Origin of the sequence: Streptomyces sp. NPDC046215, from assembly GCF_040646215.1 — a bacterium.
GTDB lineage: Bacteria > Actinomycetota > Actinomycetes > Streptomycetales > Streptomycetaceae > Streptomyces > Streptomyces stramineus.
On sequence record NZ_JBEYZW010000017.1, the window covers coordinates 56,607 to 106,237 of the forward strand.

Annotated in this window: 48 protein-coding genes (1 of these 48 only partly in view); 28 read left to right on the plus strand and 20 right to left on the minus strand. The window is 72.2% G+C overall.

Annotated elements, in window-relative coordinates:
- The 3 genes from ABZ951_RS10465 to ABZ951_RS10475 form a co-directional block, all read left to right on the plus strand.
- Positions 1–677 carry the 3' portion of a D-aminoacylase gene (locus tag ABZ951_RS10465; RefSeq protein WP_344089177.1) on the plus strand. 925 nt of this gene lie to the left of the window's left edge, so the window shows 677 of its 1,602 coding nt (coding positions 926–1,602); its start codon lies off the left edge, out of view; the stop codon is at positions 675–677.
- 87 nt (positions 678–764) lie between these two features.
- Positions 765–1,976: a pyridoxal phosphate-dependent aminotransferase gene (locus ABZ951_RS10470; protein ID WP_344089174.1), complete on the plus strand. Its 1,212-nt coding sequence runs from the start codon at positions 765–767 to the stop codon at positions 1,974–1,976.
- Positions 1,977–2,058: 82 nt separating this feature from the next.
- On the plus strand, positions 2,059–2,496 hold the full coding sequence (locus ABZ951_RS10475; protein ID WP_344089170.1) for a hypothetical protein: 438 nt from the start codon (positions 2,059–2,061) through the stop codon (positions 2,494–2,496).
- Positions 2,497–2,594: 98 nt separating this feature from the next.
- Here the strand turns inward: ABZ951_RS10475 and ABZ951_RS10480 are convergent, their stop codons facing one another.
- Positions 2,595–4,436 (minus strand): phosphoenolpyruvate carboxykinase (GTP), encoded by a 1,842-nt coding sequence (locus ABZ951_RS10480; protein ID WP_344089167.1) that lies wholly within the window; start codon positions 4,434–4,436, stop codon positions 2,595–2,597.
- A 265-nt stretch (positions 4,437–4,701) separates the two neighbouring features.
- On the opposite strand from ABZ951_RS10480, the gene ABZ951_RS10485 reads away from it, so the two are divergent.
- Entirely contained in the window at positions 4,702–5,424 is a 723-nt protein-coding gene (locus tag ABZ951_RS10485; protein WP_344089164.1) for a hemolysin III family protein, read from the plus strand.
- 377 nt (positions 5,425–5,801) lie between these two features.
- Positions 5,802–6,434 (plus strand): TetR family transcriptional regulator, encoded by a 633-nt coding sequence (locus ABZ951_RS10490; RefSeq protein WP_344089161.1) that lies wholly within the window; start codon positions 5,802–5,804, stop codon positions 6,432–6,434.
- A gap of 15 nt (positions 6,435–6,449) precedes the next feature.
- Here ABZ951_RS10490 and ABZ951_RS10495 read toward each other — a convergent pair whose 3' ends face one another.
- Positions 6,450–8,531 carry a thioredoxin domain-containing protein gene (locus ABZ951_RS10495; RefSeq protein WP_344089158.1) on the minus strand — a complete coding sequence of 694 codons (2,082 nt, stop codon included), beginning with the start codon at positions 8,529–8,531 and terminating at the stop codon, positions 6,450–6,452.
- Between the two features lie 114 nt (positions 8,532–8,645).
- Here ABZ951_RS10495 and ABZ951_RS10500 point away from each other — a divergent pair, with 114 nt between their 5' ends.
- Positions 8,646–11,942 carry an AAA family ATPase gene (locus ABZ951_RS10500; protein ID WP_344089155.1) on the plus strand — a complete coding sequence of 1,099 codons (3,297 nt, stop codon included), beginning with the start codon at positions 8,646–8,648 and terminating at the stop codon, positions 11,940–11,942.
- Positions 11,943–12,041: 99 nt separating this feature from the next.
- Here the strand turns inward: ABZ951_RS10500 and ABZ951_RS10505 are convergent, their stop codons facing one another.
- Positions 12,042–12,275 carry a hypothetical protein gene (locus ABZ951_RS10505; RefSeq protein WP_344089152.1) on the minus strand — a complete coding sequence of 78 codons (234 nt, stop codon included), beginning with the start codon at positions 12,273–12,275 and terminating at the stop codon, positions 12,042–12,044.
- Between the two features lie 4 nt (positions 12,276–12,279).
- A complete protein-coding gene (gene mca, locus ABZ951_RS10510) occupies positions 12,280–13,149 on the minus strand; it encodes a mycothiol conjugate amidase Mca (RefSeq protein ID WP_344089150.1) in 870 nt (289 codons plus the stop codon).
- Positions 13,150–13,274: 125 nt separating this feature from the next.
- Between mca and ABZ951_RS10515 the strand changes: the two genes are divergently transcribed.
- Together ABZ951_RS10515 and greA are read left to right on the plus strand one after the other, a co-directional pair.
- Positions 13,275–13,679, plus strand: coding sequence for a DUF4307 domain-containing protein (locus ABZ951_RS10515; protein WP_344089147.1), 405 nt, complete (start codon positions 13,275–13,277; stop codon positions 13,677–13,679).
- A 194-nt stretch (positions 13,680–13,873) separates the two neighbouring features.
- Positions 13,874–14,371: a transcription elongation factor GreA gene (gene greA, locus ABZ951_RS10520; RefSeq protein WP_344089144.1), complete on the plus strand. Its 498-nt coding sequence runs from the start codon at positions 13,874–13,876 to the stop codon at positions 14,369–14,371.
- Between the two features lie 98 nt (positions 14,372–14,469).
- On the opposite strand, the gene ABZ951_RS10525 is transcribed toward greA, so the two are convergent.
- From ABZ951_RS10525 to ABZ951_RS10535, 3 genes are all read right to left on the minus strand, one after another.
- Entirely contained in the window at positions 14,470–15,327 is an 858-nt protein-coding gene (locus ABZ951_RS10525) for an ABC transporter permease (protein WP_344089141.1), read from the minus strand.
- Positions 15,324–16,340, minus strand: a complete 1,017-nt coding sequence (locus tag ABZ951_RS10530) for an ATP-binding cassette domain-containing protein (protein ID WP_344089138.1) — start codon at positions 16,338–16,340, stop codon at positions 15,324–15,326. Before ABZ951_RS10530 ends, ABZ951_RS10525 begins: the two co-directional genes overlap by 4 nt.
- A 69-nt stretch (positions 16,341–16,409) precedes the next feature.
- Complete coding sequence (locus ABZ951_RS10535; protein WP_344089135.1) at positions 16,410–16,598, minus strand: hypothetical protein; 189 nt, start codon at positions 16,596–16,598, stop codon at positions 16,410–16,412.
- A 772-nt stretch (positions 16,599–17,370) separates the two neighbouring features.
- Between ABZ951_RS10535 and ABZ951_RS10540 the strand changes: the two genes are divergently transcribed.
- A complete protein-coding gene (locus ABZ951_RS10540) occupies positions 17,371–17,871 on the plus strand; it encodes a MarR family transcriptional regulator (RefSeq protein ID WP_344089132.1) in 501 nt (166 codons plus the stop codon).
- A 117-nt stretch (positions 17,872–17,988) separates the two neighbouring features.
- Here the strand turns inward: ABZ951_RS10540 and ABZ951_RS10545 are convergent, their stop codons facing one another.
- On the minus strand, positions 17,989–19,134 hold the full coding sequence (locus ABZ951_RS10545) for a cystathionine gamma-synthase (protein ID WP_344089129.1): 1,146 nt from the start codon (positions 19,132–19,134) through the stop codon (positions 17,989–17,991).
- Between the two features lie 137 nt (positions 19,135–19,271).
- On the opposite strand from ABZ951_RS10545, the gene ABZ951_RS10550 reads away from it, so the two are divergent.
- The 4 genes from ABZ951_RS10550 to ABZ951_RS10565 all read left to right on the plus strand — a co-directional run bounded on the left by ABZ951_RS10550 (position 19,272) and on the right by ABZ951_RS10565 (position 21,853).
- Complete coding sequence (locus ABZ951_RS10550) at positions 19,272–20,357, plus strand: hypothetical protein (RefSeq protein ID WP_344089126.1); 1,086 nt, start codon at positions 19,272–19,274, stop codon at positions 20,355–20,357.
- 65 nt (positions 20,358–20,422) lie between these two features.
- The gene (gene msrA, locus ABZ951_RS10555) at positions 20,423–21,100 is read left to right on the plus strand and encodes a peptide-methionine (S)-S-oxide reductase MsrA (protein ID WP_344089123.1); all 678 of its coding nucleotides are present in this window, start codon (positions 20,423–20,425) and stop codon (positions 21,098–21,100) included.
- Positions 21,101–21,230: 130 nt separating this feature from the next.
- Complete coding sequence (locus ABZ951_RS10560; protein WP_344089227.1) at positions 21,231–21,584, plus strand: DUF6247 family protein; 354 nt, start codon at positions 21,231–21,233, stop codon at positions 21,582–21,584.
- Positions 21,581–21,853, plus strand: a complete 273-nt coding sequence (locus ABZ951_RS10565) for a hypothetical protein (protein WP_344089120.1) — start codon at positions 21,581–21,583, stop codon at positions 21,851–21,853. Before ABZ951_RS10560 ends, ABZ951_RS10565 begins: the two co-directional genes overlap by 4 nt.
- A gap of 132 nt (positions 21,854–21,985) precedes the next feature.
- Here the strand turns inward: ABZ951_RS10565 and ABZ951_RS10570 are convergent, their stop codons facing one another.
- The 3 genes from ABZ951_RS10570 to ABZ951_RS10580 form a co-directional block, all read right to left on the minus strand.
- Complete coding sequence (locus ABZ951_RS10570; RefSeq protein WP_344089225.1) at positions 21,986–23,152, minus strand: DUF2786 domain-containing protein; 1,167 nt, start codon at positions 23,150–23,152, stop codon at positions 21,986–21,988.
- A gap of 124 nt (positions 23,153–23,276) precedes the next feature.
- Complete coding sequence (locus ABZ951_RS10575; RefSeq protein ID WP_344089117.1) at positions 23,277–24,365, minus strand: GNAT family N-acetyltransferase; 1,089 nt, start codon at positions 24,363–24,365, stop codon at positions 23,277–23,279.
- A gap of 194 nt (positions 24,366–24,559) precedes the next feature.
- Positions 24,560–25,834 (minus strand): Ig-like domain-containing protein, encoded by a 1,275-nt coding sequence (locus tag ABZ951_RS10580; RefSeq protein WP_344089114.1) that lies wholly within the window; start codon positions 25,832–25,834, stop codon positions 24,560–24,562.
- Between the two features lie 405 nt (positions 25,835–26,239).
- Between ABZ951_RS10580 and ABZ951_RS10585 the strand changes: the two genes are divergently transcribed.
- Positions 26,240–26,536 (plus strand): hypothetical protein, encoded by a 297-nt coding sequence (locus ABZ951_RS10585; protein ID WP_344089111.1) that lies wholly within the window; start codon positions 26,240–26,242, stop codon positions 26,534–26,536.
- 90 nt (positions 26,537–26,626) lie between these two features.
- Here the strand turns inward: ABZ951_RS10585 and hutH are convergent, their stop codons facing one another.
- From hutH to ABZ951_RS10610, 5 genes are all read right to left on the minus strand, one after another.
- On the minus strand, positions 26,627–28,165 hold the full coding sequence (gene hutH / locus ABZ951_RS10590) for a histidine ammonia-lyase (protein WP_344089223.1): 1,539 nt from the start codon (positions 28,163–28,165) through the stop codon (positions 26,627–26,629).
- A 261-nt stretch (positions 28,166–28,426) separates the two neighbouring features.
- Entirely contained in the window at positions 28,427–29,542 is a 1,116-nt protein-coding gene (locus ABZ951_RS10595; RefSeq protein ID WP_344089221.1) for a GGDEF domain-containing protein, read from the minus strand.
- A 186-nt stretch (positions 29,543–29,728) separates the two neighbouring features.
- A complete protein-coding gene (locus ABZ951_RS10600) occupies positions 29,729–30,523 on the minus strand; it encodes an enoyl-CoA hydratase-related protein (protein ID WP_344089108.1) in 795 nt (264 codons plus the stop codon).
- A gap of 121 nt (positions 30,524–30,644) precedes the next feature.
- Complete coding sequence (locus tag ABZ951_RS10605) at positions 30,645–31,709, minus strand: adenylate/guanylate cyclase domain-containing protein (protein WP_344089219.1); 1,065 nt, start codon at positions 31,707–31,709, stop codon at positions 30,645–30,647.
- A 247-nt stretch (positions 31,710–31,956) separates the two neighbouring features.
- Positions 31,957–32,814, minus strand: a complete 858-nt coding sequence (locus tag ABZ951_RS10610) for a biotin--[acetyl-CoA-carboxylase] ligase (protein ID WP_344089105.1) — start codon at positions 32,812–32,814, stop codon at positions 31,957–31,959.
- A 214-nt stretch (positions 32,815–33,028) separates the two neighbouring features.
- On the opposite strand from ABZ951_RS10610, the gene ABZ951_RS10615 reads away from it, so the two are divergent.
- The 8 genes from ABZ951_RS10615 (at position 33,029) to ABZ951_RS10650 (ending at position 40,291) form a co-directional block, all read left to right on the plus strand.
- Positions 33,029–34,618, plus strand: a complete 1,590-nt coding sequence (locus ABZ951_RS10615) for an acyl-CoA carboxylase subunit beta (protein WP_344089102.1) — start codon at positions 33,029–33,031, stop codon at positions 34,616–34,618.
- A gap of 17 nt (positions 34,619–34,635) precedes the next feature.
- Positions 34,636–34,842: an acyl-CoA carboxylase epsilon subunit gene (locus tag ABZ951_RS10620; protein ID WP_344089099.1), complete on the plus strand. Its 207-nt coding sequence runs from the start codon at positions 34,636–34,638 to the stop codon at positions 34,840–34,842.
- Between the two features lie 130 nt (positions 34,843–34,972).
- Positions 34,973–35,107: a hypothetical protein gene (locus tag ABZ951_RS10625; RefSeq protein WP_344089097.1), complete on the plus strand. Its 135-nt coding sequence runs from the start codon at positions 34,973–34,975 to the stop codon at positions 35,105–35,107.
- Positions 35,108–35,212: 105 nt separating this feature from the next.
- A complete protein-coding gene (locus ABZ951_RS10630; protein WP_344089094.1) occupies positions 35,213–36,679 on the plus strand; it encodes a penicillin-binding transpeptidase domain-containing protein in 1,467 nt (488 codons plus the stop codon).
- 199 nt (positions 36,680–36,878) lie between these two features.
- Entirely contained in the window at positions 36,879–37,262 is a 384-nt protein-coding gene (locus tag ABZ951_RS10635; protein WP_344089092.1) for a hypothetical protein, read from the plus strand.
- A 250-nt stretch (positions 37,263–37,512) separates the two neighbouring features.
- The gene (locus tag ABZ951_RS10640) at positions 37,513–38,118 is read left to right on the plus strand and encodes a carbonic anhydrase (protein WP_344089089.1); all 606 of its coding nucleotides are present in this window, start codon (positions 37,513–37,515) and stop codon (positions 38,116–38,118) included.
- Positions 38,119–38,167: 49 nt separating this feature from the next.
- The gene (locus ABZ951_RS10645; protein ID WP_344089086.1) at positions 38,168–39,652 is read left to right on the plus strand and encodes a SulP family inorganic anion transporter; all 1,485 of its coding nucleotides are present in this window, start codon (positions 38,168–38,170) and stop codon (positions 39,650–39,652) included.
- A 27-nt stretch (positions 39,653–39,679) separates the two neighbouring features.
- A complete protein-coding gene (locus tag ABZ951_RS10650) occupies positions 39,680–40,291 on the plus strand; it encodes a nucleoside triphosphate pyrophosphatase (RefSeq protein ID WP_344089081.1) in 612 nt (203 codons plus the stop codon).
- A 27-nt stretch (positions 40,292–40,318) separates the two neighbouring features.
- Here ABZ951_RS10650 and ABZ951_RS10655 read toward each other — a convergent pair whose 3' ends face one another.
- Positions 40,319–40,609, minus strand: coding sequence for a hypothetical protein (locus ABZ951_RS10655; RefSeq protein WP_344089078.1), 291 nt, complete (start codon positions 40,607–40,609; stop codon positions 40,319–40,321).
- 185 nt (positions 40,610–40,794) lie between these two features.
- Between ABZ951_RS10655 and ABZ951_RS10660 the strand changes: the two genes are divergently transcribed.
- The 3 genes from ABZ951_RS10660 to ABZ951_RS10670 all read left to right on the plus strand — a co-directional run bounded on the left by ABZ951_RS10660 (position 40,795) and on the right by ABZ951_RS10670 (position 44,299).
- Entirely contained in the window at positions 40,795–41,361 is a 567-nt protein-coding gene (locus tag ABZ951_RS10660; protein WP_344089076.1) for a DJ-1/PfpI family protein, read from the plus strand.
- A gap of 101 nt (positions 41,362–41,462) precedes the next feature.
- Positions 41,463–42,251, plus strand: coding sequence for an IclR family transcriptional regulator C-terminal domain-containing protein (locus ABZ951_RS10665; protein ID WP_344089074.1), 789 nt, complete (start codon positions 41,463–41,465; stop codon positions 42,249–42,251).
- Positions 42,252–42,544: 293 nt separating this feature from the next.
- Entirely contained in the window at positions 42,545–44,299 is a 1,755-nt protein-coding gene (locus tag ABZ951_RS10670) for a biotin carboxylase N-terminal domain-containing protein (RefSeq protein WP_344089071.1), read from the plus strand.
- Positions 44,300–44,374: 75 nt separating this feature from the next.
- Here the strand turns inward: ABZ951_RS10670 and ABZ951_RS10675 are convergent, their stop codons facing one another.
- Positions 44,375–44,551 (minus strand): type II toxin-antitoxin system Phd/YefM family antitoxin, encoded by a 177-nt coding sequence (locus ABZ951_RS10675; RefSeq protein ID WP_344089068.1) that lies wholly within the window; start codon positions 44,549–44,551, stop codon positions 44,375–44,377.
- A gap of 117 nt (positions 44,552–44,668) precedes the next feature.
- Here ABZ951_RS10675 and ABZ951_RS10680 point away from each other — a divergent pair, with 117 nt between their 5' ends.
- The gene (locus tag ABZ951_RS10680; RefSeq protein ID WP_344089065.1) at positions 44,669–45,274 is read left to right on the plus strand and encodes a helix-turn-helix domain-containing protein; all 606 of its coding nucleotides are present in this window, start codon (positions 44,669–44,671) and stop codon (positions 45,272–45,274) included.
- A 37-nt stretch (positions 45,275–45,311) separates the two neighbouring features.
- On the opposite strand, the gene ABZ951_RS10685 is transcribed toward ABZ951_RS10680, so the two are convergent.
- Together ABZ951_RS10685 and ABZ951_RS10690 are read right to left on the minus strand one after the other, a co-directional pair.
- Complete coding sequence (locus tag ABZ951_RS10685; RefSeq protein WP_344089062.1) at positions 45,312–46,355, minus strand: DeoR/GlpR family DNA-binding transcription regulator; 1,044 nt, start codon at positions 46,353–46,355, stop codon at positions 45,312–45,314.
- Positions 46,356–46,448: 93 nt separating this feature from the next.
- Positions 46,449–47,897 (minus strand): NAD(P)H-quinone dehydrogenase, encoded by a 1,449-nt coding sequence (locus tag ABZ951_RS10690; protein ID WP_344089060.1) that lies wholly within the window; start codon positions 47,895–47,897, stop codon positions 46,449–46,451.
- A 167-nt stretch (positions 47,898–48,064) separates the two neighbouring features.
- Here ABZ951_RS10690 and ABZ951_RS10695 point away from each other — a divergent pair, with 167 nt between their 5' ends.
- A complete protein-coding gene (locus ABZ951_RS10695; RefSeq protein WP_344089057.1) occupies positions 48,065–48,502 on the plus strand; it encodes a gamma-glutamylcyclotransferase in 438 nt (145 codons plus the stop codon).
- Positions 48,503–48,603: 101 nt separating this feature from the next.
- A complete protein-coding gene (locus ABZ951_RS10700) occupies positions 48,604–49,425 on the plus strand; it encodes a purine-nucleoside phosphorylase (protein ID WP_344089055.1) in 822 nt (273 codons plus the stop codon).
- The last annotated feature ends 206 nt before the right edge of the window (positions 49,426–49,631 follow it).

The following is a 49,631-nucleotide window of genomic DNA, read 5'->3' on the forward strand; positions in this document are numbered from 1 at the left end:
CGACGCTCGCACGGCTGCGCGACGACGCGACGGCGCTCCGCGTCCGCCGGGCCATGGAGATCGAGGGCGCGGACGGCTGCCACGGAGTGCCGATCGACTGGGACGCCATCGAGGTGTCCGGCGTGTCGGACCCGCGGCTGGCCGGCCGGGTCGGCCGCACCGTCGCCCGGATCGCGCGCGAGCGCGGTCAGGAGCCGTGGACCGCGGCGCGCGAGCTGCTGATCGCCGACGGGCTGGGGACGACGATCCTGCAGCACGTCGGGCACGAGGAGAACGTACGGGCGATCATGCGGCACCCCGCGCACACGGGCGGCAGCGACGGCATCCTGCACGGCAGCAAGCCGCACCCCCGCGCGTACGGCACCTTTCCGCACTACCTCGGCCACTACGCGCGGGAGCTGGGGGTGCTGTCCCTGGAGGAGTGCGTGGCGCATCTCACGTCACGGCCCGCGGCGCGGCTGCGACTGCCCGACCGGGGGCTCGTCCGCGAGGGATTCCGCGCTGATCTTGTCCTCTTCGATCCGGAGACGGTCGCCGCCGGCTCTACTTTCGAAGCCCCGCGGCAGCTTCCGACCGGCATTCCTTTTGTCCTGATCGACGGACGCTTTGTGATGGAAGACGGTCGGCGCACGGACGTGCTCGCGGGGCGTGCGGTGCGGCGCACGCCGGTCCGCTGATCGCGCGCGCGGCGGGCCGGCCGGAGCGGCCCCGGCGCGGTCACAAAGGGCGGGCGGCGCGTTTTACGTCCCCGTAAGGTGGCCGTCATGCAGGTGATCCAGTCAACGAAGCTCGCCAATGTCTGCTACGAAATCCGTGGCCCGGTGCTCGAGGAGGCGATGCGGCTGGAAGCGGCAGGTCACCGGATCCTCAAGCTCAACACCGGCAACCCGGCGATCTTCGGCTTCGAGTGCCCGCCGGAGATCCTCGAGGACATGCTGCGCAACGTCGGCGACGCGCACGGCTACGGGGACGCCAAGGGGCTGCCCGCCGCCCGGCGCGCGGTGGTGCAGCACTACGAGACCAAGGGCATCGAGCTCTCCGTCGAGGACGTCTACCTCGGCAACGGCGTCTCCGAGCTGATCCAGATGTCGATGCAGGCGCTGCTCGACGACGGCGACGAGGTCCTCGTCCCGGCTCCGGACTACCCGCTGTGGACCGCGTCGGTGTCCCTCGCCGGGGGCACGGCCGTGCACTACCGCTGCGACGAGCAGTCCGACTGGATGCCCGACCTCGCGGACATCGAGCGCAAGGTCACCGACCGCACCAAGGCCATCGTCATCATCAACCCCAACAACCCCACGGGTGCGGTCTATGACGACGAGATGCTGCGCGGCCTGACCGAGATCGCCCGCCGCCACAACCTGATCGTCTGTTCCGACGAGATCTACGACAAGATCCTCTACGACGGCGTCACGCACACCCCGACCGCCGCCCTCGCCCCGGACCTGCTGACCCTCACCTTCAACGGCCTCTCCAAGTCCTACCGGGTGGCGGGCTACCGCAGCGGCTGGCTGGCGGTCTGCGGCCCCAAGGCGCACGCGTCGAGCTACATCGAGGGCCTGACGATCCTGGCCAATATGCGCCTGTGCGCCAACATGCCGGCGCAGTACGCGGTGGCCACGGCCCTGGGCGGCCGGCAGTCGATCAACGACCTGGTGCTGCCCGGCGGGCGGCTGCTGGAGCAGCGCGACGTCGCCTATGACCTGCTGACGCAGATCCCGGGCGTGAGCTGCGTCAAGCCGAAGGGCGCGCTGTACGCCTTCCCGAAGCTGGACCCCAAGGTCTACAAGATCAAGGACGACCGGCAGATGGTGCTGGACCTGCTCCGCGCCGAGAAGATCATGGTGGTGCACGGGACGGGCTTCAACTGGCCGGAGCCGGACCACTTCCGCCTGGTCACCCTGCCGAACGCCAAGGACCTGGCGGAGGCGGTCACCCGGATCGGCACGTTCCTGGACGGTTACGGACAGCCGTGACGGGCCACCGTCCTATAAGCAAGACAACTTTAGACGCCGTCTAAGTTAGGATGGCCTTCTCAGTGATTCCAGGAGGCCATCCATGTACGAGCCGATCCGTACCCCGTCGGTCCACACCATGGCCGAGCCGGAGCATGGGACGCGCGGACCGCACCGGTCCCGCGAGGAGGAGCTGGACATCCGGCTCGCCGGGCATCTGACCGCGTTGCTGACCGTCACCGACGAGCTGCGCGCGGTGGCGCCCGGCCGTGCGCTCGACGACGCGGCGCTGCGGCTCGCCGGGCGGGTGGCGCGGATGCGCGGCGGGCGCGCCCCGCTGCGGGCCACGCCCACGGCAGCGGACCCGGCGGGCGCCGCCTGCGACACCTCGCGGATCGCGGCGCTGCACCAGCGCGCCCACACTCTGGCGGGTCAGGCACTGGTGGTCGCCACTTCCCGGGGCGACGCGGCCGGCGCGGCCCTGGCCGCCGAGCGTCTGCAGGCCCACGCGACGGCCCTGCACCTGACCGACGCCGCCTGACCGCCTGACGGCGGCGTCGGGGGGTGAACGGGGGCCGGGCCGGCCCGGCCCCCGGGCTACGCGAGGCCGGGCCCCCGGGGGTGCCCGGGAAACAAGCCCTACCCCAGACGCTGCACCAGCGCCCGGTACTCGTCCCACAGTTCCTTCGGGGTGTGCTCACCGAAGGTGTTGAGGTGCTCGGGGATCAGCGCCGCCTCCTCGCGCCACACCTCCTTGTCGACCGTGAGCAGGAAGTCGAGCTCGGCTTCGGTCAGCTCCAGGCCGGCCGTGTCGAGCGCCTCCTTCGTCGGCAGCACTCCGATGGGCGTCTCGACGCCCTCCGCCTTGCCGTCCAGACGCTCCACGATCCACTTCAGCACCCGGCTGTTCTCGCCGAAGCCCGGCCAGACGAACTGGCCGTCCGCGTCCTTGCGGAACCAGTTGACGTAGTAGATCTTGGGCAGCTTCGCCTGGTCACCCCTGCGCGCAGCGTCCCGGCCGACCTCGAGCCAGTGGCCCATGTAGTCGCCCATGTTGTAGCCGCAGAACGGCAGCATGGCGAAGGGGTCGCGGCGCAGCTCGCCGACCTTGCCCTCGGCGGCAGCGGTCTTCTCGGAGGCGACGTTGGCGCCGAGGAAGACACCGTGCTGCCAGTCGAAGGACTCGGTCACCAGCGGCACGGCCGAGGCGCGGCGGCCGCCGAAGAGGATCGCCGAGATCGGCACGCCCTTGGGGTCCTCCCACTCGGGCGCGATGATCGGGCACTGGGAGGCGGGGACGGTGAAGCGGGCGTTGGGGTGGGCGGCCGGGGTGCCGGAGGCCGGCGTCCAGTCGTTGCCCTTCCAGTCCGTCAGGTGCGCGGGCTGCTCCTCGGTCATGCCCTCCCACCACACGTCGCCGTCGTCGGTGAGGGCGACGTTGGTGAAGACCGAGTTGCCCCACATGGTCTTCATGGCGTTGGCGTTGGTGTGCTCGCCGGTGCCGGGGGCGACGCCGAAGAAGCCGGCCTCGGGGTTGATGGCGCGCAGCCGGCCGTCCTCGCCGAAGCGCATCCAGGCGATGTCGTCGCCGATGGTCTCCACGGTCCAGCCGGAGATGGTCGGCTCCAGCATGGCGAGGTTGGTCTTGCCGCAGGCGCTCGGGAAGGCGGCGGCGACGTACTTCGCCTCACCCTGCGGCGGGGTGAGCTTGAGGATGAGCATGTGCTCGGCCAGCCAGCCGTTGTCCCGCGCCATGACGGAGGCGATGCGCAGGGCGTAGCACTTCTTGCCCAGCAGGGCGTTGCCGCCGTAGCCGGATCCGTAGGACCAGATCTCGCGGTCCTCGGGGAAGTGCGAGATGTACTTGGTGGTGTTGCAGGGCCACGGCACGTCGGCCTCGCCCTCGGCGAGCGGGGCGCCGAGCGTGTGGACGGCCTTCACGAAGAACCCGTCGGTGCCCAGCTCGTCCAGGACGGCCTGGCCCATACGGGTCATGGTGCGCATCGAGACGGCGACGTAGGCGGAGTCGGTGAGCTCGACGCCGATCGCGGACAGCGGGGAGCCGAGCGGGCCCATGCAGAAGGGCACGACGTACAGGGTGCGGCCGCGCATCGAGCCGCGGAAGATGCCGCCCTGGCCGTCCTTGCCCGCGAAGAGCTCCCGCATCTCGGCGGGGGCCTTCCAGTGGTTGGTCGGGCCCGCGTCCTCCTCCTTCTCGGAGCAGATGAACGTGCGGTCCTCGACGCGCGCCACGTCGCTGGGGTCGGAGGCGGCGTAGTAGGAGTTCGGGCGCTTGACGGGGTCCAGCTTCTTGAAGGTGCCCTTGGCGACGAGCTCCTCGCACAGGCGCTCGTACTCGGCCTCGGAACCGTCGCACCAGACCACCCGGTCCGGCTCGGTGAGGGCGGCGATCTCGTCGACCCAGGAGATCAGCTCCTGGTGGTGGGTGAGGGTGGTGGGAGCCGCATTGCTGCGCGCCACGATCGCTCCGTCCCGCCGGAAACCACGCTGCCCCGGCGTAGATATTGAGGGTTGAACGGACCTGCCTCTGTGCCCGCACAGTCCGCTTCTGAGGAAGTTGCCCCTTGGGGGCTGCGACCCAGACGCTTCGTGACCGCTCATCCGGTGCCGCCCGCACTCATTTGATCATCCGACTCGATCCAGCTTCTGTCCAGGGGGCGCTCCCGTGACCATCGCCACGTGATACCGAGCCGTAACTTACGGTGGCGTAGGTAGCATGACGGGCATGAACTCCGCGCCCGACGCAGCGCCTCCCGCGCGCCCCGCCTCCGCCGACGCCGCGGCCGTCGCCCTCCCTTTCCCCGAGCCGATCCCCGTGAAGCCGCGGCTGCGCGGCTGGCTGCACGCCGGGATGTTCCCCGCCGTACTGATCGCGGGCATCTTCCTGACCGCCCTCGCCGACAGCACCCGCGGCAGAATCGCCTGCGCGGTGTACGTGCTCTCCGCCTGCCTGCTGTTCGGCATCAGCGCGCTCTACCACCGGGGCAACTGGAGCCCACGCACCAATGCCGTGCTCCGCCGCCTCGACCACGCCAACATCTTCCTGATCATCGCGGGCACGTATACCCCGCTGACGATGCTGCTGGTCCCCGGCGGCCGGGGCCAGGCGCTGCTGTGGGCGGTGTGGGCCGCCGCCGTGGCGGGCATCGCCTTCCGGGTGTTCTGGGTCGGCGCGCCGCGCTGGCTCTACACCCCCTGCTACATCGCCATGGGCTGGGCCGCGGTCTTCTTCCTCCCCGACTTCCTGCGCAAGGGCGGCATCGCCGTGCTCGTCTGCGTGATCGTCGGCGGCCTGCTCTACAGCGTGGGCGGCGTGATCTACGGAATGAAGCGCCCCAACCCCTCCCCCCGGTGGTTCGGCTTCCACGAGGTCTTCCACTCACTCACGCTGGCGGCGTTCATCGTGCACTACGTGGGCATCTCTCTGGTGGCCTATTCGCACGCCTGAGCCGCCCGGCGCCCGGCGCCGGGCCGACCCGTCCGTACGCGGTGGCCGTGGCCTGGAGGCCACGGCCACCCGCCACGTCAGGCCGCCCACGCCGGCCAGCACCACGGCCACCACCGCGATCTCCCCCACGAGCACGAAGCTCCCGACGCATAACACCGCGACCAGTGCGGCGAGCGCACTCACCATGGCGCCCCACCTCCCCTTCCGGAAAAGATCACTGACCGTTACTTTTCCCCGGACACAGGGTCACACACCCCACTGACAGTCAGTACGTCATCAAGAACCGCCGACGGACAGCCGTTTGACCGGCCACCCGGCTTGCCGGGCCCCCGTCCGGGGACGGGCGAGGTGATCCCCGGGAAGGCCCGTGCCGGAGAATGACCGCCATGGCCTCCGCAGACCTCTCGTCCGCCGCGCCGTCCGAGCCCCGCCTCGGGCTGCGCGAGCGGAAGAAGATCCAGACTCGTCAGGCGATCCGCCGCGCCGCCCACCGGCTGTTCGAACAGCAGGGGTACGACGCCACACCGGTGGACCGGATCGCCGAGGCCGCGGACGTCTCACCGAGCACCGTCTTCCGCTACTTCCCCACCAAGGAAGACATCGTCCTCGCCGACGAGTACGACGCCCTGCTGATGTCCGCGGTCCGGGCGCGGCCGGTGGACGAGTCGCCGGTCGAGGCCGTCCGGCAGGCCGTCCTCAGCGCGGTGCGGCACGTCCTCGCCCACGATGTCCTCGAGCTCCGGCAGCGCACCAAGCTCATCCGCGAGGTGCCCGCCCTGCGCGGCCGGCAGGCGGAGGGCATGGGCGAGTCGGCCCGGGCGCTCTGCGCCGTCCTGGCCGAGCGCACCGGCCGCGACGAGAGCGACATCGAGCTGCGCGTGGCCGTCACCGCGATCCTCGCCGCCCTGCACGAGGCCCTGATGTACTGGGTCGAGCAGGGGCAGAGCGAGGACGTCGTCACGCTCGTCGGCCGCGCCCTGGACGTCCTCCGCCGGGGTCTGACGCTCTGAGGGCGCCCCGCCCTCTCACTCACCTCCGGCCAGGCTCCGTGCCAGCACCCCGGCGTCGTCGGTCGGGGCCGCGCAGGTGAAGGCCCGGCACACATAGGCCGCCGGCCGGCCGGCGAGGAGCGGGCGGTTCGCCAGCAGGGGCACCTCCGCCGCCGCCGGGTCCGACTCCGGCGCGCCCACCGCCACCGCGAGGCCGGGGGCGGTCGACAGCAGGGCGGTGCGGTGCAGTTCGCGGGTGGCGGGGTGGTCGTCCGGCCCGACGACGGCGACCTCCCGGGGCCCGTCCAGGAGCGCCTCCGTGACGGCCAGACCCCAGCTGATGAATCGGGGCGCCTTCGGACCCAGCACCCGGACGACGCCGAGCGCCCGCTCCGCCGCCTCCCGGTGCGCGCCGCTGCCGGTGTACGCGGAGTACGTCAGGAGGGCCCCGCACGCGGCCGTCCACCCGGAGGGCGTGGCCGTGTCGGTCGGGTCCTGCGGGCGTCGGATGAGGGTCTCGGCGTCGTCGGCGGTGTCGAACAGCTGGCCGTCCGCGCCCGTGAAGCGGACCAGGACGGTGTCCAGGAGCAGGCCCGCGAAGTCGACCCACACGCCCTCGCCGGTGACGGCGGTGAGGGCCAGGAAGCCCTCGGCGACGTCCGCGTAGTCCTCCAGGACGCCCGCGTGGGTGCCGGCGACGCCGTCCAGCGAGGTGCGGAACAGCCGGGCGTGCCAGTCCATGTGGGTGCGGACGAGCAGGTCGGCGGCGTCCGTCGCGGCCTGCACGAGGTCGGGGCGGTCGAAGAAGGCGCCGGTCTCGGCGAGGGCGGCGATGGCCAGGCCGTTCCAGGCGGCCACGATCTTGTCGTCGCGGCCGGGCCGGGGCCGCTGCTCGCGCGCCGCCAGGAGCCTGCGGCGCACGGAGGCGAGCTTCTGGGCGTCCAGCAGCAGCTCGGTGTCGGGGAGCTGGAGGACGGAGGCACCCTCCTCGAACGTCCCCTCCTCGGTGACCCCGAAGTGGGCGGCCGCGAGGGCGGCGTCCTCGGCGCCGAGGACCTCCCGCAACTGCTCGGGCGTCCAGACGTAGAAGGCGCCCTCGGCGTGCTTGCCGGTGCCGTCGTCGCTGTCCGCGTCGAGGGCGGAGGCGAAGCCGCCCTGGGCGGTGCGCATGTCGCGGACCAGGAAGTCGGCCGTCTCCAGGGCGACGCGCCGGGCGAGGTCGGAGCCGGTGGCCCGCCACAGATGGGCGTACACGCGGCACAGCAGCGCGTTGTCGTACAGCATCTTCTCGAAGTGCGGGACGGTCCAGGTGGCGTCCACCGCGTAGCGGGCGAAGCCGCCCCCGAGCTGGTCGTAGATGCCGCCGCGGGCCATCGCCTCGCACGTGGCCTGCACCATCTGCAGGGCCGCCTCGGAGCCCGTGCGGGCGTGGTGGCGGAGCAGGAATTCCAAGGTCATGGACGGCGGGAACTTCGGCGCGCCGCCGAATCCGCCGTGCACGGCGTCGAACTCCCGGGTCAGGCCCATCAGCGCCCGGTGGACGTCCTCGACGGTCGGCGGCCGCGGGCCCGCCGCGCCGTCCTCGCCCTCCTTCGGCGCGGCGACGCCCAGGGCGAGGGTCCGCTCGGAGAGCTCCCGCACGATCCGGCCGGCGACCTCCCCGACCTCTTCCCGCCGGTCGGCCCACGCGGCGCGTACGCCCTCCAGGACCTGCGGGAAGGAGGCCATGCCGTGCCGGGGCGCGGGCGGGAAGTAGGTGCCGAAGTAGAAGGGCTCGGCGCCGGGGGTGAGGAAGACGGTCATGGGCCAGCCGCCCTGGCCGGTGGCGGCCTGCACGGCTTCCATGTAGACGGCGTCGATGTCGGGCCGCTCCTCGCGGTCGACCTTGACGGCCACGAAGTGCTCGTTGAGGAAGTCGGCGGTCCCCTGGTCCTCGAAGGACTCGTGGGCCATCACATGGCACCAGTGGCAACTCGAGTACCCGACGCTCAGCAGCACCGGCACATCGCGGCGCCGGGCCTCTTCGAAGGCCGCGGGCGACCACGGCCACCAGTCGACGGGGTTGTCGGCGTGCTGGAGGAGATAGGGGGACGTCTCATGCGCCAGGCGGTTCGGCATGCCCCCCATCCTTCCCCAACCGGGCCCGTTGATGAGTTATCCACAGCCCTGCCGGAAAACTCGCCGAGGCGGAACACTTGGGGCACAAGCAATCGCTGGTGGAAGGGGGATGCCATGGCGGGAGCACCGGCCGTGCTGCGCGAGGTACACCGTGCGGAAGCCGAGGGCTTGTTGGGGCGAGCGGTCGAGGAGGAGGTGCGCCGTTCGGGTGGATCGGCCGACGGCGCGTCGCTGTTACGCCGGGCGCGCGCGGAGCTGGAGGCCATCGCGGCCACGGCCGCCGAGGAGTACGGCGCGTACGTCCGCGCGCTGGACGCGGAGGAGGGTGCCCGGCGGCCGCTGTCGGCGCGCCTGAGCCGGTCCTCGCTCGCCACGCCGCTGCTGATCACGGCCGTGGCGGCGGCCACGGCCTTCGGGGTCGACCTGGGGTACGGCACCTCGGCCGGCACGGCGCTGGGCGCGGGGGTCTCGGTGGCCGTGGCGGGTTCGGCGGCCGCGGTGGTGAGCCTGACGGCGTCTCATCGGCCGGCCGCGCGCCGGCGGGCCGGTCTGCGGGGGCGGCCCGGCGGTGCGCGGCAGTTGCGGCTGGAGTGGCTGACGGCCCTTGAGGTGAAGGGCGTGCGGCCGTTCCTGGACCGTCAGCGGATGCTGTCGGCGGCCGTGCGTCCGGACGGGGCGGGCCGGGCGGTACGGCAGCAGGGCGCGCCCGGTCCGGCGCGGGGCCCGCTGCTGCGGGGCGGGGGCCGCGGCGCCGCGGCCCGGCGCCGCGGCGTCCTGGAGCAGTCCTTCGACCACATTCCGGAGGTGGAGGGGCCGTTCGCGGGCCGCAGGGAGCAGCTGAGCCGGATCAGCCAGTGGGTGCAGCAGGCACGGGCCAGCACGGAGACCAGACCGACGGTGGTGGTGCTGTACGGGCCGCCGGGCTCGGGGCGCTCCACGCTCGCGCTGCGGGCGGCACACCATGTGCGCGATCAGTTCCGGGGCGCCTGCGTGGTGGATCTGCGCGGTGAGTCGGGTGACGAGCCGCCGCTGCCGACGCGGGACGCCCTGCTGCATCTGCTCAACCGCCTCGGCGCGCCGCGCGACCAGCTGCTGTTCCGGGAGCGGTCCTCGCACGAGCAGCACCTCAAGCGCCTGTCCGAGCTGTACCACCAGCACCTGACGGGCCTGCCGGTCACCGTGATCCTCGACGACGCCTCGGACGCGGCGCAGGTCCGCGCCCTGGTTCCCGAGCGGTCCGAGAGCCTGGTCCTGGTCACGGCGCGGGCTCCGCTGGCCCTGCCGCCGGAGCTGGCGGCCTGGGTGCACGAGCTGCCCGTCGGCCCGCTGGACGAGGCGGGCGCCGAGGAGTTGCTGCGGCCGGTGGCGCGGGAGGCACCACCGGAGGGGGAGGGCCCGTACGACGAGAAGGCGCTGGTGCGGGTGCGGGAGCTGTGCGGCGGGCTGCCGCTGGCGCTGCGGCTGGCCGGTTCCTCGCCGTCGCCGCGCACCGCGCGGGCGCTGGCCGCGGAGCTGGAGGATTCCGGGCCCGGCGATCCGGTGGAGCGGGTGCTGCGGCTGAGTTACGCCGATCAGGGTGAGGGCGCCCGCCGGCTGCTGCGCCGGCTGGCGCTCGCGGGCCGGGCCTCGTGGGGGGCCGCCGCGGCGGCGGCGCTCCTCGGGGAGGACGAGCGGGTGGCGGCCCGCGAGCTGGCGGCGCTGGCCCGCACGGGGCTGATCGAGCCGGTCCGTGCCGGCCGGTACCGGATGCACGATCTGGTGCGGGCCTTCGCCCACGCCCGCCTGGTCGCCGAGGAGGAGCCGGGCGAGCGGAGCGCGGCGCACGAGCGGCTGATCCGCAGTTACGCGGAGCTCGCCGACTCCGTCATCCGCATGGTCGACGGCAAGACGTCCACCCGGGCCGACGCGTTCGCCGAGGGAGCGGCGGGCGGCCACGGCTTCCCCTCGCTGGAGGCGGCGCTGCGCTGGCTGGACGACGAGTCGAGCTTCATCACCGCGGCGCTGCGGCACGCCGAGGGGGTCGACCAGTCGGCGGTGCTGCACCTGCTGGGTGCCCTGTGCGACTACTGCCTGCTGCGCGGCGATCTCTACCGGCTGGGTGAGCTGAGCGAGCTGACACAAGCCACCGACCGGGGGCTGCTGGTGCGCTCGGTGCAGTGGCGCACGGGCGTCGCGGCCCGGCAGCTGGGCGAGCTGGACCGGTCCCGGACGACGCTGTCGTCGGTCGTGGATCTGTACTTCGACGCCCAGCACCCGGCGGGGGCCGCCCGGGCGCTGCGGGATCTGGGGGTCACCCTGCAGCACCAGGGAAATCTCCGGGCGGCTGCGGAGAAGCTGCGGGAGGCCCTCGCGCTGCAGGACGCGCCGGAGCTGAGCGGCGACCGGGCCTGGACGCTGCACGCCCTGGCGGCGGTCGAGCGGGACCGCGGGCTGATAGCGCCCGCGCTGGAGCTGCTGGCGGAGTCGCTGGAGCTGCACCGCGGGAGCGAGAGCGTGCACGGACAGGCGTGGGCGCACTTCCAGCTCGGGCAGGTCCGGTTGCGGATGGGCCAGGTGGAGGCGGCGGAGGCGGAGTTCCACGCGGCCCTGGAGCAGTACGGGCTCACCCAGGACAGCCGCGGCGCGGCCTGGGCGCTGACCCAGCTGGCGCGGGCCCGGCTCGTGGCGGGGGACGCGGGCGAGGCGGTGGAGCAGTTGCACCGGGCGGCGGCCCGCCACCGGGAGAACGAGGACGCCCGCGGCGAGGCGTGGTCGCTGTACTACCTGGGCCAGTCGCTGGAGGAGTGCTCGGAGCAGGCCGCGGCCGTCCGGGCGCTGGAGCGGGCCCGCACGATGTTCAACCGCATGCGTGATGTGTACGGGCTGGCCTGCGCCCGGCACCACGCGGCCCGGGTCACCCGTGATCAGCGGGCGGCGCAGACGGGCAGCCTGCGCAACAGCGGCTTCGCCCGGCAGCTGCTGCAGGACGCGCGGGCCGACTTCCGCCGCCTGGACGTGCCCCACGGCGAGGCGTGGTCGTGTGTGGAACTGGCCGTGGTCGACGCGGGCAACGGCAAGGCGGCGTCGGCGCTGGAGCTGGTGGAGGAGGCGGAGCGGCTGTTCGCCGGGTACGGGGACCGGCGGGGCGCGGCGTGGGCCCGGTTCCTGCGCTGCACGCTGCTGCCGTTCACCTCGCCGGGCGGCTCGGTGGTGGGGTCGGCGGTGGCCCGGGAGGAGCTGGGCCGGCTGCTCCTGGAGCTGCGCGCGGCCGACTGGGCGGCGGACCCGGCGCTGGAGGACTGCGCGGAGACGTACGCGCTGCTGCTGGAGCGGGGCATAGAGCCGGAGACGGGCTGGCAGGCGTGGCAGCTGGGCATGGTGCCGGGCCGCCCGGCCCGTGAGGTCATGGCGGTGCTGCCCCGGGACGGCTGAGCCGTCCCCGGGGCGCGGTGTGCCGGCCGGGGAGCGGGGCCTCCCGGCCGGGGCGGACGGCGGCCCGGCCCCGTGGCCGGGGCCCGGACCGTCGCCGGGTCAGCCCTTGGCGCTGCCGCCCTGGGTGGCGGCCGGGACCGGGGCGGCGCCCGGCTCGGGGGCCTCTTCGAAGTCCACCCGCTTCATGTGGGTGTTCATGGACTTCATCAGCATCCAGACGGCCGCGCCGATGACGGCGAAGACGATGAAACCGAGGACACCGGGGGTGACCTTGTTCTTGTCCAGTTCTTCGGCGAGCGGCACCAGGTGGGTGACGGCGAGGGAGCTCATCATGGGGTCAATTGTTGCGGATGCCCGCGAAGAGGTCGTCCTCGGGGAGGGAAGTTCCCACGAGAGACTTGGCCAGCTCGTATTCCTCGGTCGGCCAGACTTCCTTCTGGAGGTCCAGCGGCACGCGGAACCAGCCGCCGTCCGGGTCGATCTGGGTGGCGTGCGCGATGAGCGCCTTGTCCCGGATCTCGAAGAATTCGCCGCACGGGACGTAGGTGGTCAGCGTCCGCTCCCGGCCCGCGGTCAGCCAGCGCTCCAGCCACTCCCCGTAGGGGGACTCCATGCCGCGCGCCAGCAGCGCCTCGTGCAGGGCCAGGGTGCGCGGCCGGTTGAAGCCCTGGTTGTAGTAGAGCTTCAGCGGCTGCCAGGGCTCACCGGCCTCGGGGAAGCGCTCGGGGTCACCGGCGGCCTCGAAGGCCACCATCGAGATCTTGTGGGTCATGATGTGGTCGGGGTGCGGGTAGCCGCCGTTCTCGTCGTACGTGGTGATCACATGCGGCCGGAACTCGCGGATCAGCTTCACCAGCACGCCGGCCGCCTCGTCGACGTCCTGGAGGGCGAAGCAGCCCTCGGGCAGCGGCGGCAGCGGGTCGCCCTCGGGCAGCCCGGAGTCGACGAAGCCGAGCCACTCCTGCTTCACCCCGAGGATGTCGCGCGCCTCGTCCATCTCCTTGGCGCGCACCTCGTGGATGTGCTCCTCGATGTAAGGGTCGCCCTGGAGCTTGGGGTTGAGGATGGAGCCGCGCTCACCACCCGTGCAGGTCGCGACCAGCACGTCCACCCCCTCGGACACGTACTTGGCCATCGTGGCCGCGCCCTTGCTCGACTCGTCGTCGGGGTGGGCGTGCACGGCCATCAGTCGCAGCTGCTCAGTCAAGGCTCGATCCTCAGTCACTGGTCATGGCCCGTCTTATCGGTGTTTCGGGGCGCCTCCTATAGTGACCGAAGCGGGAGTCGTTTCATTCCGGTCCTCAACGACCGGCCCGACCAGGAGGAAAGATCATGGCTGCGGCACGCGAAGGGCTGCCCGAGGGTCGCTACGGCCGCTCGGCGGACGAACGCGCCGACCGCAAGCTGAAGATCATCGGCGCGGTACTGGGCGCCGGCCTGCTCGGGGTGATCGCCTGGTCAGGCATCCACTACATCACCGCGACCGAGGTCAGCGGTCAGCTCATCCGCTCCAAGACGATCTCCGACGACACCGTGCAGATGGTGCTGGAGGTCCGCAAGGAGAAGAACGTCACCGCCGTGTGCACGGTGCGCTCGCTGGGCGCGGACGGCGCCGAGGTCGCCCGTAAGGATGTGAGGTTCGACCGCCCCGACGGTCACTTCACGGAGCTGATCACTGTGCGCACCACCCGGCGCGCCGCCGATGCGAAGCTTGAGGGCTGCACCACCGCGTCCTGAAAAAGAGGACGGGCCTGACCTGCGTTGACGTGTTTCTTGCGCAGTTTCTCCCCCTGACTTCTTCCCCCTTTACGGACGTAATTGTTAGGCTCGTGGTTTCGCCCACCTTTGAAGGCGCACCCTTCTGAGGAGGGCGTTCATTTGTATCCCCTCTGTATCCCCAAGTTTTTCCCCAGTACCGACGAGGAGCACCTGTGACCCAGACCAGCGACAACGTCACCTGGCTGACTCAGGAGGCGTACGACCAGCTCAAGGCCGAGCTGGAGTACCTGTCTGGTCCCGCTCGCACCGAGATCGCGACCAAGATCGCGGCGGCCCGCGAGGAGGGTGACCTGCGAGAGAACGGCGGGTACCACGCGGCCAAGGAGGAGCAGGGCAAGCAGGAGCTCCGTGTGCGCCAGCTCACGCAGCTGCTGGAGAACGCGAAGGTCGGCGAGGCCCCGGCCGCGACCGGCGTGGTCGCGCCCGGCATGGTCGTCACCATCGCCTTCGACGGCGACCCCGACGACACGCTGGACTTCCTGCTCGCCTCCCGTGAGTACGCGAGCTCGGACATCGAGACGTACTCCCCCCAGTCCCCGCTGGGCACCGGCGTCAACGGCAAGAAGATCGGCGAGGACGCCGAGTACGAGCTGCCGAACGGCAAGAAGGCCAAGGTCCGCATCCTGGAGGCCAAGCCTTACCAGGCGTGAGCCGCGCGAGAAGCCCTGGGGAGAGCCCCGGACCCCGCATCGGGTCCGGGGCTCTTCCATTGCCCTGACGGGTGGCTCGGCCGCCCGTCAGGGCAGGCTCAGGCCGTCGCCGAGCGGTACTTGCGGACGGCCAGCGTGCGGAAGAACACGATGATCACCACTGACCAGATCAGCGACGCCCACACCGGGTGCTGCATGGGCCAGGCCGCCGGCACCGGGTAGCCCTCGGGCAGATTGCCGAAGAGCTGCCGGGCCGCCTGCACGGTGGCGCTGAAGGGGTTCCACTCGGCGATGTTGCGCAGGACCATCGGCATGTTGTCGGCCGGCACGAACGCGTTGGAGATGAACGTCAGCGGGAAGAGCCAGATCAGCCCGCCCGAGGTGGCCGCCTCCGGGGTCCGCACCGTCAGCCCGATGAGCGCGCCGATCCAGGAGAAGGCGTAGCCCAGCAGGAGCAGCAGGGCGAAGCCGGCCACGGCCTTGGGGATTCCCTCGTGCGTCCGCCATCCCACGATCACCGCGACGATCGCCAGCACCACCAGCGTCAGGGCGGTCTGGACGAGATCGGCGAGGGTACGGCCCGTGAGCACGGCCCCCCGCGCCATGGGCAGGGAACGGAAGCGGTCGATGAGCCCCTTGTGCATGTCGTCGGCGATGCCGGCCCCCGCGCCGGCCGTGGCGAAGGTGACGGTCTGGGCGAAGATGCCCGCCATCAGGAAGCCGCGGTAGGTCGAGGGGTCGGTGTTGCCGCCGACGGAGATCGAACCGCCGAAGACGTAGCTGAACAGCACCACGAACATGATCGGCTGGATCAGGCCGAAGATGACCATCTCCGGGATGCGGGCCATGCGGATCAGATTGCGTTTGGCGACGACCAGGGAGTCGCGGACGGACTGCCCGATTCCGCCGTGGGCCCTGGGGGCCGCCGTCCGCCCGGCACCGGTGATCGTGCTCATGAGGCCGTCTCCTTCCGCTCCCGGGCCTGCCGGTCCTCCCGGTCCCCCGGTTCCGCTTCGGGTTCCGCTTCGGCCTCGGCGGCGTGGCCGGTGAGGGAGATGAAGACGTCGTCCAGGGTGGGGCGGCGCAGCCCGATGTCGTCGATCTCGATGCCGCGCGCGTCCAGCTCCCTGATGACCTCGGCGAGCAGCTTCGCGCCGCCGGAGACCGGGACGGTGACCATGCGGGTGTGCTCCTCGACCTTGGAGGCGCCCTTGCCGAAGCCGCGCAGGACCTCGTCGGCGAGGGCGATGTGGCCGCGCTCGTGCACGACGACCTCGACGCGCTCGCCGCCCGTACGGGCCTTGAGCTGGTCGGACGTGCCCCGGGCGATCACTTTGCCGTGGTCGACGACGGCGATGTCGTGGGCGAGGTGGTCGGCCTCCTCCAGGTACTGGGTGGTGAGCAGCAAGGTCGTGCCGCCGGCGACCAGTTCCTGGATGACCTCCCACAACTGCTGCCGGTTGCGCGGGTCCAGGCCGGTGGTGGGCTCGTCCATGAACATCACGGGCGGGCTGACGACCAGGGCGGCGGCGAGGTCGAGGCGGCGGCGCATGCCGCCGGAGTAGGTCTTGGCGGTGCGGTCGGCGGCGTCGGTGAGGTGGAAGCGCTCCAGCAGCTCGCCGGCCCGGGCCTTGGCGTCGCGGGCGCTCATCTGGTAGAGCTGGCCGACCATCCGCAGGTTCTCACGCCCCGTCAGATATTCGTCCACGGCGGCGAATTGACCGGACAGGCCGATGTGACGGCGGACCTCGTTGGGTTTCTTCAGGACGTCGATGCCCGCCACGACGGCCGTGCCGCGGTCGGGCTTGATGAGGGTGGTGAGTACGCGTACCGCTGTGGTCTTGCCGGCGCCGTTGGGGCCGAGCAGTCCTAGAACGGTTCCTTCCGGAACGTCGAGATCGACGCCGTCCAGAGCCCTGACATCGCCGAAGGTCTTCACCAGACCTTCGGCAAAAATGGCGCCTGGCATGGAGGTTCTCCCCGTTTGGGTGACGTATTAGAGGATTTTACGTTCGCCGGGCACGTCCCGCCCTGTGAATCAGCCTCCCCGCCGTCGGCCCGTCACCCGGCAGCCCGCGTCGCGCAGGGGGGCTCCGACCTCCGCACAGCGCTCCGCTCCCGTGGCCGCCAGGCGCAGCGACAGGCACCCGTCGGCCGCCGCCAGGCCGTGCCGCAGGGCGTGCCGCAGCAGCGGGTCCACGTCACCGCCCGGCAACACGGCGACCACGGGTCCCTCGAACGAGTCAGGTCTGCTCAGCGGGGCCGCGACGGGGCTCGCGGAACGGGAGGCCGCCGGGGCGGCCCGACGTCACCGCAGGCCAGGGCGCGGCCGGCGGGGCCGAAGGGAGAGAAAGTCCGCGCCGGTCCGGCGGGCGTACTCGCGGACGGCCCGCAGCGTCTCGCCCCCGAGGCGTCCGCGCAGGAGCACCCCCGCCCTCCGCCCCCGGGTCGCGGCGACCTCGGGCAGGGGCGCACCCTCCGGCGTGAGCACCGTGGCGCGCACGCCCGGGAGCGAGGCCGCCGACGCCTCGCACCTCGAAGGCGCGCCGGCGGTTCTCGCACGTGAGGTGGAGGGGGCCCGACCGGCCGGGTCAGGTACCGGCTGCCCGCCGGCGCGGTCACGCGGGAACCCCCCGAGAGGATTTTCCGGGCGTCGCACACGTCGCCGAGGGAGACCCGTAAGGGCGGCTTCGCCACCCCCGGCGGCCCGCTCCGGCACTCCCCTCGCGCGCGGTGCGGCGGGGGCCGTGGACGCGCCGTGCGGGGGTGGCACCCCGGGACCGCCGCGGTCGCCAACTCGTGCAGCGATGTTGCCAGTCTCGCAGTTTCGTCCTCGCGACGACCGCCACAGGACGTGCACAAACACGCATACCGGTACGACCCGAAAAAGGCATACCGTGCGGTTTGCCCGGCACTCGTACAGCCGCCCGCCGGGCCGCGTACTCTGTCCCCCAATCCACAGCGATTCCCTGCCCGCCGCACGAAGTGAGCCCCAGGCCATGCCCATCCCTTCGGACATGACGACCGACCTCGCCCCAGGCGTCCTCGACGCCCTCCAGCACCAGGTGGCCGTCTTCGCCCGCCGCGCCGAACAGACCCGGCTCGGCGGTGTAGGCCAGGTCCGCAATTCCATGGACCGCGCCGCGTATCTGCTGCTCAACCGCCTCGACCAGGAAGGCCCGATGGGCGTCAAGGCGCTCGCCGCGGGCATGGGCATCGACTCCTCGACCGTCACCCGCCAGGTGGCGCCGCTGGTCGACACCGGCCTCGTCAAGCGCACTTCGCACCCCGAGGACGGCCGCGCCGTCGTCCTTCAGCTCTCCCCGCGCGGCAAGGGCCGCCTGGAGGAGGTACGCGCCTCACGGCGCGAGCTGATGGCCCTGGTGACGGAGGGCTGGACCGAGGACGAGCGGGATGCCTTCTGCACCCTGCTCACCCGCTTCAACTCCGCCCTCTCCGACGTCCACAACGCCCTCCCCCCGGTGGCGCCGACCTCATGATCCGGCGCCCGGCGCTCTCCGGTCGGTGTGCGACGCTGACGCCCCCGCGCACGGGGCGTCAGCGTCGCGAAGTCACCGCTGACGCGGTGTGAAGCTGCCGCGGTGTGAAGCCGGCGCTCAGCCCAGCGCCGTCGTGAGGTCGGCGAGCAGGTCGTCCGCCGACTCGATGCCGACCGAGGCCCGCACCAGGTCCGCCGGGACCTCCAGGGCGGAGCCGGCCACCGAGGCGTGCGTCATCCGGCCCGGGTGCTCGATCAGCGACTCGACGCCGCCGAGGGACTCGCCGAGGGTGAAGATCTTCGTGCGGTTGCAGACCTCGACCGCCGCCTCCTCGCCGCCCGCGACCCGGAAGGACACCATGCCGCCGAAGGCGCGCATCTGCTTGGCCGCGACCTCGTGCAGCGGGTGCTCGGGCAGGCCCGGGTAGTAGACCTGCGTCACCTTCGGGTGCGCGACCAGCAGCTCCACCACGCGCTCGGCGTTGGCGGTGTGGCGGTCCATGCGCACGGCCAGGGTCTTGATGCCGCGCATCGTCAGCCAGGAGTCGAACGGGCCGGCCACGGCGCCCATGGCGTTCTGGTGGTAGGCCAGCTCCTCGCCGAGAGCGGCGTCGGCGGTGATCAGCGCGCCGCCGACGACGTCGGAGTGGCCGCCCATGTACTTGGTGGTGGAGTGGACGACGACGTCAGCGCCCAGTGCCAGCGGCTGCTGGAGGTAGGGGCTGGCGAAGGTGTTGTCCACGACCAGCTTGGCGCCGGCCTCGTGGGCGACGCCGGCGACGGCCGCGATGTCGGTGATGCCGAGCAGCGGGTTGGAGGGGGTCTCGACCCAGACGACCTTGGTCTCCGGCCGGATGGCGGCGCGCACGGCCTCCGGGCTGGAGCTGTCGGCGACCGACCACTCGACGCCCCAGCGGCTGACGACCTTGGCGAAGAGACGGAACGTTCCGCCGTAGGCGTCGTTCGGGATGACCACGTGGTCGCCCGGCGAGAGGAGCGTCCGCAGCAGGCAGTCCTCGGCCGCCAGGCCCGAGGCGAAGGCCAGGCCCCGGCTGCCGCCCTCCAGCGCCGCCAGGTTCTCCTCCAGCGCGGTGCGCGTGGGGTTGGCGCTGCGGCTGTACTCGTAGCCGCCGCGCAGGCCACCGACGCCGTCCTGCTTGTAGGTGGAGACTTGGTAGATGGGCGGGACGACGGCCCCGGTCAGCGGGTCCGGCTCCTGTCCGGCGTGGATGGCGAGGGTTTCGAATGCATGCTGGTCGCTCATTTCCCCGAGGGTAGTACCCGGATTACCGGAACACTCCTGTTCACTTGTAACCGGCGGATGAACGATCCGCCGGGTTGCGGCGTTGTCCCCATCGTCAGCCCCTGTTTTTCCTCCCCCCATCCCCGTCAGGACGCGTCATGGAGTTTCTGTTCATCCTGCTCGCCATCGTCATCGTCTGCGGGGTCCTGATCGGCCCGGCGATGCGCCGCCGGCGCGGCGGGCCGGATGCCGTAGGGGGCCACCGGGCGGCCGTCGACCCGACGGGCGCGTACGGCTTCGTCCCGGCCGAGCAGCTCGACGTCCGGCTGCCCGGCCCCGACGAGGAGCTGCTGGCCGCCGTCGAGGAGGCGCGGCGCACCCAGGACTGGAAGCCCGCCTCCGAGCTCCTGGCCCGCACGGACGCCACGGCCGCGCCCGAGCTGCGCTGGCAGCGGGTGCAGACGCTGGCGGGCGCGGCGGCCCAGGAGCTGGCCACGGCACCCGGCACGGGCGGCATGTGGCTGCGCCACTGGCGGGTCGTGGCGCCCAAGGACGCGGGGGGCGCGGCCGTGCAGGCCGAGTTCCTGGTGCAGCAGGCCATGCGCGACCCGTCCTCGCAGGACTACCGGATGATCCTGGAGGAGGCCCGCACGGTCTGCGGCGAGGCGGCGCTGCTCGCCCCGGGCGACCCGACGCCGTACATCGTCCAGCTGGGCGTCGCGCGGGGGCTCGGCGCGAGCGAGGCGGAGTTCCAGTCGCTGTGGGAGACGGTCGTGGGGCGCGCCCCGCACCACATGGGCGCGCACCTGAGCGCCCTGCGCTACTGGAGCGCGAAGTGGCACGGCTCCCGGGAGAAGGCCGACGCCTTCGCCCGGCGCGCGGCGGCCTCGGCCCCGCAGGGCAGCCTGCTGCCGGCCCTGCCGCTCTTCGCCGTCCACGACCACCTGCCGGACATCGTGAGCAGCGAGGTGTACCGGGGCGAGGTGATCTCGCAGGCCGTCGAGGCCGCGCAGTTCGCGGTCGCCCACGCGCCGGCCGGGCACCCCGTGCTGCCGCACGTGCGGCACCTGCTGCTGTGGTTCCTGGTGAACGCCCGCCGCTACCCGGAGGCCCTGGAGCAGGTGCGGGCGGTCGACGGGCACATCGGCGCCCTGCCGTGGTCGTACGAGGAGGACCCGGTGGCCGCGTACGCGGCCTACCGGGCCATGGCGGTGGCGGGCTGGGAGCAGGGGAGCCGGAGCTGACCGGGAATCCGCGCCCGGCGCCGGACGTTGTCACGAGCGTCGCCCCGAGCTTTTGGAGCAGTCGCATGCCCTTCCCGTCCTTCCTGAGCCGCGAGCCCCGCCTGCCCTCCGCCGAGGAGGCCCTCAAGGGCCGCCCGGCCCCGGAATTCACCCTTCCCGAGCGCCACACGGTCCTGGGCACCCCGCTGGCCGGCCCCTACCCCGACGGCCTGGCAGTGGCGGACTTCGGCCTGGGCTGCTTCTGGGGCGCCGAGCGCAAGTTCTGGCAGGTCCCGGGCGTGTGGACGACCCTGGTCGGCTACCAGGGCGGCCACACGCCGAACCCGGCGTACGAGGAGGTGTGCAGCGGCCTCACGGGCCACACGGAGGCGGTCCGCGTGGTCTACGACCCGGCGCGCGTCTCCTTCGCAGCGCTCCTGAAGGTCTTCTGGGAGTCCCACGACCCCACGCAGGGCTTCCGCCAGGGCAACGACCGGGGCACCCAGTACCGCTCCGCGATCTACACGCACACGCCGGCGCAGCAGTCGGAGGCGGAGTCGTCCCGCGAGGCGTACCAGTCAGTCCTGACGGCGTCGGGCTACGCGCCCATCACCACGGAAATCCTCCCGGCGGGCCCCTTCTACCCGGCGGAACCGGCGCACCAGCAGTACCTCGACAAGAACCCGTCGGGGTACTGCGGGATCGGGGGGACGGGCGTCTCGTGCCCGATCGGGGTGGCGAAGGCGCCGTCGCCGGAGGCGTGAGCGCGGGCGCGCACCAGGCGCCGGGGGCCGGGGTGGTCTCCGGGGGTCCGTCACTCGTTCGAGCGTCGGCACCCTCTTACGCTCGGTACGCTGACCGGGAGGGATCACCATTGCGCCCATGGGAGAATCGATGACCACCTCGGCAGACGGGCCGCCCCTCATTCCGCAGCCGCCCGCCACCGTGACCGCGCTTCGCCAGGCGGTCGCCCAGATTTCTCCGGGCGCGCTGCCCGCGTTCACTCGCGAACTCGACCAGGCAGCCGACCAAGCCCGCCAAGGGTCGGATCTCGCCCCCCTCCAGCGGTTCATCATCCAATGGGCCGTTCACGTCCACATCCAGCGACAGCAGGATGTCGCGCGGGAGCTGCGGCACTGGGAAGACGTCGCCGAGTCGGGCGACACCCGGCAGGTTCGTCGCGCGGCGTCTGCGATCGGACGGATTCTCGATGAGGCGCACGAGGCCCTCGGCCTGACTCAGCGGTGAGCACCTCTTGGCGCTGGGAGTACGACCCAGATCACGCACATGTGGCGGGCGGGGTTCCTGATCACGTGGTGGCGGAAGTGGAACGCCTGGCCGGACAACTCGTCGAGTTGGCGGCCACAGGTGTCGACATAGCTGACTTCGGCAGCGGCCCACGACCGGGCGGCCTGCGCCGGATGAATGCGGCAGAGGGTTGGTTCTATTTTCTCGTCGCCCCCAGGCGCAGCCTCATCGTTGTCGTGCGCATCGTCCCTCCTTTCCACGCCCTTTAGAGCGTCCGGACCAGCTCATCGCCGCACAGCCGCGGCATCGGTGCGGCGCTGCGGCTCGAAATGTGGGGCGCTCCGCCGGACTTCGCGACGGGGACGCCCGGTCCGCAGTGGAGTTCCCCGAGCCGCGGGCCCTCACCGCCCCCGCAGCACCGCCGCGTCCGCCGCCTCCTCGCCGCGTGCCCAGCCCTCGGCGTCGCGGCCCTTGAGGCGGTGGGCGGTCGTGGTGGGGAAGAGGCGGTCGGCGGACTCGCCGACCGCCACGTCCCGGGCCGCCAGCACCGGCAGGACCTCGGCCCGGCCCGCGTCCGCCACGGCCGTCTCCGCCGCCTCCGTCAGGCGGTCGCGGATGCGGGCGGCGTAGGCGATGAGGAAGGACTGGCGGAAGTCCCGGGTGCGGCGGGCGCGGCCGCGGGCGTGGTGGTCGTCGCCGGCGCGGCGCATCGCGGCGGTGGCCTGGACGAGGAGGGAGGTGTACATCAGCTCGACCAGTTCCAGGTCCGCCTCGAAGCCGACGACGGTGGAGAAGTCGAAGTCGCCCGACCACACCGCCCGGCAGTGGTTGGCGTCCGCCACCGCGTCCAGCAGGAGGGCCTTCGCGGACTCGTACGGGCCCTCGACGCCGATCCGGCAGGTCGCGGGGCCGTCCACGGGCCCCTCCGCGTGGGCCGCGAGCAGCGCCTCGTCCATGGAGTGCCGGGCCATGAGCTCCTGGGCCTTCGCGGACAGCGCCTCCGCCTCCTCCGCGAACTCCGTCGACTCCGCCTTCGCCAGCAGGGCCCTGATGCGGGCGAGCATCCGGGGCGGGACGGCGGTGCCCGGCCGGGCGTGGGGGCGCGCGGCCCCGGGCAGGGGGCCGGCGACCCCGATCCGCGGCAGCCCGCCGATCAGCCGGAGGGCGCCGAGCGCGCACGCGGCCGTCTCGAAGCGGCTCAGGCGCTCGCGCCCGGCGAGCGCGTCGAGGAAGGTGTCGTCGGACTCCCACCACACCCGGGCGTCCAGCTCGGCCAGCTGGGCCGTCCAGCGGGCGCCGAGGGTGGCGGGGGCGTAGCGGCGGGCCTCGGCCGCGACGGCGTCTACGGCGAACCGGGTCTCGGGCGCGGCGAGGTCCCGCCGGACGAGGCGGATGACGTCGGCGGGCTGCCAGCCGCCCTCCCAGGCCGCGCGCACGGTCCGCTCGGCGGCCCGGAGCAGGGCGCGGCTCACGGCTTCGGGGCCCGCGGGGGCGGCGGTCAGGGTGGAGGCGGCGGCGTAGAGCGCGTCGTCCAGGTCGTCCCCGTGCCGGCCGCGCAGGCCGGCCAGCGCCGTCTCGACGGCTGCCAGGAGCTCGGTCTCCTCGGGCCGCTCCTGCTGCCGCTTGCTGCGCTTGGCCACGGGGCTCTCTTCCGTCGGGGTGGGGGGCGGCGGAGTCCGGTCGGGCTTCTGGTCAGGCGCCTGATCGGGTGTCCGTCCCTCCCATTGTCCCGGAGGGCCCCGGTGTCCCGGACGGCCCCGGTGTCCCGGAGGGCCCCGGTGTCACTCGGAAGGGATCAGAAGGCAGGCGCAGCTGGTACACCCCGACCGACCGTTCCGGGCGATAGCCGAGCAGCTTGTTGACGGCGCGCATCGGTCCGTTGTCGTCGGCGACGGTGGTGACGATCTCCCGTACCGCGGGCCACCGCTCCCTGAGCAGCTCCAGCATCCGGGCCTTGACCGTGTGGCCCAGGCGGAGGCCGCGGTGGGCCGGGGAGACGGCGGTGTCGTACTGCCGGGCCCGTATGCCGTCCGGGGAGCGCAGCACCACCTCGGTGTAGGCGGCGAAGGTGCCGTCCGGGGCGAGGGCGGCGACGGTGAGGATCTCTCCGCCGCGGGCGCCGACGGAGCTCTGGAGGGCGGTGACGCGCTCGGCGTCCCACCGGTCGGGCCCGCCCTCGATCTCGCCGAGGGGCATGTCCGCCATGGCTCCTTCGCGGACGACCGCGAAGGGGCCGGCGTGGGCGGCGGGGACGGTGCCGGTCCATTCGGCGAAGCGGTAGCCGTCGGGCAGGCGGGGCTCGGCGCTCTCGTCGGCCACCCGCTGGACGTAGCGGACGAGCGGCAGCGCGCAGGTGAAGCCGAGGGCCCCGGCGAAGTGCTCGCCCTCTCCCCCGGTCTCGATCTCCGCGCTCACCGAGGTCCGCCGCTCTTCGGCGAGGACGCCCCGCAGCTCCCGCCACAGCCGGGTGCCGAGGCCGCGGCGGCGCAGCCCGGGGCGGACGGCGAGCTGCTCGACGGCGGCCGCCGTGCGCCGCGGCCCGTCGTCGAAGAGCCGCAGGGAGGCGACGGCCGCGTAGCCGCGGGCGCTGTCGGGGTGCGGTACCGCCAGCCGTACGCACCGGCTGTGCGGGGTGGGCACGGTGAGCTCGCCCGCGGTCTCGACGCGGCCGGGCGGGGGGATGGCGGGGGTGTCGTGTGCGTGCGCGTCGGTGACGACGGCGTGCCAGGCGTCGATCTCGGCCTCGGTGGGGCGCGCGCTCAGTCGCAGCAGATCGCTCATCCTGCGGACGGTACGTCCTGTCGCCCGGCCTGTCCTGCGGTTTTACGGGCGTGATCATGGTGCGGCGCCCGGGGGCCTCTTGGTGACCGCTCGGGGGCGCCGCGGGGCGTGGAACCGTAAAAAAACCGCCGGGTGGCGGCCCGCACTCACGGTGCGGGCCGCCACCCGGCGGACGGGATCGGCCGGGGGCCGGGTCAGGCGCCGATGGCGCTGCCCGCGACCCAGGCGTTCCAGTCCATGTTCCAGCCGTTGAGGCCGTTCTCCGGAGCGATGGTCTTGTCGTTGGAGTTCTTCACCTCGACGACGTCACCGAGCTGGGAGTTGCTGAAGAACCAGGAGCCGGACGTGGAGGTGTCGTCCGCGCCCTGCTTGTCCTCCAGGCCGATGCAGCCGTGGCTGGTGTTGGCGGTGCCGAAGATGCCGCCGCCCCAGTAGTTGCCGTGGATGAAGGTGCCCGACGTGGACAGGCGCATCGCGTGCGGCACGTCCTTGATGTCGTACTCGCCCTTGCCGTCGCCCTTGGTGAAGCCGACGGTCGAGCCGTCCATCCGGGTCTCCTTGAACTTCTCGGAGATCACCATCTTGCCGTTGTACGTCGGGTTCTCGGGGCTGCCGGCGGAGATCGGGATGGTCTTGATCTCCTTGCCGTCCCGCACGACCGTCATCTTGTGGGTCTTGACGTCGACCGTGGAGACCTGGGCGTGGCCGATCTTGAAGGAGACCGTCTTCTTCTGGACTCCCTTGACGCCCGGGGCACCCTCGACACCGTCGAGGGCGAGCTTCATGGTGACGTCGGAGTTGGCCTTCCAGTAGTCCTGGGGGCGGAAGTCGATGCGCTGGCTGTTGAACCAGTGACCGACGACCTTCTGGCCGCTGCTGGAGCTGACCGAGATCGCCGACTGGACGGCCTTGCGGTCCTTGATCGGCTTGTCGAAGTTGATCGACACGGGCATGCCGACACCGACGGTCGAGCCGTCCTCCGGGGTGAAGGAGCCGATGAAGCTGTTGGTGGGCGAGACGGTGGCGAACGAGGAGTTCTCCGTCGCCTTGCGGCCCTCGGCGTCCTTGGCCTCGGCGACGACCTTGTACTTGGTCGACCGCTCCAGCTGCTTGGCGGGCTTCCAGGACTTCTTGTCGGGCGATATCGTCCCCTCGACGGGGGTGCCCTTGTCCGTCGTCATCTTGACGCTCGTGAGCTCGCCGTCACTGACGGTGACCTTGGCGGCGTCGGTGGTGATCCCGGCGTTGGCCGAGCCGTCCTTCTGCGCGATCTTGATCTGCGCCTTGGAGGCTTCCTTGGCCGCGGCGGCGTCGACCTTGTTCTGGGCCTTGCCGCTGCCGGAGCCGCTCTTGCCGCCGTCGTCATCGCCACCGCCGCAGGCTGCGAGGGTCAGCACACCACCGAGCACAGCGGCCGCGGCCACCAGGCCCTTGCGGCGCTTGCCGTCCGTCATCACACGCTTCTCCATTGCTCCTGGACCCCGAAATCCCCGAGCCGAATCGTGGGGCAACACGCATCCCGGCTTCTGCTTGAGGAACGCCTGCACCGTTTCGTCCGTTCCACTCGTCAGGAAAGTGTGGGGAAGACCACGCCAGTAAAGCCCCTTCGGGGGCCGACATGGTAGTCGGGGCTCGGGTGTAGGCGAGGTATCCATGATGCTCGCGGGGCGGTTGTGGTTGCCAGGGTCGTGATGCCCTTGACATTCCGGCGACTTCTGCCGAGCCTGCCCCGCGCCGGTCGGCCGGCGCGGGGAGTTCCGCGTGCCCTCCCGGCTTCCCCGCGGCCCGCCGGTATTACTAACATCGGGTCAGCCCGGGGACCCGCGGAAGCGCCGCACCCCCAATCCCCGGCGCTTCGAGGGGGATTCGTTTCCGTGACCGCACGCCGTCCGCTCCTGACCGCCGTCGCCACCGGCTCACTGCTGTGTGCGGTGTGGTTCGTCCCCACCGCGAACGCCACGCCCGAGCACCCCGGGGCCGCGCGGGCGGCCACGAGCGCCGGGAAGGCGCCCGCGGACACCGGAAGCGCCACTGCCGCCCGGGAGTTGTCCCTCGCCGATTCGGGCAGCGCGGACACCACCCCGTACGTCTTCGGGGGCATCGCCTTCCTCGCGGCGGGCGGCGCGCTCGTCACGGCGGCCGCGCGCAGGTCGCGCACGCAGGCCCGCTGACAGCCGCCCCCCTCCAACGCTTTACGGGCCCTTTGCGAACCGCTGGGCTGCGGTTTGCCAAGGGCCCGTCGTCGGCGTCCCGCGAACGAGTTACGCGAGCGGGCCGGTCACCGGCTCGACGGCCTCGATCAGCTTGCCGTCGCGGACGAACGCCTCGGCCGCCGCCAGGTCGGGGGCGAGGAAGCGGTCCTCCCCGGGGCCTTCGATGCCCGCGGCGCGGACGGCCCGCAGCACCTCGCGGGTGGCCGGGGCGGCCGTCAGCCCGGTGCGCAGCTCGATCGCGCGGGTCGCGGCGAAGAGCTCCACGGCGATGACGCGCGTGAGCGCCCCGACGGCCGTCCGCAGCTTGCGCGCCGCCGACCAGCCCATGGAGACGTGGTCCTCCTGCATGGCGGAGGAGGGGATCGAGTCCACGGACGCGGGCACGGCGAGCCGCTTCATCTCGCTGACCAGGGCGGCCTGCGTGTACTGGGCGATCATCAGGCCGGAGTCGACGCCCGGGTCCCCCGCGAGGAACGGCGGCAGGCCGTGCGAGCGGTTCTTGTCCAGCAGCCGGTCGGTGCGGCGCTCGGCGATGGAGGCGAGGTCCGCGGCGGCGATGGCGAGGAAGTCCAGGACGTAGGCGACCGGAGCGCCGTGGAAGTTGCCGTTGGACTCCACCCGGCCGTCGGGCAGCACCACGGGGTTGTCGACGGCGGCGGCCAGCTCGCGGTCCGCGACCAGGCGGGCGTGCGCGAGGGTGTCCCGGCCGGCCCCGGCGACCTGCGGGGCGCAGCGGATCGAGTACGCGTCCTGCACGCGCGGCGCGTCGTCCTGGTGATGGCCGGTCAGCCCCGAACCGGCCAGGACGCGCAGCATGTTCGCGGCACTGGACCCCTGGCCGGGGTGCGGGCGGATGGTGTGCAGCTCGGGCGCGAGGACCTTCTCGGAGCCGAGCAGGGCCTCCAGGGAGAGCGCGGCCGTGATGTCGGCGGAGGTGATCAGGCGGGCGAGGTCCGCACAGGCCATGACCAGCATGCCGAGCATGCCGTCGGTGCCGTTGAGGAGCGCGAGCCCCTCCTTCTCCCGCAGCTCGACCGGTGCGATGCCGTGCGCGGCGAGCAGCTCGCCGGCCGGGCGCAGCGCGCCGTCGGGGCCCTCCGCCTCGCCCTCGCCCATGAGGGTGAGCGCGCAGTGGGAGAGCGGCGCGAGGTCGCCGGAGCAGCCGAGGGAGCCGTACTCGTGCACGACGGGGGTGATGCCGGCGTTGAGGACGGCGGCCATGGTCTCGACCACGAGGGGGCGGACGCCCGTGCGCCCCGAGGCGAGGGTCTTGAGCCGCAGGAACATCAGCGCCCGGACGACCTCGCGCTCCACGCGCGGGCCCATGCCGGCGGCGTGCGAGCGCACGATGTTGCGCTGGAGCTGGGCGCGCAGGTCGGGGCTGATGTGGCGGACGGCGAGGGCACCGAAGCCGGTGGAGACGCCGTAGACGGGGTCGGGCTTGGCGGCGAGGTCGTCGATGACCTGACGCGAGGCGGCGACGGCCGCCAGCGCTTCGTCCGACACGACGACGCGCGCACCGTCGCGCGCCACGGCGATCACATCTTCCGCGGTCGTCCCGGCCGTCCCCACCACCACAGTGTGCATATCCATATTCAGGCACCCTAGAGACTGAATCGCTACCTGTCACTAGGTGACCTGCCTCGGCGTTCGCACGCCGGCGGGTGGAGGGGTGGACCCGGACCCACCGGACGATCTCGCCGCAGAAGAGCCCCGGGGACGCCGCGCCCCGAAAGGGGCACGGGGAACCGCGCGACCAGCCGCGACGCGCCCGCGGAGCAGCCGAGACGCCGCAGACCGAAGCCCCCGGATCGAGTCCACCGCACGGCCGCAGGCCGCCGCACGCCCTTACGGCCGCCGCCCCCGGAATCGCCGCCGTTCCGTCGTGGCCGCCGGCGGCGCCTGGTCGGCGAGTTGGACGACCGGGTCCCGGCGGCCCCCGTCGCGCCCCGCGACCACCGGCTGCGCCGCGCGCGCCGCTTTCGCCCGGTACTGCGCGGCGTCCGCGAGGCGGAACAGGCGGCGGGCGGAGCCCACCGTGCCGATCGGGTCGCCCGTGGACGCCACCCCGCAGGCGACGCCCTCGCCGAGCTCCAACTCCAGCGCCCGGCGGCAGAGTTCGCCGGCGACCCGGACCACCTCGTCAGCCGGCGGACCGACCGTCAGCAGGCAGAACTCGTCGCCGCCCAGCCGTGCGGCCAGCGTCCCCGGCAGCATCGCCCCGCACAGGGACAGCACCGAACCGAACCGCTCCAGCAGCCGGTCCCCCACCGCATGGCCGAGGGTGTCGTTGACCCGCTTGAGGCCGTTGAGGTCGCAGACCACCAGGCTGACGACCACGCCCTCCACCACGTGCCGCTCCACGGCCTCGTCCAGGCGGGCGTCGACGGCCCGGCGGTTGCCGAGGCCGGTGAGGGGGTCGGTGAAGGCGAGGCGGCGGACCTCCTCCAGCCGCTCGGTCTGGGCGATCCCGGCCGCCGCCACGGCCGCGAGAACGGTCGCGAAGTCCGCGTCCGCCCGGCCGAAGGCGGGCGCCCCGGGCGGCCGGGCCACGTACAGCTCACCCCAGGCCCGCCCGTGCAGCACGATCGGCGCGACCACGCAGCAGCCCCGGCCGCGCCGCCGCAGCGCGTCCACGCGCTGCCGGCGGTAGGCGTCCCGGCGGCCGCCCGGCCCTTCGTCCGGCTCGGCCGCGCTCTCCACCCACGCCCGGGGTTCGGCGCCGCCGCCGGCCCACTCCTCGTGCAGGAACCCGGCGATCTCGGGGAAGTCGTGGACCGCGTACGACTCGTCGGCCGGGTAGCGCTCCTCGTCCTCGGCGAGCTCGCCGGTGTTGGCGAGCACCCGCAGCCGGCCGTGCTCCCGCTCCCACGCCGAGATCGCGGCGAAGCTGCCCCCCAGCGCGCGCATGGCCCGCTCCGCCGCCGCGCCCACGGACTCCAGCGGGGACTGCGCCGCCGCCATCGCCTGCGCGAGCTCCACGACGGCGGTCAGCCGACCGTCACACTCCCCGCTGTCCGTCACTCGCGAGCCTCACATTCCGTTCCGGGCGCAGGTCCTGCACTCCAGCGTAAGAATGTCGGGCTCATTCCGCTTTACATGGCCTGTGCACCACTTATACATCGCCGCGGCAGCCCCGCGGCGGGCGCGTCACTCGCCGGGCCAGTCCGGCGTCCGCTTCTCGTTGAAGGCGGCCACGCCCTCCGCGCGGTCCCCGGAGAAGGCCACCGAGCGCCACGCGGCGTCCTCGACCTCCAGCCCGGCCCGCAGATCCAGTCCGTGCCCGAGCCGCAGGGCGCGCTTGGCGGCGCGCAGCCCGACGGGCGAGTTCGCCGCTATCCGGGCGGCCAGGGCCAGCGCCGCGCCGCGGTCCTCGCCCTGCTCGACGAGCTCGTCGACCAGGCCCAGCTCCCGCGCTTCCCCGGCGGGCACCCGCCGCGCCGTGAAGATCAGCTCGGCGGCCCGCGCGGCCCCCACCCGGCGCGGCAGCAGCTGGGTGCCCCCGCCGCCGGGGATCACCCCGACCGATACCTCGGGCAGGCCCACCACGGCCGTGGTGTCCGCGACGATCACGTCGCAGGACAGCGCCAGCTCGAACCCGCCGCCCAGCGCGAAGCCGTGCACGGCCGCGACGGTGGGCTGGGGCAGCTCCAGCACGCCGGTGTAGGCGGCGCGGGCGGTGGGGCGCTGCTTCCCGAGCTCGGCGTCGGTGAAGGAGTTGCGCTCCTTGAGGTCCGCGCCGACGCAGAAGGCGCGCTCGTGGGTGGAGGTGAGCACGACGGCCCGGACGGAGGGGTCGGCGGCGAGGGCCGCGGTGGCCTCCGCGATCCGGCGGCCCATCTCCGTCGAGACGGCGTTCATGGCCTTCGGCCGGTCCAGTACGAGCTCGGCGACGTGCCCGTGGCGGCGGACGGCGACCCATTCCCCAAAGCGGTGCTCACTCATGCGATGACCTCCCGGTGACGCGTGTCAACGACGCGTGTTAACGACCGTGAACCTGCGCGACGGATCATCGCACCGCGAAGGTCCGCCCTCAATGCCGTTCCCGAACCGCCCGCGCCGGGCCTCAGGTGTTCCTGCGGGTCAGCAGCCAGGGTTCGACCACGCCCAGCCCGCGCACCGGCCGCTGCCACATCGGCTGGAGCGCGAACCGGTACGTCACCGTGTGCTCGCCGGAGGCCGACGCCGAGGCGGCGGCCTCCGCCTCCGACTTCGGGGCGTCGCCGCTGCGCGCCAGCTCCTCGGCGAAGGCGCTGTCGACCAGGACCGCGTCCTTGGGCGCTATCGACGTCAGCCGGGAGGCCAGGTTCACCGTCGTGCCGAAGACATCGCCCATCCGGGTCGTGACCGTCCCGAAGGCGATGCCGACCCGCAGCTCCGGCATCGTCTCGTCGTGGGTCATCGTCTCGATCAGGCGCAGCCCGATCTCGGCGGCCGTGCCGGCGTCGTCCGCCGCGTACAGCACCTCGTCGCCCAGCGTCTTGATCAGCCGGCCGCCGTGCGCCGCCACCAGGTCGGCCGCGGTCGTCTCGAACGCCTCGACGAGCTCGCCGAGCTCCTCCTCCTCCAGACGGCGCGTCAGGCGGGTGAAGCCCACCAGGTCCGCGAAGCCGACGGCCAGCCGGCGGTCGACCATCTCCGCGTCGTCCTGCGCCTGGACGACGCGGCCGGTGGCGGCGGCGAGCTGCCGCCGCCAGACGTAGATGAGGAACTCCTCCAGCTCCGGCAGCAGCAGCTCGATCAGCGGGTAGGTGATCTCCGTCCGGGTCATCCCCGGCTCCTGGGGCTCGGTCAGGCCCTCCAGGAAGGAGTCGATCTGCCAGTCGGCGAGCCGGGCCGTGGTCTGCCCGGTGGAGCGGGCGACCTGAACGGCCATCGGCTCGCTGAGCAGCCCGGCCTCGACGAGACCGGCGAGCCGCCGCAGGGCCAGGACGTCCGCCTCGGTCAGCGCCCGGGCCTGGCCGATGTCGGCGAAGCCCATGGCCCGCCAGAAGCGGGAGGCCAGGTCCATGGAGACGCCGGCCGCCCGGGCGGCCTGGAAGGGGGTGTAGCGACGCTCGGCACCGATGATCAGCGCTTCCAGCCGCAGGGCGATCGGGTCGCCCCCCTCGTCGCCGAAGTCGTCGTCGATGCCCTTGGCGGCGTCCCCCTTGGCGGCGTCGCGGCCGGGGCTCTTGCCGCCGTCGCGGGCGCCGCCGTGAGCGGGCTCCCCGGCGGCCTCGCGCGCAGCACCGTCGTCCCCCGCGGCCCGAGCGTCACGGGAGGTTCCCCCTTCGTCGGCGGTCACCGCCCGCCCCCTGTCCGATCCGTGCGCACTGCCCTGCCGATCACTGCTCGCTTAGATTCTGGGCACAACGATACGACAGGTGTGCCGTAGCTCACTCTTCCGACGGCGCCGGGCGCAGATGGACGATGTCGCCGGCGCCCACCGGCTGCTGCACCCCTTCCGCCGTCGCCAGCACCAGCCGGCCGTCCCCGTCGACGGCCACCGCCTCCCCGACCAGCGCCCGGTCGCCGGGCAGTTCGGCCCGCACGGTCCGGCCGAGGGTGGCGCACCCGGCCGCGTACGCCTCCTGGAGGCGGCACCGCCCCGGGTCGCCCCCGGCGTTCCGCCACTCCGTGTACCACTCCTCCAGGGAGCGGAGCACGGCCCGCAGCAGCGGGTCGCGGTCGGTCACCGCGGCGCCGGCGAGGGCGAGGGAGCCGGCGGTGGGCACCGGGAGCTCGTCCGCGCGGAGCGAGACGTTCAGGCCGATGCCCAGGACGACGTCGTCGCCGGAGCGCTCGGCGAGGATCCCGCCGGCCTTCCGCTCGGCGCCGTCGACGGTCACCAGCAGGTCGTTGGGCCACTTCAGGGCGGTGTCCACGCCGGCCGCCCGGGACAGCGCGCTCGCGGTGGCCACGCCGGCGAGCAGCGGCAGCCAGCCCCAGCGCTCGGCGGGCACCCCGGCGCCGGGAGTGAGCCGCACGGAGAAGAAGAGGCCGGAGCGCGGCGGCGCGGACCAGGTGCGGTCCAGCCGCCCGCGCCCGGCGGACTGCTCCTCGGCGACGAGCACGGCGCCCTCGCCGGCGCCGGAGGCGACCAGGTCGGAGTTGGTGGAGCCGGTCGCCGCGACCACGTCCACGGAGGTCCACAGGCCGCCGGGCCGCAGCAGCCCGCGCCGCAGGGCGGTGACGTTCAGGGGCGGGCGGTCGAGGTCGGACCAGCGGCCGTCGGGGGTGTCGGAGGGCGTCATGACAGCCACCATAGGTGCCGCGCGGAAACGGCGGCGGGCACGCGGGCAGGCGGGGAAGGCGCGGGAAAGAGGCCCAGCATAGGCAGGGGAATCCGGGGGAACCGAGGCAAAAAGGTGTGGCCAACGCCGCACTGCCGCAGCGCATCGCCGCGGATACGCTACGAACCGGTAACCGAGTCAGCCCATCCCTCAGGACGAGCAGGAGCCGCATCCCGTGTCCGAGCCGGAATACGACATCCACACCACCGCGGGCAAGCTCGCGGACCTGCAGCGCCGCATCGAGGAGGCGACCCACGCAGGTTCCGCCCGGGCGGTGGAGAAGCAGCACGCGAAGGGCAAGTTGACGGCCCGCGAACGCATCGAATTGCTGCTCGACGAGGGCTCGTTCGTCGAACTCGACGAGTTCGCCCGGCACCGCTCGACCAACTTCGGCATCGAGAAGAACCGGCCGTACGGGGACGGCGTCGTCACCGGGTACGGCACGGTCGACGGCCGGACGGTCTGCGTCTACTCGCAGGACTTCACGATCTTCGGTGGCTCGCTCGGCGAGGTCTACGGCGAGAAGATCGTCAAGGTCATGGACTTCGCGCTGAAGAACGGCTGCCCGGTGGTGGGCATCAACGACGGCGGTGGCGCCCGCATCCAGGAGGGCGTGGTCGCCCTCGGCCTGTTCGCCGAGATCTTCCGCCGCAACGTGCACGCCTCCGGGGTGATCCCGCAGATCTCCCTGATCGTGGGCCCGTGCGCGGGCGGCGCGGTCTACTCCCCCGCGATCACCGACTTCACGGTGATGGTCGACCAGACCTCGCACATGTTCATCACCGGCCCGGACGTCATCAAGACGGTCACCGGCGAGGACGTGGGCTTCGAGGAGCTGGGCGGCGCCCGGACGCACAACACCACCTCGGGCGTGGCGCACCACATGTCGGGGGACGAGAAGGACGCCATCGAATACGTCAAGGCGCTGCTGTCCTACCTCCCCTCCAACAACCTCTCCGAGCCTCCGGCCTACCCGGAGGACGCGGACCTGGAGCTGTCGGAGACCGACCGCGAGCTCGACACGCTCATCCCGGACTCCGCGAACCAGCCCTACGACATGCACACCGCCATCGAGCACGTGCTGGACGACGGCGAGTTCCTGGAGACCCAGGCCCTGTTCGCCCCGAACATGATCACCGGCTTCGGCCGGGTCGAGGGCCGGCCGGTCGGCATCGTCGCCAACCAGCCCCTGCAGTTCGCGGGCTGCCTGGACATCAACGCCAGCGAAAAGGCCGCGCGGTTCGTCCGGACCTGCGACGCCTTCAACGTGCCGGTGATCACCTTCGTGGACGTCCCCGGCTTCCTGCCCGGCGTGGACCAGGAGTACGGCGGCATCATCCGGCGCGGCGCCAAGCTGATCTACGCCTACGCCGAGGCCACGGTGCCGCTGATCACCGTCATCACCCGCAAGGCGTTCGGCGGCGCGTACGACGTCATGGGCTCCAAGCACCTGGGCGCCGACCTCAACCTCGCCTGGCCGACCGCCCAGATCGCGGTCATGGGCGCCCAGGGCGCGGTCAACGTCCTGCACCGCCGCACGCTCGCGGCCGCGGAGAGCCCCGAGGAGCAGGAGGAACTGCGCGCCAAGCTCATCGCCGACTACGAGGACGCGCTGCTGAACCCGTACACGGCCGCCGAGCGGGGCTACGTCGACGCGGTGATCATGCCGCACGAGACGCGCCGCCACATCGTGCGGGGGCTGCGGGTGCTGCGGGACAAGCGTGAGGCGCTGCCGCCGAAGAAGCACGGCAACATCCCGCTCTAGACCCCCGAGGAGCTGACGTGATCAAGGTCGTACGGGGCAACCCCACCCCCGAGGAGCTGGCCGCCGCCCTGGCGGTGGTCCAGGCCCGCGCGGCGGCCCGGGCCACCGCCGCGCCGGAGGCCGACGCCCGCCCGGAGTGGTCGGACCCGGCCCGCCGGGTCACCGCCCGCAGCGCGCCCCGCCCGGGCCCCCGGGCCTGGCGCACCGCGTACTGGCCCGCGTGAGGGGCCCGGCGCCGGGTCCGTCCCGGCGCCGTCCCGTGCGGCCGGACGCGGGAGATAGTCACCGCGCGCCCGGGTGACTGAGTACGCGTACTCAGGCGCCCGGGCCGCACCGGGCGGGAGCATGGAGGTCATGCTGTGGTCCGATCCGCCCGAAGAACCCCCCGAGGAGCTGCGCGAGGTGCAGGCCATGCTCCGCCGGGCGGGCTTCGTGCTGGCGGTCGGCGTGGTGGCGCTCTTCGTCATCCTCGGGCTGGGCCTGCGCTGATCCGCCACCGTCCGGTCCGGCCCCCTATGAGCGCCGCTGCAACCAAATTCTCCCCATTCGCATCCTCATCAGTGAAATGCCGCGAACCCGGGAGAGCGTCACACCATGAACAAGCCGGTGCGCCATATATCCGTCTTCATCGGAGTGCTGATCCTCGCCCTGCTGCTCCAGGCGACCTGGGTCCAGTTCGTGCGCGGTGACGAGCTCTCCGGCGACAAGAACAACCGCCGGGTGCGGATCGCCAGCTTCGCCCAGCCGCGCGGCAACATCATCGTCGGCGGCAAGCCGATCACCGGCTCCGTGGAGACCACCGGCAGCGACTTCAAGTACAAGCGGACGTTCACGGACGGCGAGCTCTACGCCCCGGTGACGGGCTACTCCTCGCAGACGTTCGGCAGCACCCAGCTGGAGAACCTCAACGACAAGCTGCTCAGCGGCACGGACGACAAGCTCTTCCTCCAGCGCACGACGGACATGCTCACGGGCAAGAAACCGCGCGGCGGCGACGTCGTCACGACGATCAACCCCAAGGCGCAGCAGGCCGCCTTCAAGGGCCTGGGCAAGTACAAGGGCGCGGTCGTGGCGCTCGACCCGCGCTCCGGCAAGGTCCTGGCGCTGGCCTCGACGCCGTCCTACGACCCCTCCGTCTTCGCCGGGGACCGCAACAAGGACACGGAAGCCTGGAAGAAGCTCCTCGACGACAAGAACAAGCCGATGACCAACCGGGCCCTGAAGGAGCGCTTCCCTCCCGGGTCGACCTTCAAGATCCTCACCGCGGCGGCGGCCCTGGAGCACGGCATCGTCTCGGACATCGACGCCAAGGGCAGCGCCCCCGTCCCGTACAAGCTCCCCCTGAGCACCACCACGATCCGCAACGACGTACAGAAAGAGGAATGCGTCAACGGCTCGATCAAGACCGGTCTCCAGTGGTCGTGCAACAACGTCTTCCTCGACCTGGCCGACAAGCTGGGCAAGGACAAGATGCGCGAGACCGCGGAGAAGTTCGGCTTCAACAACAAGAAGATCGACATTCCGGTGCGCGCCGCCGAGAGCCTCTACCCGACCAAGCTCGACCGCCCGCAGACCGCACTGACGGGCATGGGCCAGGGCAGCCTCGACAGCACCCCGCTGCAGATCGCCATGATGACCGCCGGCCTCGCCAATGACGGCAAGGTGATGAAGCCGTACATGGTCGAGGAGCTGCGCGGGCCGGACCTCAGCACGCTGGAGAAGCACAAGCCCGAGGTCATGTCGCAGGCCGTCTCCGTCGGCACGGCGAAGAAGGTGCAGGCGGCGATGGAGAACACCGCCCAGAACGGCACCGGCAAAAAGGCCCTGATCGACGGGGTCACGGTCGGCGCCAAGACCGGCACCGCCCAGCACGGCGTGAACAACGAGAAGCTGCCGTACGCCTGGTTCGTCTCCTACGCCAAGCAGGGTGACGGCTCGCCGGTGGCGGTCGCCGTCTTCATCGACCCCGAGGGGTCGGGGATCGACCGTGACGAGATTTCCGGCGGCGGCCTCGCGGGGCCCATCGCGAAGAGCGTGATGCAGGCCGTTCTCAGCAAGTGACATAGCCCGCACCGGCGGCCGGCCCGCGAGGAGAGATGTCCGCATCGATCCTGGTAAATCGGCACTCTCCGCGTTCTGCCAAACTGGCCAACTCCCCAGATACGGACTTAACTCACCAGTAATCAATAAGGCGCTGCGCCGTCACTTCCTATGACTAGAATCGATCATCACAGTCGCTCGGAGGGGAGGGAGAATCGTGATGCGTTCACGCGTGGCCGGCTTTGCCGCTACCCTGCTCACCCTCCTGCTCTCCCTGCTGCTGATCACCCAGACGGCGGACTCCGGGAGCAGCCCGGCGCCGTCCTCGGCCGTCACGACGGTCCGCGCCGCCGAGGTGGACTGCCAGGTCCCGGAGAACGAGACCGAGGGCGACGGCTGGACGCGGCTCCACCGCAACTCCGTCCGCCCGGGCGCCTCTTCACAGCCGCGACACCAGGCGCTCTCCACCACCCCCGCCGGGAACGTTCCGGCGGGTGAGGGCGTTGAACCGTGCAGCGGGCCGGCCGACCGACGAGCACTGTCGGCGGCATCCCATGGATCAAGTCGCCAACTGGGGCCCGTGCTCCAGGTCTTCCGGCACTGATCCGTCAACTCTCCTGACTCACGCGCGCCTTGCGTCCGAGGTAGGCACACACAGCCGCCTTTCCGCGCCCACGCACACACCACCCGTGGGCCGGTGCACCAGAGTCACTCCCTATTTAAAATGATTATCATCTGCTAGCTTGTCCGAGTCGATAAGTCGACTCGCAGCCGCAGCATCCACGAGACGTACCGACGACGCAACGTCTTCGATGTCCGACCGACAACGACTACCTCCAGGAGGTAAGCCGTTCATGCAGTCCCTCATCGACCACGCCCGCGCCTTTTCGACCAGCGCGCCTCAATCCACCGGGGAACTCAGCGCCCTTGAGCTGGGCCAGTCCCCCGAAGTCCTGTTCATCACCTGCTCCGACTCCCGGGTCGTGCCCACCCTCTTCACCGGCACCCGCCCCGGCGACCTGTTCGAGCTGCGCACGGCCGGCAACATCGTGCCCGCGTACAGCACCGAACACCCCTCCGGCGAGATGGCCACGGTGGAATACGCCGTCCAGGTCCTCGGCGTCCGGGACATCATCGTCTGCGGGCACTCCCACTGCGGAGCCGTGGGCGCCCTCGTCCGCGACGAGGACCTCACCCAACTGCCCGCCGTACAAGGCTGGCTGGCCCGCGGAGCCTCCGCGGGGCTGATGGGGGACGACGAAGGCCACGCGCCGGACGTCGCCGCACCGGTACAGCGCCACGCCCTCGCCCAGCTCGACCGGCTGCGGGAGTACCCCTGCGTCGCGGAACGGCTCGCCGACGGCAGGCTCGGCCTGCACGCCTGGTACTACGAAGTCCATACCGGGGCGGTCCTGGCCCACCGGACCGACGGCGACGAAGCCGCATTCCTGCCTCTGTGACCTTCGCGGGTCGCACCCGCATCGCCTTCCCCACCCACGTGAGGAATCCATGCTTCCCAAATTGAGTCCCGCTGTCTGGCAGCGCGATTTCACCGCTTCGCTCGTCGTCTTCCTCGTCGCCCTGCCCCTGTGTGTCGGCGTCGCCGTCGCCTCCGGTGTTCCCGCCGAACTCGGCCTGATCACCGGCATCGTGGGCGGCATCGTCGTCGGGGTGCTGCCCGGCAGCTCCCTCCAGGTCAGCGGACCGGCCGCCGGTCTGACCGTGCTCGTCTACGAAGCCGTGCAGACGCACGGCATCACGGCGCTCGGCGTGATCGTCCTGGCCTCCGGGGTGATCCAGCTCGTCCTCGGCTTCCTCAAGTTCGGCCGCTGGTTCCGGGCCATCTCGGTCGCCGTCGTCCAGGGCATGCTCGCCGGCATCGGCCTGGTCCTGATCTTCGGCCAGGCCTATGCGATGGGGGACCTCAAGGCCCCCAAGTCCGGCCTGGAGAAGATCGCCGGGCTGCCCGGTCTCGTCGGTGACCTCGCCGCCGACAGCAAGGCCCTCACGGCCTTCGCCGTCGGCGCGGGAACCATCGCCGTGCTCGTGCTCTGGAAGAAACTGCCCGAACGCGTCTCCCGGGTGCTGCCCGCCCCCCTGGCCGCGGTGGCACTCGCCACCGGTGCGACGGCGGTGTTCTCGCTGTCCATCGCCAAGGTGAAGGTGCAGGGCCTCTTCGAGTCCATCCAGCCGCCCGGCCTCGGCGACTTCGCCGAACTGGGCAACGTCGCGCTGCTCGGCACCGTCGTGGCCTTCACCCTCATCGCCTCCGCCGAGAGCCTCTTCAGCGCGGCGGCGGTCGACCGGCTCCACGACGGGCCGCGCACCGACTACGACAAGGAGCTGATGGCCCAGGGCGCGGGCAACGCCGTGTGCGGCGTGCTGGGCGCGCTGCCCATGACCGCGGTCATCGTGCGCAGCTCCGCCAACGTCCACGCCGGCGCCCGCACCAAGGTCTCCCGGGTCCTGCACGGCGTCTGGCTGCTGCTGTTCGCGGCGCTGTTCCCCGCGGCGCTCGGGGTCATCCCGGTCGCGGCGCTCGCGGGCGTCCTGGTGCACGCGGGCTGCAAGCTCGTCCCCTTCCGCGACCTCGTGCCGCTGTGGCGCGAGCACCGCGGCGAGGCGGTCGTCCTGGCGGTCACCGCCGTCGCGATCGTCGCCACCAACATGTTCGAGGGCGTCGTGGCCGGTCTGCTGCTGGCCGTGGCGAAGACGGCGTGGGAGACCTCGCGCGTCCACATCCGCGTCAAGGACGGCGGCACCGACGCCATCCACGTCCGGCTGACCGGCAACGCCACCTTCCTGCGGCTGCCGCACATCCTCGACACCCTGGAGGCGCTGCCGAAGGACCGGCCGATCGACCTGGACCTCTCCGGGCTGCGCCACCTCGACCACGCCTGCCAGTCCGCCCTGACGAACTGGTCCGCCCGGCACAACCAGGAGGGCACGGAGCCCGTGCGGATGCGGGGTGAGGTCGCCGCCATGGCCGACTGAGGCCGGCGATCTCATAGGCTGGCGCGCATGACCGACAGCTCTGCGCGCCGCCGCCTGATCCTCGCCTCCCAGTCCCCCGCCCGCCTCGGGCTCCTGCGTCAGGCAGGGCTCGCGCCCGAGGTGATCGTCAGCGGGGTGGACGAGGACGCGATCACCGCCGCCACCCCCGCCGAGCTGGCCCGGGTCCTCGCCGAGGCGAAGGCCGGGGCCGTGGTCACGCGGGAGGAGGCGGCGGGAGCGCTGGTCGTCGGCTGCGACTCGGTGCTGGAGCTGGACGGGCAGGCGCTCGGCAAGCCCGCCGACGCCGAGGACGCCACGGCCCGCTGGAAGACGATGCGTGGCCGGTCCGGAGTGCTCCGGACCGGCCACTGCGTGATCGACGCGGCCACCGGCCGCAGCGTGTCCGCCACCGCCTCCACGACCGTCCGGTTCGGCGAGCCGACCGACGCGGAGATCGCCGCCTACGTGGCCACCGGGGAGCCCCTGTACGTCGCGGGGGCCTTCACCCTCGACGGCCGGTCCGCGCCCTTCGTCGAGAGCATCGACGGCGACCACGGCAACGTCATCGGCCTGTCGCTCCCGCTCCTCCGCCGACTCCTCGCAGAGCTGGACGTGGCGATCACCGACCTCTGGGTGTGACCTTCAGCGCGACGGCACGCCGAATCCTCAGAGCGGCAGCACGCCGAAGGCGGGGCTGAGGAGGCCCAGCACCGGGTCGAGCGCCTGGCTGGCCTGGCTGAGCTGACCGAGCTGGTTCAGCTGGTTCAGCTTGTTGGTGGCGCCGGGGTAGATGCTCATGTCGTTGTCCGGCTTGGGCGGCTCCACCTGCGGCGGGGCCACGGCCGGCCCCCCGTTCGGGCCCGGCGGCTGCGGCATGGGCGCGGCCGAGGCGGCGGTGGCGGACAGGGCGAGGGCGGCGCCGGTGAGAGCGGCGGCTGCTGCAATGCGCTTGATCATGCCCCACCAACGAGGTCGGGGCGGCTCGGTCACCCTTCCTTGCGCCACTCGGGGGGCGCGCGCCGGGACGGCACGGGCCGTGTCCACCGGCGTCGGTGAAGTGCTCTCCCGCTTGACGGAGTTGGAGTTTCCTCGAAGGCACCACGGCGCATATTCCGGTATAGCCGACCCGAGGAGCAACAGCCGTGCCGAAGATCCTCATCATCACCGGTGACGCCGCCGAGGACCTGGAGGTCATGTATCCCTACCAGCGGCTCCTGGAGGAGGGCTACGAGGTCGACATCGCCGCGCCGACCGTGAAGCAGCTGCAGTTCGTCGTGCACGACTTCGTGTCGTCCTTCGACACCTACACCGAGAAGCCCGGCCACTGCTGGCCCGCGGACGTGGCGCTCGCCGACGTGCACCCGGCGGATTACGCGGCCGCGGTCATCCCCGGCGGCCGGGCGCCGGAGTTCCTGCGGATGAACCCGGACTTCCGGCGGGTGATCACTTCCTTCTTCGCGGAGAACAAGCCCGTCGCGCACATATGCCACGCCGCCGTCGCCCTGGCGCCCCTGGGCGTCCTCGAGGGCCGGCGGACGGCCGCGTGGCCCGCGTGCGCGCCCGATGTGGAGATGGCGGGCGGCACCTTCGTGGACGCCGAGGCGGTGGTGGACGGCAACATGGTCTCCGCCCGCGCGTGGAACGACCACCCGGCGTGGATGCGGGCCTTCGTCGAGCTGCTGCGCGAGCGGGCGCCCCTCAAGCGCTGAGGCGCGGCCCGCGCCGCGGGCCCGGCCCGGGGGCTGTGCGAAGCTGGGAGGTCGGCCTGCCGGCCGCGCACCGCCCCCGAGACGTAAGGACCCCTCCGCCCATGCCTCAGTCCGTGGACCGCGCCCTGGACATCCTGGACGCCGTCGCCGGGGCCGACGGGCCGGTCACCGCCAAGGCGCTCGCCCGGCGGACGGGCTGCGGGCTGTCGACGGTGTACGAGCTGCTGGGCGCCCTCACCGCGCGCGGGCACGTCGTCCGGACGGCCTCCGGCTACACCCTGGGCTACCGCGTCCCGGCCCTGTACGGGGCGTTCCGGCGGCAGATGCGGCTGGACGACGAGGTGCACGGTTTGCTGCTGAAGGCGCGGCGGGCGGTGGAGGCGGACACCTACTTCAGCACCTACCGGGACGGCGACATCGCGGTCCTCGCCGGAACCGCCGCCTCCTTCCCCGCCACCGGCGGCTTCTCGGTCGGCCGGGACGCCGACGGGCACGCCACGGCCCACGGGAAGGTGCTGCTGTCCGCGCTGCCCCGCGCCGCCCGGCTGCGGTACCTGGCACAGACGGGCATGCGGGCGATCACGCCCCGCACCATCACCTCGCCGGAGGTGCTGGACGCGGAGCTGAGGCGGGTGCGGCGGGAGGGGGTCGCGGTGGAGATGGAGGAGTGCGCTCCGGGGGTGGCATGTGTGGCCGTGCCGGTGCCGCTGCCGGACGGCGGCGGTGCCATAACGGCCGTCTCGGCCGCCCTGCCGCTGGAGGAGTTCCACCGGCGCGGGCGGCAGGTCACGCAGACACTGCGCCATGTGGCGGCCGAGGCCGGGCGGTTGGCCGCGCGGACCGCCCCCGGGACGCTACTCATGGGTAAGTCGGCGGGCAGGGGGGAATAGGGGTCTGCGAACCGCCTCGGACGGCCCGGGCGACCGGGCAAACTTTGCCCCACCCATTCGTAGGGACTCCACAAAGACTGCGGGCCTTCACCCGCGTTCGATCATGGAGACCTAGCACACACGGACGAGTCCCCGGTGCCCCCCGAACCCGGCGTACGGTGGGAGAACTGGGGAATCACCTTCACACGCGGGCCGCCTCCCGGCCGCTGTGTGGGCAAGCTCACCCCAAGAGTCGGGTCGGCACAGAGTGTTGCCAGTACCTAAACTCACCTTGTTTCAAGGAGGGAGCCATCGTGCGCAAGGTGCTCATCGCCAACCGTGGCGAAATCGCTGTCCGCGTTGCTCGTGCATGCCGGGACGCCGGGATCGGAAGTGTGGCGGTCTACGCCGATCCGGACCGCGACGCGTTGCATGTCCGGGCCGCCGACGAGGCGTACGCGCTGGGCGGTGACACCCCGGCGACGAGCTACCTCGACATGGCCAAGGTGCTTGCCGCGGCAGCCGAGTCCGGTGCGGACGCCATCCACCCGGGATACGGATTCCTGTCCGAGAACGCCGACTTCGCGCAGGCGGTGATCGACGCCGGGCTGACCTGGATCGGTCCGCCCCCGCAGGCGATCCGCGACCTCGGTGACAAGGTGGCGGCCCGTCACATCGCCCAGCGGGCCGGCGCGCCCCTGGTCGCCGGCACCTCGGACCCGGTCTCCGGTGCCGAGGAGGTCGTCGCGTTCGCCCGCGAGCACGGCCTGCCGATCGCCATCAAGGCCGCCTTCGGCGGTGGCGGCCGCGGCCTGAAGGTCGCCCGGACCCTCGAAGAGGTCCCGGAGCTGTACGACTCCGCCGTCCGCGAGGCGGTCGCGGCGTTCGGGCGGGGCGAGTGCTTCGTCGAGCGCTACCTCGACCGGCCGCGCCACGTCGAGACGCAGTGCCTGGCCGACAAGCACGGCAACGTCGTCGTGGTCTCCACCCGTGACTGCTCCCTGCAGCGCCGCCACCAGAAGCTGGTGGAGGAGGCCCCGGCCCCCTTCCTCTCCGAGGAGCAGAACGCCGAGCTCTACCGGGCGTCGAAGGCCATCCTGAAGGAGGCCCGCTACGAGGGTGCGGGCACGTGCGAGTTCCTCGTCGGCCAGGACGGCACGATCTCCTTCCTGGAGGTCAACACCCGGCTCCAGGTCGAGCACCCGGTGACCGAGGAGGTCACAGGCATCGACCTGGTGCGGGAGATGTTCCGCATCGCCGACGGCGAGGAGCTCGGCTACGACGACCCGCCGATGCGCGGTCATTCCTTCGAGTTCCGCATCAACGGCGAGGACCCGGGCCGCAACTTCCTCCCGGCCCCCGGCACGGTGACCCGCTTCGACCCGCCGTCGGGTCCGGGCGTGCGCCTGGACGCCGGTGTCGAGTCCGGCTCGGTCATCGGCCCGGCCTGGGACTCCCTGCTGGCCAAGCTGATCGTCACGGGTGCCACCCGTGAGCAGGCGCTCCAGCGCGCGGCGCGGGCCCTGGCCGAGTTCACCGTCGAGGGCATGGCCACGGCCATCCCCTTCCACCAGGCCGTCGTGACCGACCCGGCGTTCACCGCGGACCCCTTCAAGGTCCACACCCGCTGGATCGAGACCGAGTTCGAGAACACCATCCCCGCCTTCGCCGGCGCGGCGGTGGACGAGGACGAAGAGTCGCCCGGCCGCGAGACGGTCGTCGTCGAGGTCGGCGGCAAGCGCCTGGAGGTCTCCCTCCCCAGCTCGCTCGGCATGACCATCGCCCGCACGGCCGCCGCGGGCGGCGCGAAGCCCAAGCGGCGCGCGGCGAAGAAGGCCGGCTCGGCCGCCTCCGGCGACGCCCTGGCCTCGCCGATGCAGGGCACCATCGTGAAGGTCGCGGTCGAGGAGGGCCAGGAGGTCGCCGAGGGTGACCTCATCGTCGTCCTGGAGGCCATGAAGATGGAGCAGCCCCTGAACGCCCACCGCGCGGGCACCGTCAAGGGCATCACGGCCGAGGTCGGCGCGTCCGTCTCCTCGGGCGCCGTGATCTGCGAGATCAAGGACTGATCTCTTCCCACAGCGCCCGCGGGCCCCGACCGGTGATCCGGTCGGGGCCCGCGGGCGTTCGGCCGTCGGCCGGGCTCACCCGGCCCGCGCCGCCTCCCGCAGCCTTAACAGCTCCTCCAGGTGCCCCACCGGGATCAGCGCCGCCGCCGGCTTCCCGTATTCGCTGATGAGGATCTGCTCGTGGCCGTGGCGCACGCGGCCGACGAGCTGCCCGAGCTGGTTGCGGGCCTCGACGAGGGGATAGGTGTCCATGGGCAAAACGGTACGCACCCGCACGTCTGCGCACCGTCCCTCGATCGGATGAACGAGGCGCCCGTCCGGCCAGTGGCATTCTTTACTCGCGGGGAGCGACAGGGAGGACCGACGGCAATGGCCATGGAGAGCGCACAGGCGACACCACGACCCATGCGCGCGGACGCGCGGCGCAACTACGAGCGGCTGCTCGCCGAGGCCCGGACCGCCTTCACCGCGCACGGCACCGACGCCTCCCTGGAGGACATCGCCCGCCGCGCGGGCGTCGGCATCGGGACGCTCTACCGGCACTTCCCCAATCGCACCGCCCTGATGAGCGCCGTCTTCCAGGGGGAGGTCGACGGGCTCCTGCGCCGCTCGCGGGAGCTGCTGGCGTCCCCGGAGCCCTGCCGGGCGCTGGTGGACTGGCTGCGGACCATCGTGGCGCACGCCAGTACCTACCGGGGGCTGTCCCGGGCCCTGATGGCCGCGCAGAGCGACGAGGCGTCCGCCATGTCGCGGTGCAGCCTGCCGATGCGGGAGGCGGGCAGCAGGCTGCTCGGCCGGGCCCAGCAGGCCGGGGCGGTCCGGGCGGACGTGGACATCGCGGATCTGATGCAGCTGACCAACGCGATCTCGCTGGCGGTCGAGCAGTCCCCGGACGACCCGGAGCTGGCCGACCGGCTGCTGATGCTGACCCTGACCGGCCTCAAGGCGGGGCCCACCCGTTCCGGGCGGGCCTGACCCGCAAGGCCCGCCCGGAACGCGGAGGCACCGCCTCTCAGCGCCGCCGGGGCGCCAGATCCGCCACTCTCGCCGCCGACTGGTCCCCCAGCGGGACCGCGCTGCGCAGCTGCGGGCCCGGCGGCCCCCCCTGCACCGGGCCCGAGGGCTGGCCCGGTGCCAGGGGGTGCGCACGGCGCTGGCCCGGCAGCGGCGGCACGTCGCGGCGGCGGGCCGGGCCCGTCGCCTCGCCGCCGCCCGGGACGCCCGACGGCCCCGAGCCCGACCCCGCGCCGGGCCCCGCGACCGAGATGTGGACGCCCTGATCGGCGAGCGCCTGGAGCTCCGTGGCGGCCCGGTCGTCGTGCGCCGGGGGTTCGTCCGTCACCAGGCGGGTGATCACATCGGTCGGCACCGTCTGGAACATGGTGTCGGTGCCCAGCTTCGTGTGGTCCGCCAGCACGACCACCTCGGCCGCCGCCTGCACCAGCGCCCGGTCCACGCTCGCGGAGAGCATGTTGGACGTGGACAGACCGCGCTCGGCGGTCAGCCCGCTGCCGGACAGGAACGCCCGCGTCACCCGCAGGCCCTGCAGGGACTGCTCGGCCCCACTGCCCACCAGGGCGTAGTTGGAACCGCGCAGCGTGCCGCCGGTCATGACGACCTCGACCCGATTGGCGTGCGCCAGTGCCTGCGCGACGAGCAGGGAGTTGGTGACCACGGTCAGCCCCGGCACCCGCGCGAGCCGGCGGGCCAGCTCCTGCGTGGTGGTGCCGGCGCCGACAACGACGGCCTCGCCCTCTTCGACGAAGCTCGCCGCGAGATCGGCGATCGCCGTCTTCTCCGCGGTCGCTAGATGGGATTTCTGCGGGAAGCCGGACTCCCTGGTGAAGCCGCCCGGCAGTACCGCACCGCCGTGCCGGCGGTCGAGCAGTCCTTCTGCCTCCAAGGCCCGCACGTCACGCCGGACGGTCACTTCGGAGGTCTGGACGACACGGGCGAGCTCACGGAGCGAAACCGCTCCGTTGGCACGCACCATTTCGAGGATCAATTGACGACGTTCTGCAGCGAACACGAAACCGACAGTAACGCCAACGACCATCCGTTTTCAGCAGGTTGCAGCAATTAACGGAAGTTGTCCGCTGCCGAACGCTCCAAGTGGTATGAGAGGAACTCCGCAGAGCTGTACGGAGAGCTACGCCTCGCGCTGCGTCTTCCTCGTGTGCAACTGCCGTGCCACCTCGGCGAGCGAACCGGACAGCGAGGGGTACACCGTGAACGCGTTCGCGATCTGCTCGACGGTCAGATTGTTGTCGACCGCGATCGAAATGGGGTGAATCAGCTCGCTGGCCCGCGGTGCGACCACGACGCCGCCCACCACGATGCCCGTGCCCGGGCGGCAGAACATCTTCACGAATCCATCGCGAATGCCCTGCATCTTCGCGCGCGGATTACGCAGCAGCGGCAGCTTCACCACGCGGGCGTCAATCCGGCCGCTGTCGACATCGGCCTGCGTATAGCCGACCGTCGCAATCTCCGGATCCGTAAATACGTTCGCGGATACAGCCTTGAGGTTCAGCGGGGCCACCGCGTCGCCCAGGAAGTGGTACATCGCGATGCGGCCCTGCATCGCCGCGACCGACGCCAGCGCCAGCACGCCCGTGCAGTCACCCGCCGCGTAGACGCCCGGCGCGCTCGTCCGCGACACCCGGTCCGTCCAGATGTGCCCCGAGTCCTTCATCCGGACCCCGGACTCCTCCAGCCCGATCCCCGCCGTGTTGGGGATCGACCCGACGGCCATCAGGCAGTGGGTACCGGTGATCACCCGGCCGTCGGCCAGCGTCACCTCGACCCGGTCCCCCACCCGCTTGGCGGACTCCGCCCGGGAGCGCGCCATGACGTTCATGCCGCGGCGGCGGAAGACGTCCTCCAGGACGGCCGCCGCGTCGGGGTCCTCACCGGGCAGCACCCGGTCGCGCGAGGAGACCAGCGTCACCTTGGAGCCCAGCGCCTGGTACGCGCCGGCGAACTCCGCACCGGTCACACCGGAGCCCACCACGATGAGCTCCTCGGGGAGCTCGTCCAGGTCGTAGACCTGCGTCCAGTTCAGGATGCGCTCGCCGTCCGGCAGGGCGTCCGGGATCTCCCGCGGGTGCGCGCCCGTCGCGATCAGCACCGCGTCGGCGACCAGCGTCTCCTCGGTGCCGTCCGCGGCCGTCACCACGACCTTGCGCGAGCCGTCCGGGGCCTGGTTCGGCTCCAGCCGGCCGCGGCCGCGCAGCACGCGCCCGCCGGCCCGCGTCACCGAGGCGGTGATGTCGTGGGACTGGGCCAGCGCGAGGCGCTTCACCCGTCGGTTGACCTTGCCCAGGTCCACCCCCACGACGCGCGCCGCCTGCTCCAGGTGCGGCGTGTCGTCGGCGACGATGATCCCCAGCTCCTCGTACGAGGAGTCGAAGGTCGTCATCACCTCCGCCGTCGCAATGAGCGTCTTGGAGGGCACACAGTCGGTGAGCACCGACGCCCCGCCCAGACCGTCGCAGTCGACGACGGTCACCTCCGCGCCGAGCTGCGCGGCGACGAGCGCCGCCTCATAGCCGCCGGGTCCGCCACCGATGATCACGATCCGAGTCACGTATTCCATTGTCCCGCACCCATCAAAGCGACTTCTCCCGGGGCCTCCCTGGGGGAATCCGTACCCACATGCGTACGGGAATCCGTGCGAGGACCGGCAGGAGGTTCCGGACGAACCTCCCTTCGAAGCCTGCCATCCCAAATGCCGTCCCGCCTCACTCCCGTACCCTCGGAACCATGTCGCTCTACGCCGCGTACGCCGGCAACCTCGACGCGCGGCTGATGTCCCGCCGCGCACCTCACTCACCCCTGCGCGGCACGGGCTGGCTCTCCGACTGGCGGCTCACCTTCGGCGGCGAGCAGATGGGGTGGGAAGGGGCGCTGGCGACGGTCGTCGAGGCACCCCGTTCCCAGGTGTTCGTCGCGCTCTACGACATCGCCCCGATGGACGAGGACTCGATGGACCGTTGGGAGGGCGTCGGTCTCGACATCTACCGCCGGATGAGAGTGCGGGTGCACACCCTGGACGGCGAGGAGCCCGCCTGGCTCTACGTCCTCAACGGATACGAGGGCGGGCTGCCCTCCGCCCGCTATCTCGGCGAGATCGCCGACGCCGCGGAATCCGCCGGCGCGCCCCACGACTACGCCATGGAACTGCGCAAGCGACCCTGCTGAAGGTGACGACCTGGTCTCGTCACATTCCACAAAGCAACAATCGGAACACCGTGACCAGCGACATCTACGCGCGTAGGCGAAGAGCGGTTACCCTCGTCCGCGTGAACGCATCAGTTACTCCCGACATCCAGGCCGACCCGTACACCACGGCCGACGCCGCCGCCGCCCGCCTCCGCGAGCTCACGGGCGCCGAGACCCACGACGTCGCCCTGGTCATGGGCAGCGGCTGGCTCCCGGCCACCGAGGCGCTCGGCGCCCCCGAGGCCGAGTTCCCGGTCACCGAGCTCCCCGGCTTCACCGCCGCCGCCGTGGCCGGCCACGCGGGCACGATCCGCTCGTACAAGATCAACGACAAGCGCGCGCTCGTCTTCCTCGGCCGCACGCACTACTACGAGGGCCGCGGCGTCGCCGCCGTCGTCCACGGGGTCCGCACCTCCGTGGCCGCCGGCTGCAAGACGGTCGTCCTCACCAACGGCTGCGGCGGCCTCCGCGACGGCATGCGCCCCGGCCAGCCGGTCCTCATCAGCGATCACCTCAACCTGACGGCGACCTCCCCGATCGTCGGCGCGAACTTCGTCGACCTCACCGACCTGTACTCGCAGCGCCTGCGCACCCTCTGCAAGGAGGTGGACCCCACCCTGGAGGAGGGCGTCTACGCGCAGTTCCCCGGCCCGCACTACGAGACGCCGGCCGAGGTTCGCATGGCCCGCACGCTCGGCGCGGACCTGGTCGGCATGTCCACCACCCTGGAGGCCATCGCGGCCCGCGAGGCCGGCGCCGAGGTGCTGGGCATCTCCCTGGTCACCAACCTCGCCGCGGGCATGACGGGCGAGCCGCTGAACCACGAAGAGGTGCTCCAGGCCGGGCGCGATTCCGCTGCGCAGATGGGGCAGCTGCTGGCTCAGGTGCTTCCCAAGCTCTGACGCCGTTTCGCCTCCGGCGCGGTTTTGGGGCGGTCCTGTCGTTTGCCGGGTCCGGCGCCGTTTCCGCCTCCGGCGGGGTGGGGCCGGGCCCGTTCGCCGGGTGCCGCGCCGTTTCCGCCTCCGGCGGGGGTGGGGCCGGACCGTCGGCCCCGCCGCGTCGTGGTGCGGGGCCGTGCCGCTCCGGGGTGCCTCGGCAGGACTGCTTC

Excerpts from the sequence above, each read along its gene's own strand:
- ABZ951_RS10470 (WP_344089174.1), top strand. The coding sequence starts at position 765 with ATGCAGGTGATCCAGTCAACGAAGCTCGCCAATGTCTGCTACGAAATC.
- ABZ951_RS10475 (WP_344089170.1), top strand. The coding sequence starts at position 2,059 with ATGTACGAGCCGATCCGTACCCCGTCGGTCCACACCATGGCCGAGCCG.
- ABZ951_RS10485 (WP_344089164.1), top strand. The coding sequence starts at position 4,702 with ATGAACTCCGCGCCCGACGCAGCGCCTCCCGCGCGCCCCGCCTCCGCC.
- ABZ951_RS10490 (WP_344089161.1), top strand. The coding sequence starts at position 5,802 with ATGACCGCCATGGCCTCCGCAGACCTCTCGTCCGCCGCGCCGTCCGAG.
- ABZ951_RS10495 (WP_344089158.1), bottom strand. The coding sequence starts at position 8,531 with ATGCCGAACCGCCTGGCGCATGAGACGTCCCCCTATCTCCTCCAGCAC.
- ABZ951_RS10500 (WP_344089155.1), top strand. The coding sequence starts at position 8,646 with ATGGCGGGAGCACCGGCCGTGCTGCGCGAGGTACACCGTGCGGAAGCC.
- ABZ951_RS10505 (WP_344089152.1), bottom strand. The coding sequence starts at position 12,275 with ATGATGAGCTCCCTCGCCGTCACCCACCTGGTGCCGCTCGCCGAAGAA.
- ABZ951_RS10515 (WP_344089147.1), top strand. The coding sequence starts at position 13,275 with ATGGCTGCGGCACGCGAAGGGCTGCCCGAGGGTCGCTACGGCCGCTCG.
- ABZ951_RS10525 (WP_344089141.1), bottom strand. The coding sequence starts at position 15,327 with ATGAGCACGATCACCGGTGCCGGGCGGACGGCGGCCCCCAGGGCCCAC.
- ABZ951_RS10530 (WP_344089138.1), bottom strand. The coding sequence starts at position 16,340 with ATGCCAGGCGCCATTTTTGCCGAAGGTCTGGTGAAGACCTTCGGCGAT.
- ABZ951_RS10540 (WP_344089132.1), top strand. The coding sequence starts at position 17,371 with ATGCCCATCCCTTCGGACATGACGACCGACCTCGCCCCAGGCGTCCTC.
- ABZ951_RS10545 (WP_344089129.1), bottom strand. The coding sequence starts at position 19,134 with ATGAGCGACCAGCATGCATTCGAAACCCTCGCCATCCACGCCGGACAG.
- ABZ951_RS10550 (WP_344089126.1), top strand. The coding sequence starts at position 19,272 with ATGGAGTTTCTGTTCATCCTGCTCGCCATCGTCATCGTCTGCGGGGTC.
- msrA (WP_344089123.1), top strand. The coding sequence starts at position 20,423 with ATGCCCTTCCCGTCCTTCCTGAGCCGCGAGCCCCGCCTGCCCTCCGCC.
- ABZ951_RS10560 (WP_344089227.1), top strand. The coding sequence starts at position 21,231 with ATGACCACCTCGGCAGACGGGCCGCCCCTCATTCCGCAGCCGCCCGCC.
- ABZ951_RS10575 (WP_344089117.1), bottom strand. The coding sequence starts at position 24,365 with ATGAGCGATCTGCTGCGACTGAGCGCGCGCCCCACCGAGGCCGAGATC.
- ABZ951_RS10580 (WP_344089114.1), bottom strand. The coding sequence starts at position 25,834 with ATGGAGAAGCGTGTGATGACGGACGGCAAGCGCCGCAAGGGCCTGGTG.
- hutH (WP_344089223.1), bottom strand. The coding sequence starts at position 28,165 with ATGCACACTGTGGTGGTGGGGACGGCCGGGACGACCGCGGAAGATGTG.
- ABZ951_RS10595 (WP_344089221.1), bottom strand. The coding sequence starts at position 29,542 with ATGGCGGCGGCGCAGTCCCCGCTGGAGTCCGTGGGCGCGGCGGCGGAG.
- ABZ951_RS10600 (WP_344089108.1), bottom strand. The coding sequence starts at position 30,523 with ATGAGTGAGCACCGCTTTGGGGAATGGGTCGCCGTCCGCCGCCACGGG.
- ABZ951_RS10610 (WP_344089105.1), bottom strand. The coding sequence starts at position 32,814 with ATGACGCCCTCCGACACCCCCGACGGCCGCTGGTCCGACCTCGACCGC.
- ABZ951_RS10625 (WP_344089097.1), top strand. The coding sequence starts at position 34,973 with ATGCTGTGGTCCGATCCGCCCGAAGAACCCCCCGAGGAGCTGCGCGAG.
- ABZ951_RS10630 (WP_344089094.1), top strand. The coding sequence starts at position 35,213 with ATGAACAAGCCGGTGCGCCATATATCCGTCTTCATCGGAGTGCTGATC.
- ABZ951_RS10635 (WP_344089092.1), top strand. The coding sequence starts at position 36,879 with ATGCGTTCACGCGTGGCCGGCTTTGCCGCTACCCTGCTCACCCTCCTG.
- ABZ951_RS10640 (WP_344089089.1), top strand. The coding sequence starts at position 37,513 with ATGCAGTCCCTCATCGACCACGCCCGCGCCTTTTCGACCAGCGCGCCT.
- ABZ951_RS10645 (WP_344089086.1), top strand. The coding sequence starts at position 38,168 with ATGCTTCCCAAATTGAGTCCCGCTGTCTGGCAGCGCGATTTCACCGCT.
- ABZ951_RS10650 (WP_344089081.1), top strand. The coding sequence starts at position 39,680 with ATGACCGACAGCTCTGCGCGCCGCCGCCTGATCCTCGCCTCCCAGTCC.
- ABZ951_RS10655 (WP_344089078.1), bottom strand. The coding sequence starts at position 40,609 with ATGATCAAGCGCATTGCAGCAGCCGCCGCTCTCACCGGCGCCGCCCTC.
- ABZ951_RS10665 (WP_344089074.1), top strand. The coding sequence starts at position 41,463 with ATGCCTCAGTCCGTGGACCGCGCCCTGGACATCCTGGACGCCGTCGCC.
- ABZ951_RS10675 (WP_344089068.1), bottom strand. The coding sequence starts at position 44,551 with ATGGACACCTATCCCCTCGTCGAGGCCCGCAACCAGCTCGGGCAGCTC.
- ABZ951_RS10680 (WP_344089065.1), top strand. The coding sequence starts at position 44,669 with ATGGCCATGGAGAGCGCACAGGCGACACCACGACCCATGCGCGCGGAC.
- ABZ951_RS10685 (WP_344089062.1), bottom strand. The coding sequence starts at position 46,355 with ATGGTCGTTGGCGTTACTGTCGGTTTCGTGTTCGCTGCAGAACGTCGT.
- ABZ951_RS10690 (WP_344089060.1), bottom strand. The coding sequence starts at position 47,897 with ATGGAATACGTGACTCGGATCGTGATCATCGGTGGCGGACCCGGCGGC.
- ABZ951_RS10695 (WP_344089057.1), top strand. The coding sequence starts at position 48,065 with ATGTCGCTCTACGCCGCGTACGCCGGCAACCTCGACGCGCGGCTGATG.